Source organism: Escherichia sp. B1147, from assembly GCF_001660175.1.
Taxonomy (GTDB): Bacteria; Pseudomonadota; Gammaproteobacteria; order Enterobacterales; family Enterobacteriaceae; genus Escherichia; species Escherichia whittamii.
On the sequence record NZ_LFHY01000013.1, the window covers coordinates 1 to 57079 of the forward strand.

Here is a 57079-nt window from a genome sequence, read left to right on the forward strand (position 1 = left end):
AAATACCGTCCGGGCGGGAGTACCCTTCCCCGCCGTATTAAAAACAGTATTATTAAAGAATATTTTATAAAAATATTCTGTGGGTGTCTGTGCGCTATTTTTAATATCTTGCGCAGAGATATTCACACCTGAATAAGGAAAAAATAATGAAACCTGTAAAACCACCTCGTATTAATGGACGAGTGCCGGTCCTGTCGGCACAGGAAGCGGTAAGTTATATTCCCGACGAAGCAACGCTTTGTGTATTAGGTGCTGGTGGCGGTATTCTGGAGGCCACCACATTAATTACCGCACTTGCTGAGAAATATAAACAAACCCAGACACCACGTAATTTATCGATTATTAGCCCTACAGGACTTGGCGATCGCGCCGATCGTGGTATTAGCCCGCTGGCGCAAGAAGGCCTGGTGAAATGGGCATTATGCGGCCATTGGGGACAATCACCGCGTATTTCTGAACTCGCAGAACAAAATAAAATTGTTGCCTATAACTATCCACAAGGTGTGCTCACTCAAACATTGCGCGCTGCTGCTGCCCACCAGCCAGGAATTATTAGCGATATTGGTATCGGAACGTTTGTCGACCCTCGCCAACAAGGCGGAAAACTGAATGAAGTAACCAAAGAAGATCTGATTAAACTGGTCGAGTTTGATAATAAAGAATATCTCTATTACAAAGCGATCGCGCCAGATATTGCCTTTATTCGCGCCACCACCTGCGACAGCGAAGGCTACGCTACCTTTGAAGATGAAGTGATGTATCTCGACGCCTTAGTGATTGCCCAGGCGGTGCACAATAACGGCGGTATCGTGATGATGCAGGTGCAGAAGATGGTTAAGAAAGCCACGTTGCATCCTAAAGCTGTCCGTATTCCAGGTTATCTTATTGATATTGTGGTGGTCGATCCGGACCAAACCCAACTGTATGGCGGTGCACCAGTTAATCGTTTTATTTCTGGTGACTTCACCCTGGATGACAGTACCAAACTTAGTTTGCCTCTTAATCAGCGTAAATTAGTCGCGCGGCGCGCATTGTTTGAAATGCGCAAAGGTGCAGTGGGGAATGTCGGTGTCGGCATTGCCGACGGTATTGGCCTGGTCGCCCGGGAAGAAGGTTGTGCTGATGATTTTATTCTGACGGTGGAAACTGGCCCAATTGGCGGTATTACTTCGCAAGGTATCGCCTTTGGCGCGAACGTGAATACCCGCGCCATTCTGGATATGACTTCCCAGTTCGATTTTTACCACGGCGGTGGTCTGGATGTCTGTTATTTGAGTTTTGCCGAAGTCGACCAGCACGGTAACGTCGGCGTGCATAAATTCAATGGCAAGATCATGGGTACTGGTGGATTTATTGATATCAGCGCCACGTCGAAGAAAATCATTTTCTGCGGCACGTTAACTGCGGGCAGTCTAAAAACAGAAATTGCCGATGGTAAATTAAATATCGTCCAGGAAGGACGGGTAAATAAATTTATCCGTGAACTACCGGAAATCACTTTCAGCGGAAAAATCGCACTCGAACGGGGGCTGGATGTTCGTTACATCACCGAACGAGCTGTATTCACGCTGAAAGAAGACGGCCTGCATTTAATCGAAATCGCCCCTGGCGTCGATTTACAAAAAGATATTCTCGACAAAATGGATTTCACCCCAGTTATTTCGCCAGAACTAAAACTGATGGACGAAAGATTATTTATCGATGCGGCGATGGGCTTTGTCCTGCCTGAAGCGGCTCATTAACAGGAGTATCACGATGGATTTTTCTTTAACTGAAGAACAAGAACTGCTGCTGGCCAGTATTCGCGAACTGATTACGACTAACTTTCCGGAAGAGTATTTCCGCACCTGCGATCAAAACGGTATATATCCGCGTGAGTTTATGCGGGCGCTGGCGGATAACGGCATTTCTATGCTTGGTGTGCCGGAAGAGTTCGGCGGCATCCCTGCAGATTACGTCACTCAGATGCTGGCGCTGATGGAAGTGTCAAAATGCGGTGCGCCGGCGTTTTTGATTACCAACGGTCAGTGTATTCACAGCATGCGCCGTTTCGGTTCTGAGGAGCAGCTACGTAAAACGGCAGAAAGTACCCTGGAAACCGGCGACCCCGCCTATGCCCTGGCGTTGACGGAACCAGGCGCTGGCTCAGATAACAACAGCGCCACCACCACTTACACGCGTAAAAATGGCAAGGTTTACATCAACGGACAGAAAACCTTCATCACCGGTGCGAAAGAGTACCCGTATATGCTGGTGCTGGCGCGCGATCCAGAACCGAAAGATCCGAAAAAAGCCTTCACCCTATGGTGGGTCGAGTCCAGTAAGCCTGGCATTAAGATCAATCCGCTGCATAAAATCGGCTGGCATATGCTCAGTACCTGCGAAGTTTATCTCGACAACGTGGAAGTTGAAGAGAGCGACATGGTGGGCGAAGAAGGAATGGGTTTCCTCAATGTGATGTACAACTTTGAGATGGAACGCCTGATTAACGCCGCGCGCAGCACCGGCTTTGCCGAATGTGCATTTGAAGATGCTGCCCGCTATGCCAACCAGCGTATCGCTTTTGGTAAGCCAATTGGTCATAACCAGATGATCCAGGAAAAACTGGCGCTGATGGCGATTAAGATCGACAACATGCGCAACATGGTGCTGAAAGTAGCGTGGCAAGCTGACCAGCATCAGTCACTGCGCACCAGTGCGGCGCTGGCAAAACTGTACTGCGCGCGTACCGCGATGGAAGTCATTGACGATGCGATACAAATCATGGGCGGTCTTGGCTATACCGATGAGGCGCGTGTCTCCCGCTTCTGGCGTGATGTTCGCTGTGAACGGATTGGCGGTGGTACTGACGAGATTATGATTTACGTTGCAGGTCGGCAGATCCTGAAAGATTACCAGAATAAATAATCTTCAGGCGGCGCAGCTTCAGATAAAAACTGCGCCGCCACATTTACCCTGCAAGACTTACAGGTTCAGAAAATTCAGATAATATTTCTTGTTCCGCAAAACAGTTTTTAAATTGCCTGCGGTAATCACTGGGCGAACAGCCGACATGGCGCAAAAACAGTTTGGCAAAGTGGTCGACATTTTCATAACCCACACGCCAGGAGATCTCTGCCTGCGACAAATCGGTATTAGTCAGCAGCCATTTTGCTTCGGTCATGCGCCGTTGAATCACATAGTTGATGGGAGAAATACGATACTCTTTAGTAAATTCATGGCAAATATAACTGACGCTGGCACGAAACTTTTTCGATAACTGTTCTAAAGTGATTTTTTCGCGGTAATTATTATTAAGATAAAAAAGGATATCTTTTATCAGAACATCTTTTTTAATATATCCCTGCTCCGAACGATAGGCATTTTTAAAGTTTTCGTAATAGAGAATCGCTAACGTATAGGAAAATGCATCCCATAACGAAGATGTCTGATTATTTTTACTTTGCGGTAAAATCACACTTAATTCATTAAAAATCGTTTTAACAACCTCTTTTCCCTGCCCTGCGGCAATTACCGGGCAAGAATGCGGTTGCAGTAACTGATTTTCTTCTGCGCCCTGAAACTGAAAACCGTATAACGCACAGGTACAGGTCGTTGCCGGGTCGTTAGCATCTGAGGCCACCGCGTGCAGTCTGCCACGCTCTATCACTACAATGTCATCGGCATGTGCCACATATAACGAAGAATCAATGGTAAATCTTGCCACACCTTTCTTAACATAAATCAGCTCGGTTTCATTATCATGAACGTGATGTCCCGACTCCCATTTAGGATCGTCACTAAAGGCAAAGCGCGAAAGTCGTGGTGTTTTACCGGCGACAAACAACGTTTCGCTGGCATTATCAAAACAGCGTTGATACATGACAACCTCCCTATTCCATAAGCAAGCAAAAGCAATATATGCCGGATAAAATACGGTGTGTACTGCGCTTATACAACTGCGTTTAGCGAGAGCTAAACAAGATTATTTACACTGAATGCAAGATAGTACGTCCACGACGGCATAATATTGCCGCTTATTGTGCTTTTGTTTTAACGATCGCATTTTTTTTGCAAGATTGTTTGCAAGGAAAACAGATTGCTCCGTCGAAAACACCTTCCTGCTATCGCACACTATTTTCAGGCAATTTTTACCTTCCATCGGAGATGGTTCCGTATGCGACCCACAGGAGAAATCATGAAAATAATAACCTGCTTTAAGCTGGTGCCTGAAGAACAGGACATTGTTGTCACTCCCGAGTACACCCTCAATTTCGACAATGCCGACGCCAAAATTAGCCAGTTCGATCTCAATGCCATTGAAGCCGCAAGCCAGCTTGCAACGGATGATGATGAGATAGCCGCACTGACCGTTGGCGGTTCATTGTTACAGAACTCAAAAGTGCGTAAAGACGTGTTATCCCGCGGGCCGCACAGCCTGTATTTGGTGCAGGATGCCCAACTTGAGCACGCGCTGCCTCTCGATACCGCAAAGGCGCTGGCGGCAGCAGCAGAAAAGATCGGCTTCGATTTACTGATCTTCGGTGAAGGTTCTGGCGATCTCTATGCCCAACAGGTTGGTTTACTGGTAGGGGAAATTCTGCAGCTTCCGGTAATTAACGCAGTCAGCGCCATTCAACGTCAGGGCGACAGTCTGATTATCGAACGCGCTCTGGAAGAGGAAGTTGAAGTTATTGAACTCTCTGTTCCAGCCGTGCTCTGCGTCACCTCGGATATTAACGTGCCACGCATTCCTTCGATGAAAGCCATTCTCGGCGCGGGTAAAAAACCAGTAAATCAGTGGCAGGCGAATGATATTGGCTGGAATCAGGTCGCGCCTCTTGCCGAACTGATCGGCGTTCGCGTACCGCCGCAAACAGAACGCAAACACATCATTCTCGATAACGATTCGCCGGAAGCCATTGCCGAGCTGGCGGAACATCTGAAGAAAGCCCTGAACTAAAGCCTACGGAGAAGAAACGATGAGTCAATTAAACAGCGTCTGGGTCTTTAGCGATAATCCTGAACGTTATGCCGAACTGTTTAGCGGCGCGCAGCAATGGGGCCAACAGGTGTATGCCATTGTACAAAATACCGACCAGGCGCAGGCGGTTATGCCTTATGGTCCAAAATGTATTTATGTTCTTGAGCAGAACAATGCTCTGCAACGCACTGAAAATTACGCTGAAAGCATTGCTGCCCTGCTGAAAGATACACACTCCTCGATGTTACTGATGGCCGCGACGAAACGCAGTAAAGCTCTGGCTGCGCGCTTAAGCGTGCAACTGAACGCGGCGCTGGTGAACGATGCTACTGCAGTTGATGTGGTCGACGGTCACGTTTGCGCCGAGCACCGTATGTATGGCGGGCTTGCGTTCGCCCAGGAAAAGATCACCAGCCCGCTGGCGATAATTACCCTTGCCTCCGGTGTCCAGGAACCGAGCTCCGGTGACGCCTCTCATCAGTGTCCGACAGAAACGGTGCCTTACGTTGCTCCGCGTCATGAAATTCTCTGTCGCGAACGCCGTGCGAAAGCGGCAAGCAGCGTGGATCTGAGCAAAGCAAAACGCGTGGTTGGTGTCGGTCGTGGTCTGGCAGCACAGGATGACCTGAAAATGGTTCATGAACTGGCGGCGGTACTCAATGCTGAAGTCGGTTGTTCACGCCCAATTGCCGAAGGCGAGAACTGGATGGAGCGTGAACGTTATATCGGTGTCTCCGGCGTGTTGCTGAAATCCGATCTCTACCTGACGCTTGGGATCTCCGGGCAGATCCAACATATGGTTGGCGGCAACGGCGCAAAAGTGATTGTCGCCATCAATAAAGATAAAAACGCGCCAATCTTCAACTATGCCGACTACGGTCTGGTGGGCGATATCTACAAAGTCGTCCCTGCCCTGATTAGCCAGTTGAGTCGCTAATTCCCCTTTCAACCACATCTCCCGCTGTTAACGCAGCGGGAAGGGAGCATAACGCATGTCGGATGACAAATTTGATGCCATTGTGGTCGGTGCGGGCGTTGCCGGTAGCGTTGCCGCACTGGTGATGGCGCGAGCCGGACTGGATGTCCTGGTGATAGAACGCGGCGACAGTGCCGGATGTAAAAATATGACCGGCGGGCGTCTTTATGCCCACACGCTTGAAGCGATCATCCCAGGCTTTGCTGCATCAGCACCGGTAGAACGCAAAGTTACACGCGAGAAAATCTCCTTCTTAACCGAAGAAAGCGCCGTTACCCTCGATTTTCACCGCGAGCAACCAGATGTTCCGCAACACGCTTCTTATACCGTATTGCGCAATCGTCTCGACCCGTGGTTGATGGAACAAGCCGAACAGGCGGGCGCGCAGTTTATCCCGGGCGTTCGCGTTGATGCGCTGGTGCGTGAAGGTAACAAGGTCACTGGCGTCCAGGCCGGGGATGATATTCTCGAAGCCAATGTGGTGATTCTGGCTGACGGCGTTAACTCGATGCTTGGCCGTTCGTTGGGAATGGTTCCCGCCTCCGATCCGCATCATTACGCTGTTGGTGTTAAAGAGGTTATTGGCCTCACGCCAGAGCAAATCAGCGATCGCTTTAATGTTACGGGCGAGGAAGGTGCCGCCTGGCTGTTTGCCGGTTCCCCTTCTGACGGCCTGATGGGCGGCGGATTCCTCTACACCAATCACGATTCCATCTCATTGGGTCTGGTTTGCGGATTGGGAGATATCGCCCATGCGCAAAAAAGCGTGCCGCAAATGCTGGAGGATTTTAAACAACACCCCGCCATTCGCCCACTGATTAGCGGTGGCAAACTGCTTGAATATTCCGCGCATATGGTGCCGGAAGGCGGTCTGGCGATGGTACCGCAGCTGGTTAACGATGGTGTGATGATCGTCGGTGATGCCGCCGGTTTCTGCCTCAATCTGGGTTTTACGGTTCGCGGAATGGATTTAGCCATCGCATCGGCACAGGCTGCCGCCACAACGGTGATCGCCGCCAAAGAACGCGCGGATTTCTCTACCAGCAGTCTGGCGCAATACAAAAACGAGCTGGAACAAAGTTGCGTTATGCGCGATATGCAGCATTTTCGCAAGATCCCGGCGCTGATGGAAAACCCGCGCCTGTTTAGTCAGTATCCGCGCATGGTCGCCGACATCATGAACGATATGTTCACCATTGACGGCAAACCAAACCAGCCGGTACGAAAAATGATTCTCGGACATGCGAAGAAAATCGGGCTGATCAACTTGCTGAAAGATGGCATTAAGGGAGCAACCGCGCTATGAGCCAGAACGCTACGGTCAACGTTGACGTTAAATTAGGCGTCAATAAATTCCATGTTGATGAGGGCCACCCGCACATCATTCTGGCGGCAAATCCCGACATCAATGAATTTCAAAAATTAATGAAAGCCTGCCCTGCCGGACTGTATAAGCAGGATGACGCGGGAAACATTCATTTTGATTCCGCCGGTTGTCTGGAGTGCGGCACCTGTCGGGTGCTGTGCGGCAACACTATTCTCGAACAATGGCAATACCCCGCAGGCACCTTCGGTATTGATTTCCGTTACGGCTAATCACGCATCCCACAGGCCCGCACGTCGGGCCTGACGTTCTGTTTCGAGAGCCCAAAATGAAAGTGACATTAACGTTTAACGCGCAGCGTCGTGCAGCCTATCGACAACAAGGATTGTGGGGCGATGCTTCGCTGGCCGACTACTGGCAGCAGACTGCACGCGCGATGCCAGACAAAATAGCCGTTGTCGATAATCATGGCACATCGTACACCTATAGCGCACTCGATCACGCTGCGAACTGTCTGGCAAGCTGGTTACTGGCTAACGGTATTGAATCGGGCGATCGCATCGCTTTTCAACTGCCTGGCTGGTGTGAATTTACTGTTATCTATCTTGCCTGCCTGAAAACCGGTGCGGTTTCCGTGCCGTTGTTGCCTTCCTGGCGAGAAGCTGAACTGGTGTGGGTGCTTAATAAGTGTCAGGCAAAAATGTTTTTTGCACCGACGTTATTTAAACAAACGCGCCCGGTAGATTTAATCCTCCCGCTACAAAATCAGCTTCCACAGCTACAACAAATTGTCGGCGTTGACAAACTGGCCCCCGCCACTTCTTCTCTCTCGTTAAGTCAGATAATTGCCGACAATCCCCCGCTTGCCGTCGCAACATCGGTCCACGGCGATGAATTAGCAGCGGTGCTGTTTACCTCCGGAACTGAGGGCATGCCAAAGGGTGTGATGCTGACGCATAATAATATTCTCGCCAGCGAGCGGGCTTATTGTGCACGGCTGAACCTGACCTGGTTGGATGTCTTTATGATGCCTGCACCACTCGGTCACGCAACGGGGTTTCTGCATGGCGTAACGGCACCATTTTTGATTGGCGCTCGCAGCGTGTTGTTAGATCTTTTTACCCCAGAAGCCTGTCTCTCGTTACTTGAGCAGCAGCGTTGTACCTGCATGCTCGGCGCCACGCCATTTGTCTATGATTTGCTTAATTTACTGGAAAAACAGCCTGCGGACCTTTCAGCACTGCGTTTCTTTCTTTGCGGTGGCACCACAATCCCCAAAAAAGTGGCGCGTGAATGCCAACAGCGCGGCATTAAATTATTAAGCGTTTATGGCTCAACAGAAAGTTCGCCGCATGCGGTGGTGAATCTTGACGATCCTTTGTCGCGTTTTATGCACACCGATGGTTTTGCCGCCGCTGGCGTGGAAATTAAAGTGGTCGATGACGCACGCAAGACCTTACCACCAGGTTGCGAAGGCGAAGAGGCTTCGCGTGGCCCCAATGTGTTTATGGGTTATTTTGATGAACCTGAATTAACCGCCCGTGCGCTGGATGATGAAGGCTGGTATTACAGTGGCGATCTCTGCCGCATGGATGAGGCTGGCTATATAAAAATAACCGGACGCAAGAAAGATATTATTGTCCGCGGCGGTGAAAATATTAGTAGCCGTGAAGTGGAAGATATTCTATTGCAGCATCCTAAAATTCACGATGCTTGTGTGGTTGCAATGCCCGATGAACGCTTAGGTGAACGTTCATGCGCCTATGTAGTGCTTAAAGCACCGCATCATTCATTATCACTGGAAGATGTAGTGGCATTTTTTAGCCGTAAACGGGTCGCAAAATATAAATACCCTGAACATATCGTGGTGATCGAAAAACTGCCGCGCACTGCCTCCGGTAAAATACAAAAATTTTTATTAAGGAAAGATATTCTTCAACGGCTGGAGCAAACATGCGTTGAGGCATAAACCGTAAATAATAAAGCACCTTATACGTAAGGTGCTTTATTCAATCTCAATTAACCACGTCCGACATATGGCATATTATTTGCCATAATCGTTATTTCCAGCACATTCGTGGTAACTGGCAACTGGGCCATCATCTGAATGGCCGCTGCGACATCAGCAACATCCATCATATCTTCCGCTTTAATAGCGCCATCTGCCTGATAAACGCCCTTACGCATCCGATTCGATAATGTTGTTTCAGCATTGCCGATATTAATTTGCCCGCAAGCGATATTAAATTTGCGACAATCCAGGGAAATGGCCTTGGTCAACCCGGTGACAGCATGTTTCGACGCCGTGTATGGCGCAGTATAAAGGCGCGGTGTCAGTGCAGAAATTGACGCATTGTTAATAATACGTCCTCCCATTGGCTGCTGCGCTTTCATGATTTTAATCGCCTCTTTCGAACACAAAAATGTCGAGTGAATATTGGCGTTAAACACGCGTGTCCACTCAGAAAACTCAATCTCTTCTATACTTTTTGCCGGACTATTATTGCCCGCATTATTGAACAAGAGATCCAGTCGACCAAAACGAGCCTTAATCTCGGCAAATAGCGCGAAAACGGCAGACTCATCCGTGACATCGGCAACCAGAGGAATAAACCGTTCTTTGGCTAATCCTTGTGCACATTGCTGTAAGGTTTCTTCATTACGCGCGGCAACAATAACAGTATATCCAATGTCATAGAGTGCCTTTGCTGCTGCGTAGCCGATGCCTTTACTTCCCCCCGTCACCAGGGCAATTTTTGTCATAGCCAGCTCCGCCTATAATAAACTCATGTCGATTTTAACGACTGTTTTTTTGATTTTTTCCACGTTATCAATTTTATAACATGCCCGATGCACTTCTTCCGGGAAGACCACCACAAACTGACCTGGCGTCAGAGTGATGACTCGATCATTAATACGTTCATCGGCATAAAAAATAACGTCACGGTCGCCCAGGTGACTTTCTACAACCGAATTTTTTCCATCATCAAAATCCACACAAATCCGCTCTTCTCCGGCAATTAAGAAATGGACATCAAGATATTTACGATGAACTTCCGGTCGGCATTCATGTAGTGGTTTAGTCATCAGTTCAACCACAGTATAAAATATTGAGTCATCCTGAATAAAAACCTTCTCCCCCACAGGAACACTATTCAGATCATGTTGTGAAAGATACTCAATGACACGAGCGATGACAGGATGAAATGTCCGCTTTTGTTGTTCACTAAGATACGCGATATCACCATAAATCATATTTTCCGCCTTATTGAGTAACAGGGGTAATAACTGGCTGTCCGCTAAAGAAAGCCTGTAAGTTATCAAAAACCAAATCCGCCATCGCATTAAATGTTTCGCTCGTACCACTGGCGATATGTGGCGTAAGGACAACGTTATCCAGCGACATTAATTGTTCTGGTACATGTGGTTCGTTGGCATAAACGTCCAGTGCCGCACCAGCAATGATGTTATTTTGCAGAGCATCAATCAGATCGGTTTCGTTCACCACTGATCCCCGGGAAATACTGATCAAATGCCCGGTTTTCCCCAGAGCCTGCAGCACCGTTTTGTCGATAACGCCGCGCGTACTCGCGCCGCCTGGCAGCGTCAGAACGAGGAAGTCCACCGCTTGCGCCAGAGAAACCAACGAATCATGCGCCGTCCATTCAGGTTTGTTATGCGGTTTGAGGTCGAAATAGTGAATTTCCATTTCAAATGCTGCTGCACGGCGGGCTACAGCGTTACCAATGTTCCCCAGGCCAACAATTCCGCAACGTTTACCACTCACTTTCGTCGCCATTGGGAAACGCCCTTCGTTTGGCCAACGACCGTCACGAACATAACGATCGGCAATGTTAATACGTCGGGCAACATTGAGTAACAACGCCATGCCAATGTCAGCGACACAGTCATTAAGTACACCGGGGGTGTTGGTGACGATAATGCCATGCTCCCTGGCAGCCACGATATCAATAGGGTCATAACCTACACCGTTGCTGGCAATAATTTTCAGATTCGGAAATTTTTCAATTAGCGCCCGAGAAGCCCCCATTACCGGATTACCACTGGTCACCAGCGCCTGAATATCCGGCGCGATTTGCGTGTAAAAAGCGTCTGCGTCGGTCAGTTCCCACAGGCGATATGCGGTGAAGGTAGATTCAACTTTAGCCATTAAGCGGTCACTTAGTTTGCCGACGATCGCCACTTGAATATCTTTTAAGTTCATACACTATTCCTTGATTGATGTTTGCCGCAGGCCACTTACCACAGGCCAAGAATTTTCCACCACACCGCCCCCAGTCCGAACCAGATGACAATGTTCAACAACATGATGATAAAGCCCAGCCGCCACCATTCTCGTTGCGAGACATAGCCTGCGCCGTAATAGATCACTGCAGGTCCGTTGCCATAATGCGAAATGCCGCTCATCAGGTTAGTGACGAACGCCAGTGACAGAGCCGCCATCATCGGCGGTGCGCCAGCAGCAACGGAGACACTGCCAAAAGCGGCATACATCGCTACTACATGCGGCGTACTTCCGGCAAAGAAATAGTGGGAATAGCAGTAAACTATCAGCAATACCGTCAACGTTATCTCCCATGGAATGCCGGTGAACAGAGCCGAGGTTGTGACGGCAAACCATTTGAACAGGCCAAGCTGATTGAGCTTATCTGCCATACAGATCATGACGCCCAGCCAAACCAGAATGTCCCAGGCCCCCTTCTCTGACTGCACATCCTGCCAGGTGATAATCCGGGTCATCAACATTAAACAGACACCAGAAAGCGCGACAGCCGTCGCATCCAGTCCTGTCCATTTCGAGGTACTCCAGGCCAACAATGAAAGCAGGAAAATGCCAATCGTCACTCGCTCATCGCGGGTTACCGGCCCCATTTTGATAAGCTCTTCCTGTGCCAACGCTTTAGCTTCTGGCGTTTTTTTAATCTCTGGCGGGTAGAGTTTGTAAATAACCAGCGGCATGGTGATAAAAGCAATAATCCCCGGCACCAGTGCGCTTAGTGTCCACATCCCCCATGAGATATCGACAAATAAAGTGCTGGCTGCCAGAGACACAATCAGCGCATTAGGCGCGCTGGCTGTCATAAACATAGAGGATGAGAGACAGTTGGAATGGAACACTGTTTGCATCAGATAAGCGCCAATTTTACGCGGCCCCTGATCCGGTTCAGATCCAAAGCTGTTAGAGACACTGCGAACAATCGGGAACAAAATCCCACCGGCTCGGGCCGTATTTGATGGCGTAGCTGGCGCAATAATCATATCGCTTAACGCCAATGTATAACCGAGACGCAACGAGCTGCCGCCGAATCCGCGAATCAGCAAATAGGCGATACGCCGCCCTAACCCCGTTTTGATGAATCCTTTCGCGTACAGGAATGCGGCGACAATAAGCCATACCGTGGTGCTGCTGAAACCTTTTAAGGCTTCGCTGGTTTTCATCATGCCGGTAAGCATAATAAAACTGATGGCTATTAATGCGATAGCGCCTACCGGCAACGGTTGCAGAATAAACGCCACCACAGTGGTGATGAATATTGCCAGAATGTGCCAAGTTAAGGGTGTTAATCCGTCGGGGACGGGGAAAAACCAAATAGCGAGTGCGACAATCGCACAAATCAGGACTTTCAAATAGCAACTCATATGCAATCCCTGTAGCTGTTTCCCACCGCTCGCGGAGGGAATTTATCCTGTTTTCTGTACAGCCAGACAAATCAGAAAATCGGTTTTAGTTCGAATAAATTCTCTGAATTACATAATCTGCGCTTATGTCTGAATAACGGTGCGGTAATTTTTCATGACCATATCCCTTTTTATGCTGTGGTTGAAGACAGTATAAAAACGGGACTCACCAGTGACTTCGTGCAATCCAACGAACTCTGGACGAAAAAATTACGCATATGCTTAAGGAAAATGACGAGTGGTCACATTCGGCTTTGAGAAAAAACGGTATCGAGAATTAATCTGTGGAGAGGATCGCAAACGAATTGAAATCAGATAGAACACCAGCCAATTATTCAGATGATGTCAGGAAGCTTTTTATATTGCACGAGCACGTTTGTCTGAAGCAGGTTGTTAAAAGGTGGGGATATAAAAATGGACCCGGCGACTGAACGCCGCCGGGGTTATATTTTATTTCTTAAGTTCAGCCAGACTTAACCAGGTTTGCACCACGGTGTCCGGGTTCAGGGATAAGCTATCGATCCCCTCTTCCATCAACCAGGCGGCAAAGTCTTCGTGGTCAGATGGACCCTGACCGCAAATGCCAACATATTTGCCCTGTTTCTTCGCAGCACGGATAGCCATCGACAGCAATGCTTTCACGGCGTCGTTGCGCTCATCGAACAGTTCAGACACCACGCCGGAGTCACGGTCCAGACCGAGTGCCAACTGTGTCATGTCGTTTGAGCCGATAGAGAAACCGTCGAAATATTCAAGGAACTGTTCAGCCAGCAAGGCGTTGGACGGAATTTCGCACATCATGATGATTTTCAGCCCGTTCTCGCCACGTTTCAGCCCCTGACGCGCCAGTTCTTCAACCACCGCTTTCGCCTGGTCAACGGTACGCACGAACGGGATCATGATTTCTACGTTGGTCAGCCCCATGTCGTTGCGCACACGTTTCACCGCTTCACACTCCAGCGCGAAGCAGTCGCGGAAGCTGTCAGAAACGTAGCGGCCCGCGCCACGGAAGCCCAGCATCGGGTTCTCTTCATGCGGCTCGTAACGCTCACCGCCCACCAGATTGGCGTATTCGTTGGATTTAAAGTCAGAGAGACGGACAATGACGCGTTTCGGATAAAACGCGGCGCCCAGCGTCGCGATCCCTTCGGTCAGACGGCCAACGTAAAATTCACGCGGAGAATCAAAGCCTTTCATCATCTCGCGAATTTCATTTTGTAACTGCGGTTCCTGGTCGTCAAACTCAAGCAGTGCGCGGGGGTGTACGCCAATCATGCGGTTGATGATAAATTCCAGACGCGCCAGACCTACGCCTTCGTTCGGCAGGCAGGCAAAGTCAAACGCACGGTCAGGGTTACCAACGTTCATCATCACTTTCAACGGCAGATCCGGCATGGTTTCCACGCTGGAGCTTTTCACACTGAATTCAAGCAGTTCAGCATAAACGTAACCGGTATCACCTTCGGCACAGGAAACGGTGACGTTCTCACCGTCTTTCATACGTTCGGTCGCATCACCACAGCCCACTACCGCCGGAATACCCAGTTCACGGGCGATAATTGCCGCGTGACAGGTACGCCCGCCACGGTTGGTGACGATGGCTGACGCTTTCTTCATGATCGGTTCCCAGTCCGGGTCGGTCATGTCAGTGACCAGCACGTCACCAGGTTCAATGCGGTTCATTTCGCTGATGTCATGAATGACTTTCACCGGACCCGCGCCGATGCGATGACCGATAGCGCGGCCTTCGGCGATAATCTTGCCCTGTGAATGCAGCGTATAACGCTCCATAACCTGACCGCGAGAACGCACAGTTTCTGGACGCGCCTGCACAATGAATAGTTTGCCAGTGTGGCCATCTTTCGCCCACTCAATATCCATCGGGCGACCGTAGTGTTTCTCAATTTGTACGGCCTGTTTTGCCAGTTCCTGCACTTCTTCGTTGGTCAACGAGAAGATGTCACGCTGTTCCTGCGGTACGTCTTCAATTTTAACCTGCTTGCCGTGTTCCTGGGTCGGCGCGTAGACCATGCGGATTTTTTTCGACCCCATGGTGCGGCGCACGATAGCCGGGCGATTCGCCGCCAGCGTCGGTTTATGCACATAAAACTCATCCGGGTTAACCGCCCCCTGTACCACCATTTCACCAAGACCCCATGCGGAAGTGATAAATACCACCTGGTCGAAACCGGATTCGGTATCAATGGAGAACATCACCCCAGAAGATGCGAGGTCAGAGCGCACCATCCGCTGAACACCGGCGGAGAGCGCCACACCACGGTGATCGTACCCCTGATGCACACGATATGAGATGGCGCGGTCGTTAAACAGAGAAGCAAAGACATGTTTCACTGCCACGAGGACGGCGTCAAACCCCTGAACGTTGAGGAAGGTTTCCTGCTGACCGGCAAAAGAGGCGTCCGGCATATCTTCTGCGGTGGCGGAGGAACGCACCGCAAAAGAGGCATTTTCGTCATCGGCGGAAAGCTGTGCATAGGCTTCGCGGATGGCGTTTTCCAGCGCAGGCTGGAAGGGAGTGTCGATAATCCACTGGCGGATTTGCGCGCCCGCTTTCGCAAGCTGGGTAACATCGTCAATATCCGTTTTATCCAGCAGTTCATAAATGCGCTGGTTTACGCCGCTTTGGTCCAGAAACTGGTTAAACGCGTCGGCGGTTGTGGCGAAACCATTCGGAACGGAAACACCCATTCCGGAAAGGTTAGTAATCATTTCACCCAGGGAGGCATTTTTGCCCCCAACCCTGTCTACATCATTCATGCCGAGTTGGTTATACCAAAGCACCAGCGGTGACGAGCCATTGTTGGACATCGAACAATCCTTTTGTGATAAATGAACGGTTTGAGAAACACATTTCTGCGTATTTATCTTTGCATATTTAACCGGATGAAAAAAACGGTGAATCGTTCAAGCAAATATATTTTTTACTTTTTAAGACTGATCCCAGCGTTGCGCAAATCCGCTATCTTCGGTAATTTCCACATAAACCATCGGTATAAATGAAAGCGTAAAAATGAAATACTGTTTTCATAAAATATAAAATTGAAGTTTCATTTTATAAACCTGGCATAACTTTCTACGCTTCTGTGCGTTTTTAATTTATGCTTTCATAGAATTATGTCTGCATCACGGGAAGAACAAAATGGATAATGCTGTTGATCGCCACGTTTTTTATATTTCTGATGGTACGGCTATAACTGCGGAGGTATTAGGACACGCAGTGATGTCACAATTTCCCGTTACTATCAGCAGTATTACGCTGCCGTTTGTCGAAAATGAGAGCCGTGCTCGGGCGGTGAAGGATCAGATTGACGCAATTTATCACCAGACGGGTGTGCGCCCGCTGGTTTTTTACTCCATTGTGCTACCAGAAATCCGCGCCATCATTTTGCAAAGCGAAGGTTTTTGCCAGGATATTGTGCAGGCGCTGGTTGCTCCTCTCCAGCAAGAAATGAAACTGGACCCGACGCCGATTGCTCACCGAACCCACGGCCTGAACCCTAATAATCTCAATAAATATGATGCGCGCATTGCAGCAATTGATTACACCCTCGCCCATGACGACGGTATTTCGCTGCGCAATCTGGATCAGGCTCAGGTGATCCTACTCGGTGTCTCTCGTTGTGGTAAAACCCCCACCAGCCTGTATCTGGCGATGCAGTTTGGTATCCGCGCGGCAAACTACCCCTTTATTGCCGATGACATGGATAATCTGGTGCTACCAGCGTCGCTCAAACCGCTTCAGCATAAATTGTTCGGCCTGACTATCGACCCGGAGCGTCTGGCGGCGATTCGCGAAGAGCGTCGGGAGAATAGCCGCTACGCCTCGCTTCGCCAGTGTCGAATGGAGGTCGCGGAAGTGGAGGCGTTGTACCGTAAAAATCAGATTCCGTGGATTAACAGTACCAATTATTCGGTAGAAGAGATTGCCACCAAGATCCTCGATATCATGGGCCTTAGCCGGAGAATGTACTAGAGAACTAGTATAAGAGTTCGTTTTTTTGTTATTATGCCGTCAATTGAGCGAAGTGTTGCCTGCCTCGCACTTGAAATCAGCAGGGATTGGTTTATCGTGATGCGCATCACTTCTTGGCGTCCCTGCCGTTGAAGCAACAAATTTCTGAGACTTGTAATGAACAGAACTGACGAACTCCGTACTGCGCGTATCGAGAGCCTGGTCACGCCCGCCGAACTCGCGCTACGGTATCCCGTAACGCCTGGCGTCGCCAACCATGTCATTGATTCCCGCCGCAGAATTGAAAAAATACTGAATGGTGAAGACAAGCGGCTATTGGTCATTATTGGCCCCTGCTCGATCCACGATCTCACCGCTGCCATGGAGTATGCCACCCGTCTGCAGGTGTTGCGCAACCAGCACCAGTCACGGCTGGAAATTGTAATGCGCACCTATTTTGAAAAACCGCGTACCGTTGTCGGCTGGAAAGGGCTAATCTCCGATCCGGATTTAAACGGCAGCTATCGCGTAAATCACGGCCTCGAACTGGCTCGCAAACTACTTTTGCAGGTAAATGAACTGGGCGTGCCCACCGCAACCGAGTTTCTCGATATGGTGACCGGTCAGTTTATTGCGGACTTAATCAGCTGGGGCGCAATTGGCGCACGTACTACCGAGAGCCAGATCCACCGTGAAATGGCGTCAGCACTCTCCTGTCCGGTAGGTTTTAAAAACGGCACTGATGGCAACACGCGGATTGCCGTGGATGCTATCCGCGCTGCCCGCGCCAGCCACATGTTCCTCTCCCCGGACAAAAATGGTCAGATGACTATCTATCAGACCAGCGGCAACCCATACGGCCATATTATTATGCGTGGCGGCAAAAAACCGAACTACCATGCCGATGATATCGCCGCAGCCTGCGATACGTTGCATGAGTTTGATTTACCTGAACATCTGGTGGTGGATTTTAGCCACGGTAACTGCCAAAAGCAGCACCGCCGTCAGTTAGAAGTCTGTGAAGATGTTTGCCAACAAATCCGCAATGGCTCCACGGCGATCGCCGGAATTATGGCAGAAAGTTTCTTGCGCGAAGGTACACAAAAAATCGTCAGCGGTCAGCCGCTCACCTACGGTCAGTCGATTACCGATCCTTGTTTAGGTTGGGAAGATACTGAACGTCTGGTGGAAAAACTCGCCTCGGCGGTAGATACCCGCTTCTAAGTCATTGCCCATTCCTGACAGAATGGGCATTTCTCCGCAACTTGTTGTCTTCTCAACAAATTACTACTTGCTCTGGCTCGTCATAATATTGATAATAAAAATCATTGTTATATTAATTATTATTAATTTTTATGCATTATACGGATAGCAGCAAACTCACGACTGAAACGGATGCAAATCGCAAGGCCCCTTCCCCGCAGCCCATCCGGCGAATTACCAGCCAGACACTGTTAGGTCCGGATGGTAAACTGATTATTGATCATGACGGGCAAGAATATCTGCTCCGTAAAACTCAGGCTGGCAAGTTGCTGCTGACCAAGTAGCCTTTAACTCGAGCAGCTCACTTCCAGCCGTTTTCCCCAGTCCGGTGGGCGGCTGACATAGTCATCATCTCTGTCGCTGAAAGGATTTCGCAACGCCTCATGCAGACGGTGTAATTCCGTCATATCGCCCTTTTCCGCCGCTTCTATCGCCCGTTGCGCCAGCCAGTTTCGCAATACCAGCGCAGGGTTAACGCTCTGCATCAGTTGCTGACGTTCACTATCGGCAACTCCGTCTTGCTGCAAACGCGCCCGATAACGCGTAAACCACTCATCAAATGCCGCACGATCAATAAACTCATCACGCAGTGGTGAAGCCGCACTGTGCTGCTCGGTCAGACTCAGCATGCGGAATGTGCGAGTATAATCGCTGCGCTCTTGCGCCATCAGACTGAACAATTTATTCAGTAACACGTTATCCTCTTTTTGCTCCGTCATAAAGCCCAGCTTCTGCCGCATACGTTTTCCATAATGCGTCAACAAAACCTGTTGATAGCTGTCCAGCGCCTCGTTTAACGCGTCGACTGTGATAAACGGCGACAATGTCTGCGCCAGACGCTGTAAATTCCACAACGCGACGGCAGGTTGATTATCAAAGCTGTAACGTCCCTGATGATCAGAGTGATTACAAATAAAGCTCGGTTCATAATCATCGAGGAAACCAAATGGACCGTAATCCAGCGTCAGCCCAAGAAGCGACATGTTATCCGTGTTCATCACACCATGTGCAAAGCCGACTGTCTGCCAGCTGGCGATTAACGAAGCCGTACGAGCGACAACATCGGTAAACCAGAGGCGGTATTTATCCTCTTCATCCTGAAGATGCGGCCAGTGATAACGAATGGCAAAGTCAGCAAGCTGGCGAACTTTTTCCGGTTCCCGACGATAGTAAAAGTGTTCAAAGTGGCCAAATCGCAAATGACTCTGCGCTACGCGCATCAGCATCGCGCCTGATTCGACCGTCTCCCGGTAAACCGGTGTGTCGCTGGTAACAATGCTCAAGGCGCGCGTTGTCGGAATGCCCAGCTGATGCATTGCCTCACTGGCAAGACTTTCGCGGATCGTTGAACGTAAAACCGCACGTCCATCGCCCATCCGCGAATAAGGCGTCAGCCCCGCACCTTTCAGATGCCAGTCCATGGTGGTGCCGTCGGCAAGCTGTTGCTCGCCGAGTAAAATGCCGCGGCCGTCGCCAAGCTGCCCCGCCCATACACCAAACTGGTGACCACTGTAGACCTGGGCCAGTGGTGACATGCCCGGCAGTAAAGTTTCGCCGCCCCAGACACCCGCACCGCTTTCAAACAGCGATGATGGAACACCCAGCGTATTGGCCAGTTCGGCGTTATACCAAATCAACCGGGCATTATTTAAAGGCGTAGGGGAAAGCGATGTATATGTAGCCGGCAATTCATCACGCCAGCGGGTAATAAAAGACAGGGTCATAGATCCTCCTGTTTGATAGTGTAGACGGTTACTCTCGCCTTAAACACCAGCAAACAAGAGGGTTATCGCTGGACCAGCGTTGTTATCTGGCTTACGGGAACTGCGGGCCACAAGCATCCCTGAAAAGCATGGAAACCAAACGGCGCCATCTGTGCCAGCATCTCTGGTGTATTAATACCAGCGGCAATAATACAATTGCAGCAAGGTAAAATTTGCGCATGGAGCGCACGAATAAAAGGCGCGAAAGATTTATGGACTATTTGTTGCTGAATAAAACCTTTATCCAGCATGACGCGAGTGAAAAGCCCATCAAAAACAGCCTTCATTGTACTGTTGCCCGCACCCAAATTTCCCAAAACCAGAGGGAAAATTTGCGATAAGTGCAAAAGTTCGCAATTATTTTTTCCCTCATTAAGATGCGGATAATTTTCATTAATCATCAATTCAACAAAGGGAATTCTTAATAGTTTGCTTGCGTAATTATGTCCATCTAATAATAACTTTGCTACTTGTGGCGTTAAATTAATCCAAGCAAAGAGTTTGTGTTGAATAAAAAAATGTTGGCATGATTTTAGTAACTCCAACTTTTCGGCAAATAATTGCCAATGCTGCTCCTCTGAAAGCTGTGCAATAACCCGTGTTGTCGGGATGCGAACCGTACCGTCGTCACTGGAGAAATGGGTTATTAACTCAACCCCAACAAGATTTTGTTGGCTGTCTCTTATCGGTAGAAAATAGTAATCAGAATGATAAAGATTCTCCAGTAAGACCTTCATGGTAACAGCCCCTCTCTACGGATTTTTTTCAACATCCAGATAAAAAGTTTGAGGCCATACGGCATAACAAATACAGAAGGAATAACTTTCATTTGTTCCATGTTAACCACTTTTTCAGGGGTCCTTTTTTTAGATTATCCTGAGTATAAACGAATATTCCATTTGCGGTATTTTTGTCTGCAAAATACTACTGTATTCAGGAGTTAACAGACGGTGCGGTATCATCACCGTCCATTTATTGAGAGACTAGATTCGTCTCGCCTGCCAGAAATTTTTCTGCCAGTAGACATTATCGAGGGAAGAACGCATCACCCCCTTGCTGGTAGAGGCGTGAATGAATTGATTGTTGGTATCGTAAATACCCACGTGTAAACCATTTTGCCCGGAACCTGTTTTGAAAAAGACCAGATCGCCTGGCAGCAATTCTTCTTTATCAATTTGGGTACCGATAGCGGCCTGTTGTTTTGTTTCGCGTGGTAACTGCAAGTCGAAACGGTCGCGCATCGTCACAACCACGAACCCCGAACAGTCCACACCACGTCGAGTCATGCCGCCATAACGATACGGCGTACCATGCCAGCTCTGTAATTGCTCGTTCAAACCGGCAATGACAGTAATGGAGTCAGAAAGTCTGGCGTTTGGCGGCGGCGCTTTATGATGGCTACACCCAGCCAGAAACAGTGCTGTAATTAAAATTAGGCAGAAACGCATTCCGTACGAATCCTCTGTTTTTTATTCTTGCATTAATTTAGCGTCGAAATTACCCGTTTTTCAAGATGCTAATGAAATCAGGTAGTCGAAATCAGCATTCTGTGACCTTCAATGTCCAGACGACGGAAGCTCATACCATAAGCCTGGGCCAGATTCGGCGGCGTTAGTACCTCATCTCGCCGCCCACTGGCAAGCAATTTTCCTTGTTTAAGTAACCACGCCCGATGCGCGTGACGCAATGTGTGGTTAAGATCGTGACTACTCATCACTATCGCCACACCTTGCTGACAGAGCGAGCTCAAAATTTTATCTAACGCGCTTTGCTGGGCAACATCAAGGCTGTTCATGGGCTCATCAAGGAGAAGCAATTGACCTGCCGGATTCGCTTGCGGCGTGATTTGTAGCACCACAGCAGCAAGACGGACACGTTGCCATTCGCCACCGGAAAGTTGATTGGTGCTACGACCAAGTTTGTCATCAAGGGCCAACATCCCTGCGACATCATTTAGCAGATCGGTTCGCGTTTTATCGTACTGGTGCATGGTCAGGTAATGCCAGACCGGCATAGCAAACGGCGGCGTCTGCTGTTGTGCAAGATAGGCGCGATGCAGGGCGAGTTTTGTTGCGGGCCAGGTATCCAGTGGTTGACCTGCAAACTGAATGCTTCCCTGACCACTGGTTATCCCCGCCATTCGCGCCAGCAAGGTGCTCTTGCCCGCGCCGTTCGGCCCCACCAGATGCAGGATCTCCCCTGCCCGGACCTCGCCAGAAAGCGGCCCCAGGCGGGTTGATTCCGCTACATCCTGTAACTGCATCACAATAGACATTATTTTGCCAACGCCAGTTTAATGCTTTCCATTACGATAGGATCTTCCGGCGACATATCCGGGGAAAAACGCTGGATAACCTTTCCATCTCTACCCACCAGAAACTTTTCAAAATTCCACAAAATATCATCAGGGTACAGTGGCGCACGGCCTTTACTGGCCATTCGCGCATAGAAACCGCTCTCTTCCGGTGCCACCGCCGTCGGCGCAGCCGCAATCAATTTTTGGTATAGCGGATGACGCCCTTCGCCATTGACCTCAATCTTACTGAACATTGGGAACGTCACGCCCCAGGTGGTGGTGCAATAAGTTTTAATCTCTTCATCGCTACCAGGTTCTTGTTCCAGGAACTGGTTGCACGGAAATCCCAGCACGACAAGACCACGATCGGCCCAGGCTTTCTGGATGTTCTCCAACTGTTCATATTGCGGCGTTAAGCCACACTTTGAAGCGACATTGACAATCAGCAGCACTTTACCGGCATATTTCTCCAGCGTGGTCACTTCTCCGTCAATCGTCTTCACTGCGGTGGTCAGAATGGGATCTTGCATCGTGTCTCCTGGATAAGGTCAGTAAAAATCTTAGCTTTTAATCATAGACCGTCTTTATGCGGCTAACGTCCTGCTTTTAACAATAACCAGATAAACACTGGCGCGCCCAGGGTGGCGGTGACCACGCCAATCGGTAACTCTGCGGAAGCCAGCGCCAGTCGAGCAACAATATCGGCAAGCAGCAACGCCGTAGCACCTGCCAGCGCGCAGCCGGGAAGTAATACCCGGTGATCGGTTAATCCGCACAACCGCAAAATATGCGGGATAACCAGGCCAATAAACCCAATAGCGCCAGCCAACGCCACACTGACACCGACCATCCAACCGGTAGCCGCGACCAACACATTGCGCCAGAACCACAGCGGTAACCCCAGTTGCCGCGCCGAAATTTCACCCAGCGCTAACATATTCATTGGTCTGGACTGACAGCAAATCCACAACAACACCGGAATCAGGGCCACCATCAGCCAACTTTGCCGCCAGTCTACACCACCAAAGCCGCCCATCATCCAGTACATCAGTTGGCGTAAATCAACAGACGTGGAAAAGTAGATGGCCCACGTCATTAACGCGCTACAGATGATACCCAGCGCAACACCAGCCAGCAGTAATCGACTGGTTGAAAGATGACGGCGGGCAAAACGCAAGAGAATTAAGGTGATAATAAGCGCGCCAGCAATCGCACACAGCCCCAGCGCCCAGTCTGGTAGCTGTCCTTGCCCGAGCAATACAGCGGCGATAAGCCCCACTCCAGCGCCGTTAGAGACGCCAAGCAGCCCCGGTTCCGCGAGAGGGTTTTCAAACAGCGCCTGCATGACCGCGCCTGATAAGGCCAGTGCCGCGCCAACCAGCAATACAGCCAGGGTACGTGGCAGGCGAATTTGCCAGACAAACAGTTCGCCACGAGGAGTGAACCAGTCGGCAGGTGAAATCCATTGTTCACCAGCGCAAAGGCTTAAGAGAAGCGCCAGCAACATCAATGCTGACAGGCATAATAACCAGCGAATATTTTGTCGCTGTTGTTGGCGGGCAAGTGTCAGCATGGTATCCGTTCTGCTGAAGTGTCATTTCGTTGATTTTACGGCGACTCTTCTACAGTGAAAAGAAAAAAGGCCGCAGAGCGGCCTTTTTAGTTAGATCAGATTACTCGTCTTTGGGTGTGGCGTTTTCGACCCGGCTTTTTAACTTCTGTCCGGGTCTGAAGGTCACCACGCGCCGTGCTGTAATGGGAATATCTTCGCCCGTTTTCGGGTTACGTCCCGGGCGTTGATTCTTATCACGCAGATCGAAGTTACCAAAACCAGAGAGTTTCACCTGCTCGCCGTTTTCCAGAGCGCGACGGATCTCTTCGAAAAACAGTTCAACCAGTTCTTTGGCATCCCGCTTGCTAAGCCCAAGCTTATCAAACAGATATTCTGACATTTCAGCTTTTGTAAGCGCCATAGGTTCAATCCCTCAATGATGCCTGGAATCGCTCTTTTAATGCCTCTACACATTTGGCGACGGTAGCGGCAATCTCCTCTTCTTCGAGTGTACGGCTGGTATCTTGCAGGATCAGGCTAATGGCGAGGCTTTTATACCCCTCCGCAACACCCTTACCGCGGTACACGTCAAACAAGTTTACGCCAACTACCTGATTTACGCCAACTTTCTTACATTCGGATAAAATATCCGCTGCGGGAACGTTTTCTGCAACCACAACCGCGATGTCACGACGGTTCGCAGGGAAGCGAGAAATCTCGCGCACCTGAGGCACCACGCGGTCTGCGAGCTTGTTCCACTCCAGTTCAAACACCAGAGTGCGACCGTTAAGATCCAGTTTACGTTCCAGTTCAGGATGAACAACCCCAACAAAACCAATGCGTTCACCTTTCAGATAAATCGCTGCAGATTGTCCCGGATGCAGTGCCGGATTCGCTTCTGCACGGAATTCAACATCAGCCAGTTTACCGGTCAGGTCGAGAACGGATTCAAGATCGCCTTTCAAATCATAGAAATCAACCGTCTCTTTTGCCAGGTTCCAGTGCTCTTCGTAACGGTTACCGCAAATCACACCAGCTAACATCAGATCCTGACGAATGCCCAATGGCGCCTGAGTATCTGGCACAAAACGCAGACCGCTTTCAAAAATGCGCACACGGTTTTGCTGACGGTTCTGGTTGTACACAACAGTTGCCAGCAGGCCTGTCCACAGAGAAAGACGCATTGCCGACATTTCAACGGAAATCGGACTTGGCAGCAATAAGGCTTCTACGCCCGGGTGGATCATCTGCTGAACTTTCGGATCAACGAAACTGTAGGTGATCACTTCCTGATAGCCTTTATCGTTGAGCAGCGTTTTCACGCGCTTGAGCGACAAATCGGCTTCACGGTGAGTCCCCATAATCAGGCTCGCCTGTACCGGCTCATCCGGAATATTGTTGTAGCCGTAGACACGCGCAACTTCTTCGACCAGATCCTCTTCAATCTCCATGTCGAAACGCCAACTCGGCGCAACAGCCTGCCACTCATCTTTGCCTTCGGTCACTTCGCAGCCGAGACGACGCAGAATGTCAGTCACCTGCTCATCGGCAATATGATGGCCGATCAGGCGATCCAGTTTGCTACGACGCAAAGTGATGGTCGCACGCTTCGGCAGCGTTGCTTCGTTGGTGATATCAATTACCGGGCCAGCTTCACCGCCGCAGATATCAATCAGCAGACGGGTCGCACGTTCCATCGCTTTGTACTGCAATGCCGGATCAACGCCGCGCTCGTAGCGGTGAGACGCATCGGTATGCAGGCCATGACGACGAGCACGGCCGGTGATCGACAGCGGGCTGAAGAAAGCGCATTCCAGCAGGACGTTTTGCGTTTCTTCATTCACGCCAGAATGTTCACCACCGAAGATACCGCCCATCGCCAGCGCCTTGTTGTGGTCGGCGATAACCAGGGTGTCAGCATTCAGCTTCGCTTCAGTACCGTCGAGCAGTACCAGCGTTTCGCCCTCTTTCGCCATCCGCACCACAATGCCGCCTTCGATACGATCTTTGTCAAAAGCGTGCATCGGCTGACCCAGTTCGAGCAGCACATAGTTGGTTACGTCAACGACTGCATCGATAGAACGAATCCCGCAACGACGAAGTTTTTCTTTCATCCACAGCGGAGTTGGCGCTTTAACGTTAATGCCTTTTACTACGCGGCCAAGATAACGCGGGCAGGCTTCCGGTGCTTCTACTGCAATCGGCAGCGTGTCATCGATGGTTGCACCAACCGGGACAATTTCCGGTTCAACCAGCGGAAGCTGGTTCAGCACGGCGACATCGCGCGCTACGCCGATAATGCCCAAGCAGTCAGCACGGTTTGGCGTCACACTGATTTCGATGGTGTTGTCATCAAGTTTCAGATATTCGCGGATGTCGGTACCAATTGGCGCATCTGCAGGCAGTTCGATAATACCGTTATGATCGTCAGAAATACCCAGCTCAGAGAAGGAGCACAGCATCCCTTCAGACGGTTCACCGCGCAGTTTCGCCGCTTTAATTTTGAAATCGCCCGGCAGAACAGCACCAATAGTTGCCACCGCCACACGCAGGCCCTGACGGCAGTTTGGCGCACCACAGACGATGTCCAGCAGGCGATCGCCACCAACGTTGACTTTAGTCACTCGCAGTTTGTCGGCATTCGGATGCTGCGCACATTCAACCACTTCACCAACGACCACGCCGTGGAAGCTACCGGCTACCGGCTCTACACCGTCAACTTCCAGACCCGCCATCGTGATTTGATTCGCCAGCGCATCGCTGTCAATCGCCGGGTTCACCCATTCGCGTAACCACAGTTCACTGAATTTCATAATCTATTCCTGCCTTATTTAAACTGTTTGAGGAAACGCAGATCGTTTTCGAAGAATGAACGCAGGTCGGTAACGCCATAACGCAACATGGTCAGACGCTCCATCCCCATCCCGAAGGCGAAACCGGAGTAAACTTCCGGGTCAATGCCAACGTTACGCAGCACGTTCGGATGCACCATCCCGCAGCCCAGTACTTCCAGCCATTTACCGTTTTTACCCATGACGTCCACTTCTGCAGAGGGTTCGGTGAACGGGAAGTAGGAAGGACGGAAGCGAATCTGCAAATCTTCTTCAAAGAAGTTACGCAGGAAGTCGTGGAGCGTGCCTTTCAGGTTGGTGAAGCTGATATTGGTATCAACAATCAGACCTTCCATCTGATGGAACATTGGTGTGTGGGTCTGGTCGTAGTCGTTACGGTAAACGCGGCCAGGCGCGATAATACGAATCGGCGGCTGCTGGGCTTTCATGGTGCGGATCTGCACGCCAGATGTCTGGGTACGCAGCAGACGAGTAGCATCAAACCAGAAAGTGTCGTGGTCAGCGCGCGCCGGGTGGTGGCCAGGAATGTTCAGAGCATCGAAGTTATGATAATCGTCTTCGATTTCCGGCCCGGTCGCCACGGTAAAGCCAAGCTCACCGAAGAAACTTTCGATACGGTCGATGGTACGGGTAACCGGATGCAGGCCACCGTTTTCGATACGACGACCTGGCAGGGAAACATCGATAGTTTCTGCAGCCAGACGCGCATTCAGCGCCGCGCTCTCCAGTTCAGCTTTGCGCGCATTCAGCGCCTGCTGAACTTGCTCTTTCGCCTCGTTGATAACCGCACCAGCAGCCGGACGCTCTTCTGGCGGCAGCTCACGCAGGGTCGTCATCTGAAGGGTTAAGTGCCCTTTTTTACCCAAATATTCGACGCGCACATTGTCTAACGCGGCAACATCTGACGCCTGGCTAATGGCCGCCTTCGCACTGGCAACCAGTTCTGCGAGATGTGACATGGTTTTCCTCATTGTGTCAGTGGTGACACTGGTTCGTTGGACTTAGAGCCTATCCCATCAGCCTGTTTTACTTGCCATTTTGGTCCCGGGCAGTGCTCGAAATCCTCACGTACTCAAGTACGCTCCGGTTTCTCCGCGCTGGCCGAGTCCAGACTGGCTGCGACAATTACGCCTGATGAGACAGACTTTTTATTCTTCAAAACGCGCATACAAAAAAAGCCTCCACTGGGAGGCTTTCAGGCGCTGTTTTCCGTTTCTCTTCTCACGCGCTAGCCTCCTGGATTCAGGTGCTAAAGTAAAAAAAGAAGCGGAAAATAGCAGCATTCATTGCTTGCGTTACCTTTTGGTACTTTTCAAAAGACCTTTATTGAAAAGGCTATAGCGATAAAAGTCAATGTTCTGATGGTGTTGAAACGAAAAGAGGGAGACAAGCTCCCTCTTTCAACTGGCTTATGCCAGAGCTGCTTTCGCTTTTTCAACCAGAGCGGTGAACGCTACTTTGTCGAATACAGCGATATCAGCCAGGATCTTACGGTCGATTTCAACAGAGGCTTTTTTCAGGCCATTGATGAATTTGCTGTAAGAAATACCGTTCTGACGTGCTGCTGCGTTGATACGCGCAATCCACAGTTGACGGAACTGACGCTTACGTTGACGACGGTCACGGTAAGCATACTGACCAGCCTTGATAACAGCCTGGAAGGCAACGCGGTATACGCGAGAACGCGCACCGTAGTAGCCTTTAGCTTGTTTCAAAATTTTCTTGTGACGTGCGCGTGCAATAACACCACGTTTTACGCGAGCCATATGTGCTCTCCTGTATCTATATTCTAATTAAAAAGTTAAAAAACGTTAACGGCTTATGCGTACGGCAGGCACGCGATTACCAGGCCCAGATCGCCTTTGGAAACCATGGCTTTCGGACGCAGGTGACGTTTACGTTTGGTCGCTTTTTTGGTCAGAATGTGACGCAGGTTAGCGTGCTTGTGCTTAAAACCACCTTTACCGGTTTTTTTGAAGCGCTTCGCAGCACCGCGTACGGTCTTAATTTTTGGCATTTTAATAACTTCCACTTCGCATTGTTGATAAACAGAAACAAAGGCGAACAAAGCCTGCGAAGCCCGAAGGCTCCACAGACAATGCTACTTGAAGGCCTTACTGTTTCTTCTTAGGAGCGAGCACCATGATCATCTGGCGGCCTTCGATCTTCGTTGGGAAGGATTCGACCACTGCCAGTTCTTGCAAATCGTCTTTCACGCGATTAAGCACTTCCATACCGATTTGCTGGTGCGCCATCTCACGACCGCGGAAACGCAGTGTGATCTTGGCTTTATCACCCTCTTCCAGAAAGCGAATCAGGCTGCGGAGTTTTACCTGATAGTCGCCTTCATCTGTACCAGGACGGAATTTGATTTCCTTAACCTGGATAACTTTTTGCTTTTTCTTCTGTTCCTTAGAAGACTTGCTCTTTTCATAGAGGAATTTGCCGTAATCCATGATACGACAAACCGGCGGCTCGGCGTTAGGGCTGATCTCGACTAAGTCTACTCCGGCTTCTTCTGCTTTCTCCAGAGCTTCTCTCAGACTCACAATACCAAGCTGCTCGCCTTCCAGACCTGTTAAGCGAACTTCCTGGGCGCGAATTTCGCCATTGATACGGTTAGGGCGCGCCGTTTGAACTCGTTTTCCGCCTTTAATACCTTATTCCTCCAATTGTTTAAGACTGCGGCTGCGAATCTCTTGTTGCAGCTTCTCGATCACTTCATTTACGTCCATGCTTCCCAGGTCTTTACCACGGCGGGTGCGAACGGCAACTTTGCCAGATTCCACCTCTTTATCACCACAGACCAGCATATATGGGACGCGACGCAAAGTGTGCTCGCGGATTTTAAAGCCAATCTTCTCATTTCTCAAGTCTGCTTTAACACGAATGCCCGCATTTGATAGTTTTTGCGTCAATTCGTTAACGTATTCAGACTGAGAATCGGTAATGTTCATGATAACAACCTGAACCGGCGCAAGCCAGGTCGGGAAGAAACCAGCGAACTCTTCGGTCAGGATACCAATAAAACGTTCCATAGACCCCAGAATTGCGCGGTGAATCATTACCGGAACCTTACGCTCGTTGTCTTCGCCTACATAAGAGGCGCTCAGACGAGACGGTAAGGAGAAGTCCAGCTGTACTGTACCGCACTGCCATGCACGATCGAGGCAGTCATACAGGGTAAATTCAATTTTCGGACCGTAGAAAGCGCCTTCACCCAGTTGATATTCAAACGGGATGTTGTTTTCTTCCAGCGCAACCGCCAGGTCCGCCTCAGCACGATCCCACATTTCGTCGCTGCCAATACGTTTTTCAGGACGAGTGGAAAGTTTGACCACGATCTTCTCGAAGCCAAAAGTGCTGTACATATCATAGACTAAACGGATACATCCGTTAACTTCATCGCGAATTTGTTCTTCAGTACAGAAGATATGCGCGTCATCCTGGGTAAAACCACGCACACGCATCAGGCCATGCAGCGAACCTGACGGCTCGTTACGGTGGCAACTACCGAACTCGGCCATACGCAGCGGCAGATCGCGATACGACTTCAGCCCCTGGTTAAAGATTTGTACGTGACCCGGGCAGTTCATCGGCTTAATGCAGTATTCACGGTTCTCAGAAGAGGTGGTGAACATTGCATCTTTATAGTTTTCCCAGTGACCGGTTTTTTCCCACAGGACACGGTCCATCATGAACGGACCTTTAACTTCCTGATACTGGTACTCTTTCAGTTTAGTACGAACGAACACTTCCAGTTCACGGAAGATGGTCCAGCCGTCGTTGTGCCAGAACACCATACCCGGCGCTTCTTCCTGCATATGGTACAGGTCGAGCTGTTTACCGATTTTACGGTGGTCGCGTTTAGCGGCTTCTTCCAGACGCTGCAGGTACGCGTTGAGGGCTTTTTTATCTGCCCATGCAGTACCATAAATACGTTGCAACATTTTATTGTTGCTGTCGCCGCGCCAGTAGGCCCCTGCCGTTTTCATCAGTTTGAAATGGTGGCAGAAACGCATATTCGGTACGTGCGGACCGCGGCACATATCGACATATTCTTCGTGGAAATAGAGGCCTGGCTGGTCATCATGGGCGATGTTTTCGTCCAGGATGGAGACTTTATAGCTCTCGCCGCGTTTAACGAAAGTTTCACGCGCTTCGTGCCAGCTGACTTTCTTCTTAATGACGTCGTAGTTTTTCTCAGCAAGCTCATGCATCCGCTTCTCGAGTGCTTCGACATCTTCCTGGGTTAACGTGCGGTCAAGATCAACGTCGTAATAAAAACCGTTGTCAATAACCGGGCCGATTGCCATTTTGGTATGCGGCCAAAGTTGTTTAATTGCGTGCCCTAACAGGTGCGCGCAGGAGTGACGAATGATCTCCAGACCTTCTTCGTCTTTAGCGGTAATGATCGCCAGTTTAGCGTCGTTTTCAATCAAATCGCACGCATCTACCAGTTCGCCATTAACGCGCCCTGCGATACAGGCTTTCGCCAGACCTGGACCAATGTCCAGCGCAACATCCATGGGGCTTACAGCGTGGTCGTAATGGCGTTGGCTGCCATCAGGAAGAGTAATAACAGGCATGTTATATCCTTATTTGCAGTGGTGACCCACACGAAAGATCACATACAAAGAGAAAATTTGTTTGTTTTCAATTCATTGCGCATCCATCTAGCCAACAGTCGCTAAATTGGTACACAATTTGGTACACAAATGAAAAATCGACACAGCAAGTTTTTCACCCAGTAAAATCATGGTAACACTAAAAAAGTAGTGATTGCACTATCTCTGTTTGACATTGACTAACATTGTCATCGCTTCAATGAGGTACATCGTCTAACTAGGCTGTTTTAGTTGATAATTGTGATTTTATATCGCTGATTGTTGGTACAAACGGAAAAGGAATGAGACAAAAAATAACACTATTTATTCATCGAATTAATGGTAACCACAAATTAATACAGATGCACACCATCCGAACCTAAAGAAAGATAAGCGGAAGGTTTCTTGATAGTGACGCCAGCAACTGACAATAATCTAGTTAATTCTCACGACTAGCGACTACTAGCACTGTCGGCATATAAAGCTCACTAGGGTATGAGGTCAGATGATGGAGAAAAGAGGCTGAGGTGATAGTTGCCGATGATACAATACCGACAAGTAAGTATATCTGGCACGATGTGTCGCGCACTGTACGGATGATTAAAAATCAAGTAGGGAGCCTTGTGTCTGCTGTTTGAGATGGATTATCATTTTTATAAGATTACAGGAAAATTATTTTCATATACTGTTTTATTTTTAACAGCGAGCCAGAAAACTTGATGAAATACTCTAACAGCAATCTTATTATAAAAATAATACATCTACTTTCACAAAAAAGAGATGGTCTGATTTTGCTTGATGGGAACTGGGGTACAGGAAAGACTCACTTTATCAGAAAAAAATTTCCCGAGTACTATGATAAAAACATTTTCTATTATATTTCTTTACTAGGTATTAAATCCTTATCAGATTTCAAAGCTAAAATTATAGATTGTTACTACCTGCAAGATATACAAACATTTAAATCCGGGCTCGAAAGTCTATCAGGGATAGGTAGCATTGCCAGCGGCTCACCTGCAAGTGCCAATATTATTAACAGCATGTTTAATTCTATTGGTGCAAGTGTTAGAGAAAACATTTTATCAAAACTGGATGGTATTTTTATATTGGATGATATAGAGAGAATATCCGAAACATCATTAGTTAGTGAAATTTTGACATATTGCCATTCTCTTTATATGTCCGAGATGAACTCAAATTTAGACTTTATTATTATTACCAATACATCAACTGAGTCTGGTTTAAAAATAGAACACAAGGAAAAACTCATTGCAGAAACACTTCATTATAATCCGCATCCAGAGGAAATATTGGATATAGATATAATAAATGGAAAGCTTTCCCAATTCCCACAGGAAGATAAAATTCTCTTTGAGGATATAGTAAAAAATAACAGCATAGTTAACATCCGTATTTTGATGCGTATTTTGGACACAGCTACGCCATTATATGAATACGTTAAATCATATCCTCATCTTTCTTGGAGAATACCATCAACAATTCTTTTAAACTCAATATGCTCTTTCTTCATTTTATTATTTTTGCATAATCACTCTCTTGAGGAGCTTCTCAAGGACCAAGATCCAACATTTTTATTAAACACCGAGGAATCAAGTGATAGTGAGAGAGTGCTATGGTTAGCATTGAATAATTACAAAATAAAACCTGAGATTAAAAGGTATTATAGCGGACAAGCTTCATTAAATGACATATTGGATGTTTTGTTTTATGAAGCAAAACCGCTTACTATGAGAGAAATTGCAATATCAGTACGTCCAGAATTACATGAGATAAATGAAAATGAACTTTCAAATACACTTGTCGACTTAATTTGTCGTAAGATTGACTGTAATTTCTATGAATGGATAAAAGCGTTTCAGAATTATGAGTATTTAACCACACATAAATACCTACCAAAATCACCAATCATAACTCTAAAGTTTGTCACTTCGATTCTGAACGGATTCACTGACAATGAAGTTGCAGAATGCTTTGAGCTATACTCACTTGATAGAAAAAATAGCTTAAATAGTGGTTTTGAAGATAGCGAATTGCTGTACTCAATTTCATTTTACCGTTATGAAAGCACGATCAAAATGCGTGAACTCAACACTATTAAGTTGCAATTAGAATTGAATGGCTGGGCATCATTCAATGCTAACCAATTAACCACTTTAGATCCATTCGGAAATTATAAGCCGCTTGAAGTACTTGGTGTATCATTTGTAACAAGATGCGTTTTAAAGAATTGGGCAGTTAATGATATTGAGCAATTTAGTTCTTTCTTGCGTAGCAACTATCAAATCAGCAACATAAAACAATTCGCCACTAATGAAAAAAACAAACTTATTTATCTTAGTCAAAAACTTGATATTTTTTGCCTTTCCAATAAAGAAAGCTTTAAATTTGGAGCCATATACGATCTAAATAGAACAGTTAAAATTGCCATTAACAAATTATGAGAACATCCACTTTACCAAAAAATCATTTTTTGGGGTGGGGTATTACCTGGCGATTAACAAATTTGAAAACAAAGCTCTAATACAGCGGCGAAAGCATGATTTACTTGTGTATATTTAGTTCAAGACGTGCTTCGCCGTGCATCTCTCACTATTTCCCTCCAGAGCAACATTAAAATACTTCATATAATATAGATATAAGTATCATCTAGCCAAAAACCATTTGAATGAATCCATATGCATTCCAGCTTTTATTGATACTCTATCTGATATATCATCCCACCAATTCAGCCATTAATGCTATGACAGAAATTCTAGTTCTTCATCATTTTGAGCTGATGATGTAATAACGTAACTCATTAATATCTAATATTTTTTCACTCACCCCTATTACTTCCGTGGCGCTTGCAAAAAATCATTCAGTCTGAAGCAGGTAATTAATCTCGCCACTTACTATCAGTTTCGGGAAAGTACACTAAACATGCTTTTTCACCCACGATTAACTAACCGCCAGACCAGCAGACACGCCACCACCGGCACAGCAAAATCCATCAGGCTTGCCATATCCCACGCGCGTGGGTCAAAACCGCCCCACCACGGCATATTTATACGCTTGCCATGTCCGAACATTTCAATCCAGCGATATTCTGCCTGGGTGTGTTCACGCGCAATGAAGAACGTACAACCGGCTATCGCTCCGTAAGCCCAGTTTCCGGTAAAAAGGCCAATCAGTACCTGCGCAGCCACAGCACAAAACGCATGAAGGAAAGGTGTTATATCCATTATCGCTCCTTTAACATAAGGATAAATAAACACATCATAAAATAGATTTCGTCTTTGTAACAATAACATCTACAAAATCGCCTGCAGATATAGTTGATGGTACTGTATCTGCAAGAGTAATCTTTCCTGAAGAGATGCTTTGCACATCTAATAATTTATTTTCAATCCCATCCGTATATACCAATTTGATATCACTGAATGGAGGGTAATAAGTAATTGTTCCTTGGTATACATATATTTCACTACCTGAAATCGATTTCACTACATACCTGCCCCTTACAAGATTAATTTTGAGTTCAGATAAATCGGTTTTATAACAGGTAATTCCTGAACCAATGTTAGCCATACTAATATCAGTATCACTATAATAAGTAATTGCTTTACCTTGTTTTAAAGTAAAAGTATTTTTACTTTTCCTTGGTAAGGATGTGCTATTTTTGTAATATCTGCCAGTTAAGCATAGCCATGAAAATGCAGTATTCACTACATTACCACCAGAATACACAGCTAAACGAATTGCACTAACTGGAACTCCTTCATTATTAATCCTGATCTTAATGGAAGAAATGTTAACAGCAGTGGCATACCTATGGTTGGCAGAATCCCATTGCATAGAAGAAGTTATGGCTTCTGTTTGTGAGGTTATGACATTCCCATCTCTATCTAATGCATATAGGTAAATACGAAACGATGCCGCATCTGCTGAGAATGTAAACATATCACCATTTCTTACAGGTATATCTCCCGATTCCCATAAGAGCCCAAAATTCCTCATAAAAGTAAACTTAGAAGAAACCAGGTGACGGATATTATATAAACCATCAACATCCGTTTGATATGCTAATGCACCAACTTCTCCATTGTTAGCACTAGATATAAATGGGGTGTTAGCATTTAAAGAAAACAATGTTACTTCATCGGATATATTTTCCTGAATATGAAATACTGCATTCCCCTTGCCATTATCAGTTACCTCGACATAAGTGTAAGGTGATGGATTGTATGGCTCATTTGTATACGCAGGAGATGAAAGCCATGTAGCTTCAATTGAGTTATTCCACGTATATTCACCAAAGTTAATTATCAACTGTTGGTTAGTTGGGGATGATGGATATCGTTCAAAACGAAACCCATAGAAGTGATTGTTATCACCTCTTTGAATATCAATTTTACCTGCCCCCTCCATAGTTCCACCATAAAACTTATTGTGGTTATGATGATATGGATTATCAGCGAAAATGATATTATTCGTACGATTCAGATAAAAATAATTTTCATTTATCCATCCGTTCTCAACGCCAAGAAAATGAATTGTATCGACCTTTTTCAGGTTAAAGGTTGAGTATGCTATTGAATAATCCGTCGATGCCACCGAAGCATTATAATTTGCATATAACTGTAAGTAGTCGCAACGCTCAATGTTAATATGCTGCCCTTTTGCCCCGATAATACGAATATCCGGTGTCGTTTCAGATGAAATGCCAGAATTTCTGATAATCGTTCCGAAGTTTTGCTTTGGGTTGTTAGGGTTTGATGCATTCCCGCCAAGCAATACCCCTATTCCTGAGTGGGATATGGTAAAAACAGCATTGGTCATTTCGAGGCTGACATTACGAAGATTTAATGTCTCCGTAATAATAAAATTACCTTCCGCTCGTAATGTTCTGGATGATTCTCGTGCATATTCTGCAGCCAGGATCAATGCAGATGTATCATCTGTTATACCATCGCCTTTTGCCCCCCACCCTCTTACATCACAATCGTCCCTCCACCGAGATATCTGCAATTCAGGATATTTTTTAGCTCCATCCGGGTCTTCTAATTGCTGCCGTAGCTGATCAGGGTCATACTTCAGCACATTCGGAAAATAAAACTGCTGCGAACTATACGCATCATATACAGCCATAGAATGGCCTTGCACAGTTACGAACTTGGCAATTTGTCCGTTATATACTGGATACCCTGCGGCATTGATGACGATTGGCTGTGCAACAGGAACGTGAGAGCCATCTTCGTTCTCAACATAGACCTGAATCTGGTTATCAGGATTTACCGGGTCAGTGTCAATTTTACCGATATAAATTTTGCCATTAGCTACGGCTTTAAAAGAACGCGCCATAGTGAAGAGTTGCGAAGGCATGCTCACTACAACATTGGCTGTAATGTCTGTCATTTAATTTGCTCCAGATACAAGGAATCGCCGCAGCGTTGCCGCAGTGATGCATTATTAATCCCTCAATGAGACCACGGTGGTCTCATTGAGGATGTAACCAGCAGATAATAAGATGCCGATCCACTCACAAAAGCGAGGCATCAAGAATGGGAAGAGATGACCCGCAATTTAATCTGCGGCTACCTTACGAATTAAAGGAAAAACTAAAACAGCGAGCCAAATCCAATGGACGCTCTCTTAATTCAGAATTAGTTCAGATAGTGACTGATGCCGTATCAAAGCCTTCCAAAATTTCAGGCTATCGAGACGATGCGGAACGAATCGCTGATGAGCAGTCCGAACTTGTTAAGAAGATGGTGTTTGATACGCTGAAAGATTTGTACAAAAAACCCACCTGATGGTGGGTTCCATTTATTAGTCTTGCTTTGTGGACGGTATAAGTGATGCATTTGCCTCTTTTGGCTTCAAGGTATACATCCCACCATTAAATGGATCTACAGCAAGCCAACCAATTAACCCACCAAACACAAGGTTTCCACCAATATACCAACCATTAGCATTGGCTTTGATTGGCAAGGTTACTGGCTCGTACCCATCCTTTTCCATAGTGATCTGATAGCTCTTTTTGCCAAAATAACTACCATCTGACTTGGCAAGAGTTACTCCTTGCGGAGTCTTGCCTTGCGCAACAATCACACCTGATTCGTCTTTTACTTTAAAGCTCGCACCGGAAGGATTGCTGTTCACTTGCACGAGCTGTGTTTCGTCACCAACAATAGTTGCACACCCAGATAACAATATAGCGCCAGCAACGACGCCGATAATCCTCTTCATATTACTTTCCGTTTTGTTAGAATCAGAAAGATCTTAATAATAAAAAGTATTTTCGTGAAGATATTGTCAGTTGAGTTAATAACTCATTTACACCCAACAGCGCCATGATGGCAAAGACAAGGAGAGTTAATCATATGAAAAAATCACTGTTAATTATCCCGCTTCTGCTGGCAGGGTGTGCAAAGGTTAGCGACTATCAGGCAAGTTGCGAGCAACGTTATCCAAGACTTAGCGACATGGCAAATTGCCTTGATGCCAGTGTGAAGAACGACTCACGCATGGCATCAGCACCAACCCCTAAGCTGTATGTCCTTGCTGCGAAGATGCTCGGGGATAAGCGATGCGCAGGCAAGACTTGAGCTTCAGAATCTCTATGTCCAATTACAAAGCCAAGAACAAGCACAACAAATAGCACAAAGCCAAGCATTCCAGCAGGCTTTATTGAATTATCAGGCTGTAAACACTATGCGAGCACTTGAGCAAAAAGCACGCCAACCTGTTATAACTCAGCCTTACCCGACACGTGTTGACACTTATACAAACTGCAATTCAGGTTTTGGAAATACAGTTACATGTAACAGTAGCAGTAACATCAGATTACAATCAGTAAAGGTATCGCCTATGTAGAGAGATACGATAAATCTCGTGTTCTACATATTCGGATTCTTCACGCTCATGATGTTTACAAAGCTATTCTGACAACGCATCAGACTTAGCACCCTGAGTCAGGGCGTTAATTGCCTTTTGTGCCTGCTGCATGGCTTTCTCAAACGCTGTTGATCCGCGTGGGGTGTTTGCCATTCTGAGCATTGCATTTCTGAATGGCTCGCTCTCATAGGCGCGAGTAAGAAGTCCGTAGCTTACTGCTGCGCCAGTTGTCGCCGGGTTCATTGCCGTACCATACCCAATAATGAACGGGATAGTTTGCTGCCCTGTGGGTGTTGTTACTGCCGCTTTTGCAGCCTGCTGCGTGGATTGCAGGTAGTTTTTTAATCCTTTCAGATAAGCAGCGTCCTGACCCTTAAATGTGATGCCAGTCTGGTTTTGCAGGATGTTAAGCTGCCGAAGGAACTGGTCAGGGGATCCGCCAGATTTCTCCATCGCCTTTCCAATGATGCCATTGCGCATTTGCGCCCTGCCAACACGACCAACTGAGTTATACAGCGTCTTAATTTCCGATTTGTTCTTGCTGAATAGCATGTTGTTGACAACTTCCGGCGTAAGATCGCCTTTCATGAGAACATTCTTCAGCCTGGTATTCTTTAGTTTCGCCGCTTCGTCAGCGTAGACGGCATTGGCTTGCTGATATTTACGGAGAGTATCGTTGCCAAGATTCTGACCAATGGCACTGTTGATATCGTCGGTCATTGCCTTGTAAACGCGTTGAATGGCGGAATCTGAACGGTTTGGTAACACTGGTCGCTCCCCCTTCACGTCCATTCTGAACTGGCTGCGCAGATCGCTTAATTGCTTCAAATCCAGATTGACCGGACCATCAGGACCAGCATTGCGAACAAGCTCATCACGATAGGATTGAAGTTTTGAAATCGTCTCGTTATCAGCGACCTTACCAAGCTTCTGCAGGTTAGATATCTCAGTATCTATCTGCTGAATTGCTCGTGCAGGCTGAATGTTGACTCCTGCCATTGCATTCTGAACCTGCTCAAGACGGTTCCCAGCAGCACGACGAATTCCTGATGTTTTCGCTTTAAGGCTGTCAATAACAACCGCTGGATCATACTCACCGAATTTATCAGCAAATCTCTGCACCAACTGACTTCTCGCTTCCTGTTGCGTTGCTCTCATTCCGCTTGTGCCAGCCAGGGGGATATTTTCTGCTGTCGTTTGCGCCATTTTCCCGACACGGGAAGTAGGCTGTAACAGGTCTGTGGTGTGCAGAGGCACTCCTTCACGCTCTGCAAATCTGATAGCCTGCTGCGCTTCTGGTGCAATAGCACCACGAACGCCACGATAAGCAGCACCTAAACCACGTCCGGCAGCGTTAATAGTGCCGCCAGCCAGAACACCAACGCCTAAATCGGTGGCTAGTGCTTCCGCATCATCTTTCGCGCTATTTGCAGCAAGTGATCCGACTGCGTTTTCTGCGAGAAGTCGTGTGGCCCCCTGAGCAATTCGACCAGCAAGTGTTGGTGCCTGTGCCGCCGCCCTCTCAACGCCAGCAGGAGTTAGGTAAGGCAATGCCTCCGCAAATACCCTACCCTCTGTCGTTTGTGGAGTCAGCGAGCCTTGCTGAAGGCCAAAGTCCTGCTCTAACCCCTGAGTTGTTACTCGTGGCGCTGGTTTATATGTCCCATCCCCAATGCCGAGTTTACCGCCAGCCCATGCCACTGCGCTTGTCACAGCATCGGCAACTGATGCAGGTATGTTTGCCACGTTTACGCCAGCCTGCACCAGTCCGCGACCAGTCTCTTTCACTGCTTCACCAAGGTCAGACATAAATCCACTTTGCTGCGGTTGTTGCTGTGCTACTGGTTGCTGTGACTCCACTGGCTGCACAGATGGCAATGGATAGGCAGCATAGAAAGCTTGCTTAGCCTGCTCTGCATTTTCTCCGGCTTGTGGCGCCACGACTTCATTGAAGTATTGCTCCTGAGCCTGCGCTTTTTGTACTGGTGCTAACGCCTGATACTGTGGAGAGGCGATAACATCTTTCCATGCTTTAGCCATTAATCACCCCATAGTGAAGAAAAATTACTGCCAGCAGGAGATTGTTGTCCTGGCGTATTCTGCACCGGCTCCTGGTAATCAAACTGTTTTTTAACAGTGCTCAACTTGCTTTCAAGCTGATTTCGAATCTTTCCGATAGAGTCACGAAAAGCCTTTTCACTCATTTTGGGACTTAGAGCACCAACCGCATCAGATAATTTTTTACCCTCAGCATCTGAAAGAGCCCCCATCCCCTTCAGGGACTGCACCATAGGGAGGAAAGTTTGAGCTTTAAAGGTGTCGAGTCTTGCTTCAAAGTTAGCCGCATCAGATCCAGGAACTGTCGGAAACGCTGAGCGAATGCCTACTGCTTTTGAAAGGCCGGGGCTTTGCTCTATCTCGTTGAGAGAATCAAGCGCAGTGCTGAACGTATCAACAGCGCCCTGAGCGGCGGCCTGTCTGTCAGCACGAGCTATTTCAGCCTTTTGCCGAACATCTGCCTGTTTCTGCTTTAGCTCTTCAAGCTTTAACTGATTGTTTTCTCTGGCTATCTGTCTGTCCAGAGCCTTTTCCTGTAATTCTGCTCTTTGTATTTCTCGGGAAAGAGCAGCATTCTGTGCGCTGATGTTCTGACCACGTATCTGGATATCCTGACCTCGCGCTGTTAGTGCCTCGCCAGCCTGATTGCTGCGGATTGTCTCTGCCAGCCTGCCTCGGTCAATCTCACGACCAGCCATCTTGTCCTGAACATTGAAGTAATCAATCGGACCAAGCGCGGCCATTCCAAGGTGATCAACAAACTCACCAAATCCTGATGGATTCTGCTGATACATCTGAGCAACGTTATTAGGATCAACACCGACGCGCGCCAGTTCCTTGGCGTTATTTTGCAGCCATGATTGCATTGCTTCTGGAGAAGATGACGCAAGGCGTGCGCCAGCCGCTAATGTGCCGATAGAATTGCGCTGGTCTTCATCAATGAATCCCATGCCTTTACGAACAGATTCAATCTGGTCTGGATATTGAGTAGCCAACTGACGCAAAGCACCGCGATCACCAGACGCATAAGCTTTAGCGTATGCCTGCTGAAATTCTTTCTGCCTCTGCGCCTGCTTTTCTTGCTGAAAAGCACCCGCAATACCTGAAAGACCTTGCAAAGCAGTCAGCCCAACATTGTTAGCGCCTGAACGCTCAATATCATTGTTCTGCCTGATAAGCTGAAGCGTATTGCCGATGTCATTTACGTTCGGAGCGTTTGAGTTGACTCCACCGATACCAGCCAACAATCCGCCGTTTGTTCCTTGCCAAGTAGCCATGATTACCCCTTAAAACAACGAGCCAAGCAATCCGATACCAGCACCAATGCCAGCACCCCACGGTGTTGATGTTTCAAGAAGGCTGGCAAGACCTGCACCGGCAATCGCACCAGACGTGCCACCGCTAATTGCAGTCTGAAGACTTGATGGTTTATTGGCATTAGCAGCGGCAAGTGCTGCGCTTTGCTGTGCAATGCTGCTCATGTTGTTGGCGTATGTCTGCCCGGCATTCGCCTGACCTTGCAGCGCACCAAGACCAATGTTTGCCAGATTGTTGTAGTTGCTCATCTGGTTTGATAACCACGACTGACCGAGAGTCGGAGCAATCGTAGCCAGTTGATTGCTTGTGGCTGTCGAACCAAGTCCCCCCGTCGCCTCCGCAGCAGCAAGATTCTGGTAGCGAGCCTGACCTGCCAAGTCTTTATACTGCTGAGAGTTGTAATACTGATTAAGTGCCTGCTCCTGACCTTCTAAACTGGAAAGATTCTGAAGCTGGTTAACATACTGCTCCGCAAGCGGCGTGAACGGAGCAAGGTTTTTCATGATCGTCTGCCACTGTTGATTTTGCAGGTCTGCGGCATACTTCTGAGCTTCTGCGGCATACTTTGCACTTTTATCAGAACTGCCACCTTTCCCGCCTTTTTCAGGGCAATAAGGTTCCTCGCCGCGCAGTTTTCTGCCCAGCTTAAATGCATATAACATGGCTATCTCCCGTGATTCAGGAAGTCGATTAGTTCTTCGCGTGTGGCGCTGTAAAACGTCACGTCATCCACGCCTTTGAAGTATTTCTTGATGGTTCCTACACGCTTAAGGCCAATCATTGCGCAGTACATCTGCCCGTGGCGGAATTTGCGTGCAGCGAACGATGTGACGCACTGAACGGTGGTGTTAGTCAGAATGTATCGCCAGAACGCCATCCCGATTTCCTTGCTGAAGCCGCGAATCTCTGGCAGGTACATGGCGTGGCAATCAAAGGTTAGCGGCTGAATCTCCTGATAGTAAACAATTCCGCCGAACTGCCCATGCACGTTCACCTCAAAGTAACGGCAATCAGGTTTGTAGTCGTATCCATCACCGTTGTTGCTCCCGGCGATAATGTCAGGGTGATTTCCTACGGCTTCTATCAGGTCGATGTTTCGCGTTGGTTTGAATGTAATCATCAGTCAATCAGCCCATGTAATCTAAGTGCCGTTTCAAGCGCCAGAATACGCTGCCGCGCCTGCTGCAAACCTGTAGCGAGAGCCGCGACTTCGGATTGTGTGTACGTAGTGCCGACCGTGTATGACTGGTTAGCGTTGAATGAGCCAAGAAGAGGTGTACCTGTGGCTGCAGTCCATCCGGTATTTCTTGCTCCAACAACCTGAATTCCATCAACTGAATATGATGTTTTTACATCCAGCGGTGACGCAAGAGACTGCGATTCGGTTACGGTTTTCGATACGTAATCACTCTTAATGCCAGAGACATCGTTTTCTACGTCATCCAGTCTTTGGTCAACAGTGACCAGATGCGCCTGAATATCGATAACCTCATCCAGCAAGTAATCAACATCGCTACGCAGTACGACTATCTTCCCTTCGGCAGTTGTTAACCTGACCTCAAGTAGATTTATCGCTTTTGTGTTTGCGGTGATTCTTGCGTCGTGATCAGCCAGTTCGACATCCTGTTCATCGTTTTTTACCTGGGCATCGTAAGCGCCCTGACCAGCCTGATTTGCCTTCCCAGCAATTGCAGCGACATCAGCTCCCTGATTTATGACATATAGTAGGTAAGACTGGCTGAATATATTGCGTGGAAGGATTGATGTATCGAGTCGTGTAGCCTGAATTGTTACCGGCTCATTGAGATTCGAATCAGCCATTACTCAATCCTTATCTGGCAGCCAGACAGAGTGACAGGTGACTTCGTGATAACGCGCAATTTGAAGCCGACATTTTTCCTGATGCGCCCGACTCGTTTCCACAAAACACGCTTGTCGTAAACGAACGGTTCATTCTGCTCAATCATCTGCTCACGCCCGTAATTGATGCCGTCAGTGGTTGCAGAGAGGAACAGGCGGTCGGCGTACTGCGCAACACCAGTTGACGATTCAACCTCAAGGTCGAACACTCTTGCGTTATCCGCTTTGAACAGCGGAGTAAACAGCAGATGTTCCTGTTGCTTGTCGTACTGGCTGCTGATATCGAACTGCAATTTCCCGGTCACGGACTCCAGCTTATCGCCGCACGTTATCTGATTGCCTTCGTAAATGAAGTCGATAGCGCGGTACACATCGTCATACAAGCCAGTTTTCAACACACACCATTGCGGACCATTGGCGCTTGAAGATGCGTCGTACACGAGAACATGACGCGGAAGGTGGATAATCAGCAACTCATGCGCATCAAATCGCAGCGATTCCATCACGCCATCAGCCAGTTCATCAGCAGTGTAGGAGCGGAGAATTTTCTCAATGCTCGCGCTGGCGATTGGTGATACCTGACCGGATCCGATGATGTATACAGACGGCGCACCTGTTGCCGGATTGCTGATGAATGCATAAGAATCAGCAAACGGCGTTTTGCAGTAAGTCCCGGCGATGCCTTTTTGCACCATCAGTGATGGCTGTGCGACATACAAAGCGGCACCAACGGTGGTTGCGCCAGTAAGGGAGAAATATTCAATAGTCGATGAACCAAAGCAGACGATGAAGTCTCGCCATGTCCCGATACCGATGATGCCGTCCGGCTGAGACTCGGCACGATATTGTGCGCTGTAACGGTCAGGATGCGATTCGTCTTCAAGGTCAGTGATAAACCATGAATCAGTGCCGTCTTTTGACCACGCATAACGCCCACGTAAACGCGTAATGTCGCGAACCGAACCTAACTCATACTGCGTAAACCCGCTGTCTGCAGGCCAGTTTGAGACGGTTTTAACCGTGCCATCATAGCGGTATTCGACCAGTTGCCCGTTAACGCCTACCGCCTGTGATGTTCGACCATGCGCCATTGATACGCGACCACTTCCGGCAACATCACCGACCTCACGTTCTCCTTTGTACAGTTTGCCACCACACACGCGATAAACAGCATTCTGCGCCATGTTGTACTCGACGCCTCGCGATACGCCGTTCACATCAGAACGTTTGGCAATGCCCGGGAATGAGCGAAGATATCCGCTGCTGTTCAGGATTTCTTTGGGTGTAGCCAACATATTCACTGGCAGATAGTCGATATAGTCGGCGTTTCGAAAGTCTTTGCCGACACCTTTCATAAGCGGAAGTTGCTGAATCGGCATTTATTCACCTCACGTACTCGGATCATCTTTCTCGATGTAAAACCGATTCCACGTAAACGCGCTTTTGTTACCACTACCGCGAGGCATGTCATTTCGCCGCTCAAGTGGTGGTATTTTGGTTAAAGCGATACAGATTGTCTGATATGCACTGTCAGCAGCGGTAAGGAGAGCGTCTGACGGCTGAATGACGTTATCCATGCACACTTGCACAGCGAGTTTCAAAGCGACGCCATCATTTGCCCATGCAGGGATACCTGAATCATCGTCCGGTAACGGCATGATGCCGTTTTCTGTATCAGCAAACTGATACCCAAGCTCGATACCTTTAGCCTGCCATGCTGCCATCATGTCTTCGAGGTCATTAATGGCATCTTCAATTGCCTGAGGGTCAGCATCTGTCAACGTGGCATTGGAATACAGCCCGGCTTTTCGTAAAGCCTTTAGAACGAGATCACCCTTCGTTTTCGCCATCTTCTTCCGCCTTAGCCACTTTTTGCTTCGTTGCGGTTTCTTCAGGAGTTTTTACCCAACCTTTTTTCAGGTGAGATTTAACTTCTTCGTCATCAACAATGATGTAATCGACAGCAAACTGACCACAGGTGATCATGTTGCCAGGTTTATAGAGCATTGTTCGTGCCATTGTCTTCTCCCAATAAAAATGGGGCCGAAGCCCCACCAAAATTACTGCCCGGCAATAACGATGCCCGTATATTCAGGAACAAGTACAGAGCAACCGTACAGAGTGGTGAAACGAGCAGTGGTTACGCCTTTGATGTGGTCGAAGGCGTAAGACATGATCAGCGTAGCGCCCTGCTCGGTGGTTGCTGTCATTACCTGTGGACCCTGACCAGTCGGGAACGCCAGTTTGCCGTACATCAGCTCAACAGAACCATCAGCCCAGAACAGGTTAGCAGGTGCTGCGTTCTTGTTGAGAATGGTGATTGCTGCTGATTCTGCCGGTTTGGCATCGACGTTTGCATATGGACGACTCGCAACATCAGTATTTTCAACAGGGAGAATCTTTGGAGAAATTGTTACGGTAGTTCCGCTAACAGCCAGAACACGGAATACCTGCGGTTGACCGGTGGTATCTTTTGTGATCTGGTGTACGGAATTCACACCGGCAATGGTGAACGCATCACCAACCTGCAAGCCAGATGCAGATACCGTAATAGTCCCCTGTCGGTTATCAACTGGCATACCATTTGAATCTTTCGCTTCAACCTTGTGTTCAGGTTGGCCTGATACTGTCAAGGATTCAGTGCTTCCTTTCGGTAATCGACCAGAAATATCGGTCTTGTAGCTATCAAAGGAAGCAACCGGAGGGATTTGCGCTTTTTCGTATGCTGTCAGGGTTGCGCCCTGAGCGTAGGCTCGGTGACCAAGCTCGCCAGCAAGGTCTTTGTAGTTGAAGGGGTTCCAGAAAGAGCGGCGGTTGATACCCTGTGGTACACCAATCGCCGTCATGGTGGCATCAATACCTGCCGCACAGTTCCACAAATCACGGCCCTGTGAACCAGTGCTTGAGTCAGCCATTGTGATCACGTTAGTAGCACGCTGCGTGACCATGGAAATCAGGTCAGAGTCAATCTGTGCAGCAAGGCGCATACCTGCGGCGCGACCAGCTTCAGTTTTATGCTCAGGGTCACGCATTTCACGCGCATCCAGAGTGTACAGAATGTTTTTCGGCTCCTTGAACACTGAAGGAACAAGACGCTGAACCAGTGCTGTTGGCGTTTTGCTGCTGAGGTCGAGGCCTTCCTCAATGTTCATGTGGTAATGCTGCGGACGATACAGAACATCACCTGCTCGCTGCATTGCTGTATCACCGGGACGGAATTTTTTAGCGTTACGGGAAACTACGCAGGCGGCCTCAAAGCCTTCAACGAAGTTTTCGAACATGATTTCAAGGTCTTTTGCTAATTGGTTAGCCATGCTTAATGCTCCGATAGGTTATTTTTTTGCCTTTTTAGCAGCGAAATACGGCGTCCAGTCACCAGTTTCCAGCGCCCTGGCTTTCAGTTTGTCGAGGTTATTGATTACTGCGCCGTTGCTCCCCTTAACTGTCGGGGTTGTGGCTGCCGTGGTTTTTGCTTTTGGCATGATTCTGGCCTTCGATTCGATACGTTCCAGCAGACGACCAATTACTACGGGGTTGGTAGCTTCTGCCAGTTGCTTGCGCAGTTCAGCGTTGCGGCCGAGCGCCAGAACAACGATTTCCGGCTTCTCTGACTCAAGAAGGATCATGTCCTGAATATGAACAGGAACATCTTCGCGTACAGCCTGCTCTGCATCCTGGTAGCCAGCCACTTTCAGTGCTTTTACTCTCTGCATGTAATTGGCTGCTTTCTGCTGAAGCGTTGCGGTACGCGCCTCTTCCTCTCGTTTCCGCTCTCGTACTTGCTCCTGGTATTTGCCGTTTTCCTCTGCCCACTTAGCCATACGTTGCTGATAGATTTCTTCATCGAAACCGATGTCCTCATCATCCAGTTTTGGCATTCGCGGTGGTTGAGTGATTACCGGTTGCTGCTCGACGGGTTTCTGAGACTGACGCATCAGCTCTTTCAGTTCGCGGTCTTTCTCTTTAATCGTCTTGCGCAGGTGCTTTACCAGTCCATGCTCTGCGCCATCTTCGCTGGTTGGCGAATCCAGCTTTTCGTCACCAAAGTAGAATTCCTGTTCTGATTCGTCGTCATCAGTTTCAGTAGCTTCCTTTGCATCATTGCCGGAGGACTCACTACCATCTTCTGTTTCGACTTCTTCAGCCAATTCGACATCATCAGGAATCTGCTCTGACGCATCGGTTTCGATTTCAACTTCTGGTGTGTTTTCTGCCATCTGGTCCATTTGTTACCCCTGTTTACTCGATGTTCAGCCCATCGGAAGGCAATAGGGTGCCAGGCCTCATAAAGACAGCCATTGCACGTTATGGGTTAATTACTGCTGTGGTTGTTGCTGAGTTGATTTTTGCAGGATGCTGTTGATGTCCATGCGCTGCGCATGGCCCTGCGCCTGACTCTTCAGGACAAGCTCTGCATCAGCACGGGCATTGTCTCCTTGCTGTTGCTGGAACTGTCCGAGCAGTTTCAGAGCCTCGCGGATATCAGATTTCTGCTGACTATCGGCAGATGCGAGGATTTTCACAACATTTGCCGCAGCAACCTGAGCATCAGTCTGTGCCTGGAATGCTTTAACCTGAATGGCTGCCTGTTCGTTCTGCGCTTTCTGCAATTCAGCCTGACCAGCCAGAAGCTGACCTTGCGCTGCAACCATAGCCGGATCCGGCTGACTGGCCTGTTGTTGTTTCGCCTGCTCAACCATCTGCTGTTCTTCTGGTGTTCTCGGCTTGATAACGCCAGACAGAAGCAACTGATTGCGGTTGTATTCTTTAAGGTCGTCCATCCCTTCGCCGTCCATATTGTCGAGAATCATCGACGATACAAGGTCGTGCTTCGGCGTTCCTGGTGGGATAAGTGCCAGCATGGAAAGTAACGACTTAACCGTTGCATCACGGCGAGTAGCGAACGACTGACCAACATCGACAGTCACTTCATAGTTACCCTGCGAAAGGTCGTTAAGCGCGATAACCTGCCCTGTCTGACGGTCAACCACTTCACCAGTCATCAACGCCACGTCATCGCTGCCGTCCTCATTAACAATGCGCATTGGCGTATCGCTGCCATAGACTTCACGAGCCATAGAAAGCCACACGACGCCAGCACGGCGCATGGATTTAGCCATGTTGTCCATGTAGATATAGGACTGCGTGTCCATCCGGTTAAAGATGCTATCAACGGTATCGGTAGCGACGTTGCTCGGCATATTCTCAAGCTGCGACGCACCTGTAATTTGCTGAATAGCCGTTCCGGTATACTGCAATAGCCCGGCAAGAGCAGGAGGCATTTGTGTCGGAGGTGTCCAGCCAGCAACCTGAGCTTCTGAAATGACTGTTCCGTTTTTGTCCTTCTTGCTGGTCATAGGAAGAACTGCAGGTCTTTTCTTATTCCTCTCTGCCCAGTAATTCATTAATGGACCGGGAATAAAATCAACATCCACGATAGGAATACCATCACCGCCAGCCTGAGTGGCATTATCTGCAATCATGGAAACCATCAGGTTCTCAAGACGCTGCGCATCCATCGCTTTTGCTGCGTGGCCTTCGATTCGCTCCTGATTATCAACAAATGAGCGACGCCCATATACCGGGATGAGAGGAATATGTTCGCCCGGAATACGCTTCGGTTCTTCCAGCCATTCAGCGCCAGACAGAAGGCCGCAATAAACGCGGCGTTTCTTCACCGTTCGCTCACCAATCAGTTCGAATGCGCCATCGGTTAGCTCGTCGACAATATCTTTGATTTGCTCTTCATCATAGATTGCCGTTTCTCCGCTGACAGGATCGCGCCACGCCGTGAGCTTCACCTTCTCTATGCGAACTTCGTAGTAGCGTCCAACATAGATGGCATCAGGCGTTGACCAGTCATACTGAGTACCAGTGTCATCACGAGAAAGACTTGCCGCGATGGAATCAGGGTATTCAGCCTCGAACGCTTTAGGCGTCATGGAGAACATTTCCATAGCCCACATAGCATCAGAGCGGTCATATTGCTTGCTGTCCTGATCGAAGAAGACGCATGTCGCTGGGTCGTAAACAGGAAGAAGGCTTATACGGCGTTGCTCGTTACTCGGATCCATTTCATCTTCGTAATCGGCACACATGCGGAAACAACCGAATCCGCCCGTTACTGCATCATCAAATGCGTTATCACACGCTTCGCCACCGGATGTTTCCTGATAGTCAGCGCGGAATTTGCCGTTCATCTTTTCGGCTAACGCTTCCGATGCCTTGTCATCCTTCGGCCTGAATTTAACGCTGATGCGATTCTGTCGATACTCGCCAATGATGCGATCACATTCACGGGCAATCTTATTCAGTTCAAAGCGCGGGTAATGCTCAAACCTGCCCTCATCAAATGAGTAACCAGCGTTTGTGCTGCCTTCCCACTGTGCGCCGGATACCCGGACGAAACGTTGAGCCTCAATAATCTGCTCACGCATATCCTGCGTTGCTGACCAGGCATTATCAAAGTTGCACAGCACCTTGCGATGCCAGTCAGTCATCTTTTTTTCTGCCATATCAACCTACACCACAAGGAATTGAGTAACTGGAATAGTCGGGTTGCGCAGCCAACTCCGGGCAATGCATACACATCATCAGCGCATCAGCCAGGTTAGGAGATGGAATACCGAGCTTCTGCTTCATTTCGACCTTAGTCATTAGCTCCAGCTTCCCGTTGTTATTGAATTTGCGCTGAATCTGCGTCAGTTCTGCAAACAGCTTCTCCAGCATCTTCTCGCCTATCGCTTCTTTGTCGAAACTCAGCATGTCGTCGGGGTCTGCATACTCACCGTGGACAACCGCCCGATATGTCAGATAAAGCCTGTCAGCCAGCGCGTAATAGAATTGCGCTCGCTTATTGCGGAACACATCGCCAATAGTGCGAACGTTGTCACCCTGTACGACTTCATCAGCCCATGCTCCGGCCTGATACGGCGCATCTTCATCGAATGGCGATTCGCTGCCCTTGAACATCGTGGCGGTGATTTTCTTGCCGGAGAACGCTTCCGCTGTCTGTCTGCGTAGCCCTGCACCGACACCATCGCCATCCCACAAGTAGTGGTCAGCGCCGTCTTCAATCGCCAGCGAAGTTGCCCAGTCAGCACCTTCATTGATGTCCATCAGCAGGCCTTCGGCAATGCGCTTAACCACCGAACCGTGACGCGATGCGTAACCTTTAGCATCTGACCCTGTATCTGATGGGTCATGAGCAGAAACAACCGCGCCTTTCGCTTTCCATCCGAGTTTATTGTGCGCATCGGTAGCAGCTTCAAGCCATTCACGTTTGATGATTGCCATATCACTTGCGCTTACTGGCTCACCAAGCCAGATGTGACGATACAGTGTCGGATTTCTGCGTTTACACTCTTCCATCTCCAGACGGAGGACTTCAGGAAAGTGCGGGTTGTCGGTGTAGTTCACCGTCAGCAGGCAAATATCATCGGGAGGATTTACGACGAATCGCTGATAGGTATCGTCGAGGATGTTTTTCGGGTTGAAACTCACCCATATTTCAGAGAACGGCTTACGGATGGTTGGAATCAGGATATCCCACGATTCCTTCGTTACCGCTTCCGCTTCTTCCACCCAGCAGATATCAATGCCTTCGAGCGATTTAATCTTCGTCGGGTTGTTTTTGATGCCGTAGAACATGAACTCAGCATTCGTTCCGAGATGACGAATCATGGAACGCTGAATTTCAAACTCAGCCGAATACCCTTCACGCTCGATGGTATCTTCAAGCAACCGGATTACCGAATCGCTGATACTGTTTTGCAGTTCACGAGCGCAGAGAATACGCACTGGCTGACGACGCGCCGCTTCAACAAGCAGCCTAGCAATTGCCCATGACTTACCGCTACCTCGACCGCCTTTGGCGACTTTGTAGCGATGCGCCTCAATGAACGGTTCAAAGATAGGATTAATCGAGGTCATTTTCCGAATAGAGTGCTCATCGGTGATGTTTCAATCTGGATTGTGCCGCCGTCTTTGCCTGTTAGCTCGTGATCAACCTTGTCGCGCCATTTATCCTTCTGTCGGTTCTTAAGCCAGAAGATTGCTGCTGTTGTATCAGGCGGGTAATGCTTCTCAAGCGGAGTTTCGACAATTCTGTTTTCAATAACACGAATATCGATGTCTGGAGCCACGAAGCCCATAGCGCGTTGATAAAGACGATCACTAACTTCTGCATCAGCGACGGCCTTACCCTTTTTTATGGACTCCGAAAACTTAGGATAATCAAGCTTCCACTTGTTAATAGTTGACTCACTGACTTCGAAGAAATCAGCAAGCTCTGCATCGGTGTAGCCCAGCAAGCACAGTTTGCGTGCCTGTTCGGCGTACGCCTCTTGATACTTTGTTGGGCGCGCCATGTTTATACTCCGGTAGTAAACAGGTCTAACGCTTCCTTCGATTTACGCACCGCTTCGATAGTGCGGGTCGTGATATCTGAATTAGCGCCGCCTGACTGGAAGTGAATTTTGAATAGCTCAAGCTTCAGCTCGTCAGTGCCAATGAACTGAAATGCTTCTTCTGCGGCTGCGTTCTGGTTCATGACCAGTTTGTAAATCTCTAACTGGAATTTCTGTTCTTCAGTCATGGGAATAATCTCTGCCATTGTTGGCTCCATTTATCCGTTAAAAGGGATATTAGTTAAGTTATCCCGTGTAGGGCATAAGCCATTGTCGAGACCATTCATTGAATGGCCTCTGCAATAACCGATGCCTTTCCATCAGTCCGCCACCACAAAGAATCTTTTTTTGCCATAAGGCTGGAGGTTCATCTTTCAGTGGCTGCCAGTGTTATTTCCCCACTTACTGGCTTGGGTTGTTTCGCGGTACTGCCGTTAATTAGTGAGTCCGGGGATTACGGTTTGCCCGTGCTGTTCAAGGCGTTCAATTCTCGCCAGTAGCTGAGGCTTCTTAATTTTTCCCCAGCGATTAAGCAGGCGACCTGACATGCTGGCAACATCCTTCTCTTTCATGTACTCCAGCATTACGGCATTTCTCTCTTCTTCAAATTGACGATGACCAACCTGAAGCATGGCGTACATCCAGTTAAATGCGTTGATGTAAGCAATTTTGATACGCATTGCTTCTTTTTTGGTGTAGGACATAACCAAAAGCATCAACCCATCCTTGCGGAGACGGTAGAATTTTTGCGGCTTACCATTCTGTAACTCATTGTTTTTATAGCAAAGCTCAAAGTTGAGCTTTGTATCAAACTCAGGAGGGCAAGCTTCTATGGTTCGTTCAATGTCACGAACTACGTTCTTCGGCAGCTTTCCAAATGCTTTTGCCACCATAAAAGAATCTGTAACCGGATCGTTGTTTGCCACAAAAATCAGATCTCGGAAATCGATGCCGTTAACGATAGTTGGATAATTCATCAGTGCTCACCTTTTAGTGATGAACCTTGTCACACAGGATTCCGGCCCACAGAAAGGCACCGATCACCAAACCGGCATCCTCAAGGGTCATCCTGAAAGGTTCTGTGTTCAGAAGTCGCGCGTGTGAAGCGCGTTTACTGCGGACATAAAAAAGCCCCGCATCGCGAGGCTCATTAAATTGACTTTGTGATTTGCAAAAAAATTATTTCAGGCATTGCGTCCTGATGTACTCCTGCAGGTAGTTAACCTGCGCGGTTATCCTGTCGATTCCACTTCTGAGACGGTAATAATTGAGTTCAGCATCTGCTGTAAGTCCTGGGGTTTCTCCATTGCCCATGCTGCTGGCTCCGGTCGTTGACTTTGCACAGGTGGCGGCGACTTGCAGGCGCTTACGCCCAGCAGAAACATCAGCACGGAGACTTTCGATAGTCGCGTTAGCATCAGCAAGCTCCTTTGTGTATCTGGCGTCGAGTTCTGCTACGTCACGTTGACGCTTCTGCATGTCAGCGATTGTGGATGTGGCCTTATCGCGCTGCTCTTTGTAGGCGATGGCGTTATCACGGTAATGATTAACAGCCCATGACAGGCAGACGATGATGCAGATAATCAGAGCGGAGATAATCGCGGTTAACCTGCTCATTGCTGCCCCCACAAACAGACTTCACGCTCAATCTCACGACGGGTCATCAGCCCTTTCCATTGCTTACCGCCAGCGTATGTCCAGCGACGTAGCTGGTCACATGCGCCCTTGATATCGCCCTGGTTGATTTTGCGAAGAAGCGTCGATGTTCTGAAATTGCCTGCGCCCACGTTATAGACGAACGAATAAAGAGCGCCGCGCGTTGTTTCCGGTATATCGACTTTGATGTACGGGTTAATTTGTCTGGCGACCGTGGCAAGGTCTTTATTCAGGAGGGCTTTGCATTCTGCTTCGGTATACGTTTTACCGGGAATGATGTCTTTTCCGGTGTGTCCGTGACATACAGTCCATACACCAACAATATCTTTGTATGGTATGTAGCTGACACCTTCCAGACCATCGTTACCACTTGGTCCAGTGATTAACACAGATGCTATAGCAATAGCCCCGCCACCAATAGCAGCAGCAACGGCTTTTCGTAATGATGGAGGCATTATTCACCTCTCGCAGCCTTTCGTCTGTCTTCTCTGATTTTGAAATACAGATTTGTCAGATAAGTGAGAAAACCCAACACAAGGCTTCCAAGCACTCCAATCGCAGCCCACTGTGACGGACTGACCTGATCCAACCACTGCAAAAACCAGTATCCCGCACTACCAGCAGATGTTCCGTAGGCAATGCCAGTTGAGATTTTGTCCATTGATTTCATAGCAACGCCTCCGCCAGTAACGGATTGCGTAGTTCTTATATTGGGAAGGGAAAAAAAGAAGACCGCAGCATAACTATCACTGATGAGTTCAGGACAGCCAGTGGCTACGGCTCAGTTATGGTGCTGGTTAACGGACTTGAACCGCTACCCATTCGCTTACAAGGCGACTGCTCCACCATTGGAGCTAAACCAGCATATTTGGCGGGACAGCGTGGACTCGAACCACGATAAGAAGGTTAACAGCCTTCCGTAATGACCTTTATACGACTGACCCAAATAAAAAATCCCGAAACCGTTATGCAGGCTCTATATTACCTGCGAACTGTTTCGGGATTGCATTTGCAGACCTCTCAGCCTGCGATGGTTGGAGTTCCAGACGATACGTCGAAGTGACCAACTAGGCGGAATCGGTAGTAAGCGCCGCCTCTTTTTATCTCACTACCACAACGAGCGAATTAACCCATCGTTGGGTCAAATTTACCCAACTTTATTCAAAAAGTCAATATCATGCCGTTAATATGTTGCCATCCGTGGCAATCATGCTGCTAACGTGTGACCGCATTCAAAATGTTGTCTGCGATTGACTCTTCTTTGTGGCATTGCACCACCAGAGCGTCATACAGCGGCTTAACAGTGCGTGACCAGGTGGGTTGAGTAAGGTTTGGGATTAGCATCGTTACAGCGCGATATGCGGCACTTGCTGGCATCCTTGAATAGCCGACGCCTTTGCATCTTCCGCACTCTTTCTCAACAACTCTCCCCCACTGCTCTGTTTTTGCTATATCAACCGCACGGCCTGTACCGTGACAATCTCTGCATCTTGCACCCGGCGTCGCGGCACTACGGCAATAATCCGCATAAGCGAATGTTGCGAGCACTTGCAGCACCTTTGCCTTAGTATTTCCTTCGAGCTTTGCCACACCACGGTATTTCCCCGATACCTTGTGTGCAAATTGCATCAGATAGTTGATAGCCTTTTGTTTGTCGTTCTGGCTGAGTTCGTGCTTACCACAGAATGCAGCCATTCCGAATCCAGCTTGTGATTGCGCCATCCCCATAGCAGCCATCACATCAGTACCGGAAAGAGAGTCAGAAGCCGTGGCCCGTGGTGAGTCACTCATCATCGGGCTTTTTGGCGAATGAAATTTAGCTACGCTTTCGAGTCTCATGCGCCTTCTCCCTGTACCTGAATCAATGTGAGGTTTCCGCAGAACACTGCGCCGGTATCGATATACATTTGGTTGGCAAATTTAAGTGGTTTCACTGCTGGCGTATGACCAAAGATGAACGTGTCCGCGCCTTTGATTTCTTTCACGATCCCGTCTTGTGAGTTGCTGATTCGTTCGCGGTTCCAGATTACCTGCTGATGATCAACTGGCTTTCCAAACTCGTATTCGTCACAAGGATAATCGGCGTGGCAGATGACATATTTTTTATCTTTGCTCACCAGTTCGATGATTAACGGAAGTTCATCTGCTTTATGGGCAAGAGCTTTAGCCAGAATTTCTTTGTCGTAATTGAGATTAAAGAACCAGCCACCGCCATTAAGCAGCCAGTGATTGACGTTTCCACGCTCTGATAAGCCATCAATCATCATGTGCTCATGGTTTCCACGTACAGCTCTGAACCAGGGGAATGTGATTAATTCCAGGCATTCAACGTTCTCTGCACCACGATCAACCAAATCGCCAACCGAGATAAGCAGGTCTTTTTTGGTGTCGAATCCAATCGTATCCAGTTTGTTCATCAGGTTCGTGTAGCATCCGTGCAGGTCGCCAGCTACCCAAATATTTCGGTATTTGCTGCCATCAATTCTTTCGTAGATATTCATGCTGCCTCACTTCTGCTGTTTCGCAGATTTTTAAGTTTCTGCTGATACTCCGCCTTGATGGCCCTGCACTCTTCGACAGTCCAGCGATGGCGGTTATGGTTTGATTCGATTTCGTCTACTGCTTCCTGCCCGATGCGATTAATCAGTTCGACGCGATACGGAACGAGATTTCCGCTTTTGTGCTGGTTGCACACCACGCATTGCTTGTGAATATTGCGTTCATCAAATCGGAGTTGAGGTGCCGCAGCAGTTGTCCGGTAATGTCCGGCATCCCACTGAGCAGACGTGAGCGTTCCGCACGAGATACATGGTAAGTCGCGGTCTCTTTCTCTGATGAAGGCGTTTACGGCTTGTTGGGCTTGTTTAATCCAGTAACTGCGGGGCTTTAAGGCGAGTTTTCGAATCTTAAGTTTATCTTTCTGTTTCTGCTCCTCTCGTCGTCGTTTCTTCTCTGCTGCTTTTTCCGCTTTTTCGCGTTCTTTACTTCGTCGTTCGAGTGCTATCTTGGTTCCACACTCTGGAGAGCACCACCACTGATTAGCGAATGCAGGATGAAACCATTCCCGACATTCATCGTTTTTACATCGTCTTCGCGCTGGTTTAGCCATCGTCTTCTTCCTCGTGCATCGAGCTATTCGGATCGCTCATCAGTTCTGCGCAGCAGTACTCACACACGTGAACTTCCAGCACATGCAGCTTCTGACCGCAGTTAGCGCACGTTAAAGCCTGCTCGACGCTTTCTTGTTCGTAACTTCGATTTGGGTCAATCACCTTGTTTTCCTCGCACGATGTCTTAGCCACCGGATATCCCACAGGTGAGCCGTGTAATTGAAGGTTTTTACGTCAGATTATTTTGGGATTGGCTTGCGTTTATTTCTGGAGCGTTTCGTTGGAAGGTATTTGCAGTTTTCGCAGATTATGTCGGTGAAACTTCGTCGCTGTCGTCTCATTCGTACCTCCTGTCGGTAAATCTGACACCCTGACCAATAGCCCATGCTGTCGTGTACTCAATCAGACTTGCCATACGCTTCACACTCATCTGAGCGCTGCTTTCGCGAATGTTGACGTATTCGCCTTCAATCCCGGGCAAAACATCAGCTTCCTGCTTTGTTG

58 protein-coding genes, 2 tRNA genes, 2 pseudogenes and 1 other annotated feature (1 of these 63 cut by a window edge) are annotated in these 57079 nt (G+C 48.3%); of the genes and pseudogenes, 13 read left to right on the forward strand and 49 right to left on the reverse strand.

Going from position 1 to position 57079, the window contains the following annotated elements; translation table 11 throughout:
• Positions 1–146: 146 nt before the first annotated feature.
• Together A9180_RS12645 and A9180_RS12650 are read left to right on the forward strand one after the other, a co-directional pair.
• Positions 147–1742: an acyl CoA:acetate/3-ketoacid CoA transferase gene (locus A9180_RS12645; protein ID WP_064529101.1), complete on the forward strand. Its 1596-nt coding sequence runs from the start codon at positions 147–149 to the stop codon at positions 1740–1742.
• A gap of 13 nt (positions 1743–1755) precedes the next feature.
• A complete protein-coding gene (locus tag A9180_RS12650) occupies positions 1756–2907 on the forward strand; it encodes an acyl-CoA dehydrogenase (RefSeq protein WP_064529102.1) in 1152 nt (383 codons plus the stop codon).
• Positions 2908–2950: 43 nt separating this feature from the next.
• Here A9180_RS12650 and A9180_RS12655 read toward each other — a convergent pair whose 3' ends face one another.
• Positions 2951–3862 (reverse strand): AraC family transcriptional regulator, encoded by a 912-nt coding sequence (locus A9180_RS12655; protein ID WP_064529103.1) that lies wholly within the window; start codon positions 3860–3862, stop codon positions 2951–2953.
• A gap of 315 nt (positions 3863–4177) precedes the next feature.
• On the opposite strand from A9180_RS12655, the gene A9180_RS12665 reads away from it, so the two are divergent.
• From A9180_RS12665 to fadK, 5 genes are read left to right on the forward strand one after another with little or no spacing between them, the layout of a single operon-like run.
• Positions 4178–4942 carry an electron transfer flavoprotein gene (locus A9180_RS12665; protein ID WP_064529105.1) on the forward strand — a complete coding sequence of 255 codons (765 nt, stop codon included), beginning with the start codon at positions 4178–4180 and terminating at the stop codon, positions 4940–4942.
• A 19-nt stretch (positions 4943–4961) separates the two neighbouring features.
• Entirely contained in the window at positions 4962–5900 is a 939-nt protein-coding gene (locus A9180_RS12670) for an electron transfer flavoprotein subunit alpha (RefSeq protein WP_064529106.1), read from the forward strand.
• 55 nt (positions 5901–5955) lie between these two features.
• Positions 5956–7245 (forward strand): FAD-dependent oxidoreductase, encoded by a 1290-nt coding sequence (locus tag A9180_RS12675; protein WP_064529107.1) that lies wholly within the window; start codon positions 5956–5958, stop codon positions 7243–7245.
• Positions 7242–7535, forward strand: a complete 294-nt coding sequence (locus tag A9180_RS12680; RefSeq protein ID WP_000081086.1) for a ferredoxin family protein — start codon at positions 7242–7244, stop codon at positions 7533–7535. The genes A9180_RS12675 and A9180_RS12680 overlap by 4 nt, the downstream gene beginning before the upstream one ends.
• 56 nt (positions 7536–7591) lie before the next feature.
• Positions 7592–9232, forward strand: coding sequence for a medium-chain fatty-acid--CoA ligase (gene fadK, locus A9180_RS12685; protein ID WP_064529108.1), 1641 nt, complete (start codon positions 7592–7594; stop codon positions 9230–9232).
• A 50-nt stretch (positions 9233–9282) separates the two neighbouring features.
• On the opposite strand, the gene A9180_RS12690 is transcribed toward fadK, so the two are convergent.
• From A9180_RS12690 to ppsA, 5 genes are all read right to left on the reverse strand, one after another.
• Positions 9283–10026: an SDR family oxidoreductase gene (locus A9180_RS12690; protein ID WP_064529109.1), complete on the reverse strand. Its 744-nt coding sequence runs from the start codon at positions 10024–10026 to the stop codon at positions 9283–9285.
• Positions 10027–10038: 12 nt separating this feature from the next.
• Positions 10039–10518 (reverse strand): YhcH/YjgK/YiaL family protein, encoded by a 480-nt coding sequence (locus A9180_RS12695; RefSeq protein ID WP_064529110.1) that lies wholly within the window; start codon positions 10516–10518, stop codon positions 10039–10041.
• A gap of 10 nt (positions 10519–10528) precedes the next feature.
• Positions 10529–11488: a 2-hydroxyacid dehydrogenase gene (locus A9180_RS12700; protein ID WP_064529111.1), complete on the reverse strand. Its 960-nt coding sequence runs from the start codon at positions 11486–11488 to the stop codon at positions 10529–10531.
• A gap of 35 nt (positions 11489–11523) precedes the next feature.
• Positions 11524–12924 carry an anion permease gene (locus A9180_RS12705; RefSeq protein ID WP_064529112.1) on the reverse strand — a complete coding sequence of 467 codons (1401 nt, stop codon included), beginning with the start codon at positions 12922–12924 and terminating at the stop codon, positions 11524–11526.
• Between the two features lie 489 nt (positions 12925–13413).
• Positions 13414–15792, reverse strand: coding sequence for a phosphoenolpyruvate synthase (gene ppsA / locus A9180_RS12710; protein ID WP_064529113.1), 2379 nt, complete (start codon positions 15790–15792; stop codon positions 13414–13416).
• Positions 15793–16123: 331 nt separating this feature from the next.
• On the opposite strand from ppsA, the gene ppsR reads away from it, so the two are divergent.
• The 3 genes from ppsR to hemP all read left to right on the forward strand — a co-directional run bounded on the left by ppsR (position 16124) and on the right by hemP (position 18483).
• The gene (ppsR, locus tag A9180_RS12720; protein WP_000368046.1) at positions 16124–16957 is read left to right on the forward strand and encodes a posphoenolpyruvate synthetase regulatory kinase/phosphorylase PpsR; all 834 of its coding nucleotides are present in this window, start codon (positions 16124–16126) and stop codon (positions 16955–16957) included.
• A 156-nt stretch (positions 16958–17113) separates the two neighbouring features.
• On the forward strand, positions 17114–18160 hold the full coding sequence (gene aroH, locus A9180_RS12725) for a 3-deoxy-7-phosphoheptulonate synthase AroH (protein WP_064529114.1): 1047 nt from the start codon (positions 17114–17116) through the stop codon (positions 18158–18160).
• A 131-nt stretch (positions 18161–18291) separates the two neighbouring features.
• Complete coding sequence (gene hemP / locus A9180_RS12730) at positions 18292–18483, forward strand: hemin uptake protein HemP (protein WP_064529115.1); 192 nt, start codon at positions 18292–18294, stop codon at positions 18481–18483.
• A gap of 3 nt (positions 18484–18486) precedes the next feature.
• On the opposite strand, the gene selO is transcribed toward hemP, so the two are convergent.
• The 14 genes from selO to thrS form a co-directional block, all read right to left on the reverse strand.
• Complete coding sequence (gene selO / locus A9180_RS12735) at positions 18487–19923, reverse strand: protein adenylyltransferase SelO (protein ID WP_064529116.1); 1437 nt, start codon at positions 19921–19923, stop codon at positions 18487–18489.
• Between the two features lie 62 nt (positions 19924–19985).
• On the reverse strand, positions 19986–20699 hold the full coding sequence (locus A9180_RS12740) for an EAL domain-containing protein (protein ID WP_064529117.1): 714 nt from the start codon (positions 20697–20699) through the stop codon (positions 19986–19988).
• A 246-nt stretch (positions 20700–20945) separates the two neighbouring features.
• Complete coding sequence (locus tag A9180_RS12745) at positions 20946–21410, reverse strand: C40 family peptidase (RefSeq protein ID WP_064529118.1); 465 nt, start codon at positions 21408–21410, stop codon at positions 20946–20948.
• Positions 21411–21487: 77 nt separating this feature from the next.
• Positions 21488–22237 (reverse strand): vitamin B12 ABC transporter ATP-binding protein BtuD, encoded by a 750-nt coding sequence (gene btuD, locus A9180_RS12750; protein ID WP_064529119.1) that lies wholly within the window; start codon positions 22235–22237, stop codon positions 21488–21490.
• Positions 22237–22788 (reverse strand): bifunctional thioredoxin/glutathione peroxidase, encoded by a 552-nt coding sequence (btuE, locus tag A9180_RS12755; RefSeq protein WP_064529120.1) that lies wholly within the window; start codon positions 22786–22788, stop codon positions 22237–22239. The genes btuD and btuE overlap by 1 nt, the downstream gene beginning before the upstream one ends.
• 62 nt (positions 22789–22850) lie before the next feature.
• Positions 22851–23831: a vitamin B12 ABC transporter permease BtuC gene (gene btuC, locus A9180_RS12760; protein WP_064529121.1), complete on the reverse strand. Its 981-nt coding sequence runs from the start codon at positions 23829–23831 to the stop codon at positions 22851–22853.
• A 100-nt stretch (positions 23832–23931) separates the two neighbouring features.
• Positions 23932–24231, reverse strand: a complete 300-nt coding sequence (ihfA, locus tag A9180_RS12765; RefSeq protein WP_002440155.1) for an integration host factor subunit alpha — start codon at positions 24229–24231, stop codon at positions 23932–23934.
• 4 nt (positions 24232–24235) lie between these two features.
• Positions 24236–26623: a phenylalanine--tRNA ligase subunit beta gene (pheT, locus tag A9180_RS12770; protein ID WP_064529122.1), complete on the reverse strand. Its 2388-nt coding sequence runs from the start codon at positions 26621–26623 to the stop codon at positions 24236–24238.
• A 14-nt stretch (positions 26624–26637) separates the two neighbouring features.
• Positions 26638–27621 (reverse strand): phenylalanine--tRNA ligase subunit alpha, encoded by a 984-nt coding sequence (gene pheS / locus A9180_RS12775; RefSeq protein ID WP_000018588.1) that lies wholly within the window; start codon positions 27619–27621, stop codon positions 26638–26640.
• A gap of 209 nt (positions 27622–27830) precedes the next feature.
• Positions 27831–27955: a sequence feature (Phe leader region), on the reverse strand.
• The gene (gene pheM, locus A9180_RS24255) at positions 27905–27949 is read right to left on the reverse strand and encodes a pheST operon leader peptide PheM (RefSeq protein ID WP_001386830.1); all 45 of its coding nucleotides are present in this window, start codon (positions 27947–27949) and stop codon (positions 27905–27907) included. (Overlaps the previous feature by 45 nt.)
• A gap of 116 nt (positions 27956–28071) precedes the next feature.
• A complete protein-coding gene (rplT, locus tag A9180_RS12785; protein ID WP_000124850.1) occupies positions 28072–28428 on the reverse strand; it encodes a 50S ribosomal protein L20 in 357 nt (118 codons plus the stop codon).
• A 53-nt stretch (positions 28429–28481) separates the two neighbouring features.
• Positions 28482–28679, reverse strand: a complete 198-nt coding sequence (gene rpmI / locus A9180_RS12790) for a 50S ribosomal protein L35 (RefSeq protein WP_001124225.1) — start codon at positions 28677–28679, stop codon at positions 28482–28484.
• Between the two features lie 97 nt (positions 28680–28776).
• Positions 28777–29319, reverse strand: coding sequence for a translation initiation factor IF-3 (infC, locus tag A9180_RS12795; RefSeq protein WP_001700733.1), 543 nt, complete (start codon positions 29317–29319; stop codon positions 28777–28779).
• 3 nt (positions 29320–29322) lie between these two features.
• Positions 29323–31251, reverse strand: coding sequence for a threonine--tRNA ligase (thrS, locus tag A9180_RS12800; protein ID WP_064529124.1), 1929 nt, complete (start codon positions 31249–31251; stop codon positions 29323–29325).
• Positions 31252–31988: 737 nt separating this feature from the next.
• On the opposite strand from thrS, the gene A9180_RS12805 reads away from it, so the two are divergent.
• Positions 31989–33731: a P-loop NTPase fold protein gene (locus A9180_RS12805; RefSeq protein ID WP_064529125.1), complete on the forward strand. Its 1743-nt coding sequence runs from the start codon at positions 31989–31991 to the stop codon at positions 33729–33731.
• Positions 33732–34217: 486 nt separating this feature from the next.
• On the opposite strand, the gene A9180_RS12810 is transcribed toward A9180_RS12805, so the two are convergent.
• Positions 34218–34511, reverse strand: coding sequence for a hypothetical protein (locus A9180_RS12810; RefSeq protein ID WP_064529126.1), 294 nt, complete (start codon positions 34509–34511; stop codon positions 34218–34220).
• A gap of 34 nt (positions 34512–34545) precedes the next feature.
• On the reverse strand, positions 34546–36684 hold the full coding sequence (locus tag A9180_RS24760; RefSeq protein WP_064529127.1) for a phage head-binding domain-containing protein: 2139 nt from the start codon (positions 36682–36684) through the stop codon (positions 34546–34548).
• 146 nt (positions 36685–36830) lie between these two features.
• Between A9180_RS24760 and A9180_RS12820 the strand changes: the two genes are divergently transcribed.
• Positions 36831–37082, forward strand: a complete 252-nt coding sequence (locus tag A9180_RS12820) for an Arc family DNA-binding protein (RefSeq protein ID WP_000532176.1) — start codon at positions 36831–36833, stop codon at positions 37080–37082.
• Positions 37083–37098: 16 nt separating this feature from the next.
• Here the strand turns inward: A9180_RS12820 and A9180_RS12825 are convergent, their stop codons facing one another.
• Positions 37099–37518, reverse strand: a complete 420-nt coding sequence (locus tag A9180_RS12825) for a hypothetical protein (RefSeq protein WP_000821222.1) — start codon at positions 37516–37518, stop codon at positions 37099–37101.
• Between the two features lie 134 nt (positions 37519–37652).
• Here A9180_RS12825 and A9180_RS24935 point away from each other — a divergent pair.
• A pseudogene (locus A9180_RS24935) lies at positions 37653–38145 on the forward strand (hypothetical protein).
• 63 nt (positions 38146–38208) lie between these two features.
• Here A9180_RS24935 and A9180_RS12835 read toward each other — a convergent pair.
• From A9180_RS12835 to A9180_RS12960, 26 genes and pseudogenes are all read right to left on the reverse strand, one after another.
• On the reverse strand, positions 38209–40206 hold the full coding sequence (locus A9180_RS12835; RefSeq protein ID WP_064529128.1) for a hypothetical protein: 1998 nt from the start codon (positions 40204–40206) through the stop codon (positions 38209–38211).
• A complete protein-coding gene (locus A9180_RS12840; protein ID WP_064529129.1) occupies positions 40206–41501 on the reverse strand; it encodes a phage DNA ejection protein in 1296 nt (431 codons plus the stop codon). Before A9180_RS12840 ends, A9180_RS12835 begins: the two co-directional genes overlap by 1 nt.
• A gap of 9 nt (positions 41502–41510) precedes the next feature.
• Positions 41511–42203, reverse strand: a complete 693-nt coding sequence (locus tag A9180_RS12845; RefSeq protein WP_064529130.1) for a hypothetical protein — start codon at positions 42201–42203, stop codon at positions 41511–41513.
• A 2-nt stretch (positions 42204–42205) separates the two neighbouring features.
• Positions 42206–42661: a DUF2824 family protein gene (locus A9180_RS12850; RefSeq protein ID WP_029403249.1), complete on the reverse strand. Its 456-nt coding sequence runs from the start codon at positions 42659–42661 to the stop codon at positions 42206–42208.
• Positions 42661–43362: a hypothetical protein gene (locus tag A9180_RS12855; protein WP_064529131.1), complete on the reverse strand. Its 702-nt coding sequence runs from the start codon at positions 43360–43362 to the stop codon at positions 42661–42663. The genes A9180_RS12850 and A9180_RS12855 overlap by 1 nt, the downstream gene beginning before the upstream one ends.
• Positions 43362–44780: a packaged DNA stabilization protein gp10 gene (locus A9180_RS12860; protein ID WP_064529132.1), complete on the reverse strand. Its 1419-nt coding sequence runs from the start codon at positions 44778–44780 to the stop codon at positions 43362–43364. Before A9180_RS12860 ends, A9180_RS12855 begins: the two co-directional genes overlap by 1 nt.
• Before the next feature lie 9 nt (positions 44781–44789).
• Positions 44790–45251 (reverse strand): packaged DNA stabilization gp4 family protein, encoded by a 462-nt coding sequence (locus tag A9180_RS12865; protein WP_001140510.1) that lies wholly within the window; start codon positions 45249–45251, stop codon positions 44790–44792.
• Positions 45232–45420 (reverse strand): hypothetical protein, encoded by a 189-nt coding sequence (locus A9180_RS12870; RefSeq protein ID WP_001389518.1) that lies wholly within the window; start codon positions 45418–45420, stop codon positions 45232–45234. Before A9180_RS12870 ends, A9180_RS12865 begins: the two co-directional genes overlap by 20 nt.
• A gap of 41 nt (positions 45421–45461) precedes the next feature.
• Positions 45462–46715 carry a P22 phage major capsid protein family protein gene (locus A9180_RS12875; protein ID WP_064529133.1) on the reverse strand — a complete coding sequence of 418 codons (1254 nt, stop codon included), beginning with the start codon at positions 46713–46715 and terminating at the stop codon, positions 45462–45464.
• 18 nt (positions 46716–46733) lie between these two features.
• Positions 46734–47627, reverse strand: a complete 894-nt coding sequence (locus tag A9180_RS12880) for a hypothetical protein (protein WP_064529134.1) — start codon at positions 47625–47627, stop codon at positions 46734–46736.
• Between the two features lie 90 nt (positions 47628–47717).
• Positions 47718–49916: a portal protein gene (locus tag A9180_RS12885; protein ID WP_064529135.1), complete on the reverse strand. Its 2199-nt coding sequence runs from the start codon at positions 49914–49916 to the stop codon at positions 47718–47720.
• 1 nt (position 49917) lies between these two features.
• Complete coding sequence (locus A9180_RS12890; protein WP_064529136.1) at positions 49918–51333, reverse strand: PBSX family phage terminase large subunit; 1416 nt, start codon at positions 51331–51333, stop codon at positions 49918–49920.
• Positions 51330–51770 (reverse strand): hypothetical protein, encoded by a 441-nt coding sequence (locus A9180_RS12895; RefSeq protein WP_064529137.1) that lies wholly within the window; start codon positions 51768–51770, stop codon positions 51330–51332. The genes A9180_RS12890 and A9180_RS12895 overlap by 4 nt, the downstream gene beginning before the upstream one ends.
• A 2-nt stretch (positions 51771–51772) precedes the next feature.
• Positions 51773–52015 carry a DUF2560 family protein gene (locus A9180_RS12900; protein ID WP_000807789.1) on the reverse strand — a complete coding sequence of 81 codons (243 nt, stop codon included), beginning with the start codon at positions 52013–52015 and terminating at the stop codon, positions 51773–51775.
• A 228-nt stretch (positions 52016–52243) separates the two neighbouring features.
• The gene (locus tag A9180_RS12905) at positions 52244–52786 is read right to left on the reverse strand and encodes a Rha family transcriptional regulator (RefSeq protein ID WP_021511848.1); all 543 of its coding nucleotides are present in this window, start codon (positions 52784–52786) and stop codon (positions 52244–52246) included.
• 202 nt (positions 52787–52988) lie between these two features.
• The gene (locus A9180_RS12910; protein ID WP_064529138.1) at positions 52989–53426 is read right to left on the reverse strand and encodes a lysis protein; all 438 of its coding nucleotides are present in this window, start codon (positions 53424–53426) and stop codon (positions 52989–52991) included.
• Positions 53423–53920: a lysozyme RrrD gene (gene rrrD, locus A9180_RS12915; RefSeq protein WP_001135262.1), complete on the reverse strand. Its 498-nt coding sequence runs from the start codon at positions 53918–53920 to the stop codon at positions 53423–53425. The genes A9180_RS12910 and rrrD overlap by 4 nt, the downstream gene beginning before the upstream one ends.
• The gene (locus A9180_RS12920; protein WP_000839574.1) at positions 53920–54135 is read right to left on the reverse strand and encodes a class II holin family protein; all 216 of its coding nucleotides are present in this window, start codon (positions 54133–54135) and stop codon (positions 53920–53922) included. The genes rrrD and A9180_RS12920 overlap by 1 nt, the downstream gene beginning before the upstream one ends.
• A 118-nt stretch (positions 54136–54253) precedes the next feature.
• Positions 54254–54329, reverse strand: a tRNA-Thr gene (locus A9180_RS12925).
• A gap of 5 nt (positions 54330–54334) precedes the next feature.
• Positions 54335–54409 (reverse strand) — tRNA-Asn (locus A9180_RS12930).
• A gap of 271 nt (positions 54410–54680) precedes the next feature.
• Positions 54681–55304 carry an antitermination protein gene (locus A9180_RS12935; RefSeq protein WP_001235461.1) on the reverse strand — a complete coding sequence of 208 codons (624 nt, stop codon included), beginning with the start codon at positions 55302–55304 and terminating at the stop codon, positions 54681–54683.
• Positions 55301–55966, reverse strand: coding sequence for a serine/threonine protein phosphatase (locus tag A9180_RS12940; protein WP_064529139.1), 666 nt, complete (start codon positions 55964–55966; stop codon positions 55301–55303). The genes A9180_RS12935 and A9180_RS12940 overlap by 4 nt, the downstream gene beginning before the upstream one ends.
• The gene (locus A9180_RS12945) at positions 55963–56574 is read right to left on the reverse strand and encodes a recombination protein NinG (RefSeq protein ID WP_064529140.1); all 612 of its coding nucleotides are present in this window, start codon (positions 56572–56574) and stop codon (positions 55963–55965) included. The genes A9180_RS12940 and A9180_RS12945 overlap by 4 nt, the downstream gene beginning before the upstream one ends.
• A complete protein-coding gene (locus A9180_RS12950; RefSeq protein WP_064529141.1) occupies positions 56567–56737 on the reverse strand; it encodes a protein NinF in 171 nt (56 codons plus the stop codon). The genes A9180_RS12945 and A9180_RS12950 overlap by 8 nt, the downstream gene beginning before the upstream one ends.
• Positions 56734–56916 (reverse strand): annotated as a pseudogene (locus tag A9180_RS12955) (NinE family protein). The gene A9180_RS12950 and the pseudogene A9180_RS12955 overlap by 4 nt, the downstream one beginning before the upstream one ends.
• Positions 56913–57079, reverse strand: partial view of a recombination protein NinB gene (locus tag A9180_RS12960; RefSeq protein ID WP_062867350.1) — the 3' portion only. Its footprint extends 244 nt past the window's final position; 167 of the gene's 411 nt are visible here — the last part of the coding sequence; its start codon lies beyond the right edge, outside the window; it ends in the stop codon at positions 56913–56915. The pseudogene A9180_RS12955 and the gene A9180_RS12960 overlap by 4 nt, the downstream one beginning before the upstream one ends.

Bases quoted from the DNA above. Each gene is read 5' to 3' on its own strand.
- aroH (WP_064529114.1), top strand. From the start codon at position 17,114: ATGAACAGAACTGACGAACTCCGTACTGCGCGTATCGAGAGCCTGGTC.
- A9180_RS12835 (WP_064529128.1), bottom strand. From the start codon at position 40,206: ATGGCTAAAGCATGGAAAGATGTTATCGCCTCTCCACAGTATCAGGCG.
- A9180_RS12655 (WP_064529103.1), bottom strand. From the start codon at position 3,862: ATGTATCAACGCTGTTTTGATAATGCCAGCGAAACGTTGTTTGTCGCC.
- fadK (WP_064529108.1), top strand. From the start codon at position 7,592: ATGAAAGTGACATTAACGTTTAACGCGCAGCGTCGTGCAGCCTATCGA.
- A9180_RS12910 (WP_064529138.1), bottom strand. From the start codon at position 53,426: ATGAGCAGGTTAACCGCGATTATCTCCGCTCTGATTATCTGCATCATC.
- A9180_RS12820 (WP_000532176.1), top strand. From the start codon at position 36,831: ATGGGAAGAGATGACCCGCAATTTAATCTGCGGCTACCTTACGAATTA.
- A9180_RS12810 (WP_064529126.1), bottom strand. From the start codon at position 34,511: ATGGATATAACACCTTTCCTTCATGCGTTTTGTGCTGTGGCTGCGCAG.
- A9180_RS12700 (WP_064529111.1), bottom strand. From the start codon at position 11,488: ATGAACTTAAAAGATATTCAAGTGGCGATCGTCGGCAAACTAAGTGAC.
- thrS (WP_064529124.1), bottom strand. From the start codon at position 31,251: ATGCCTGTTATTACTCTTCCTGATGGCAGCCAACGCCATTACGACCAC.
- A9180_RS12860 (WP_064529132.1), bottom strand. From the start codon at position 44,780: ATGCCGATTCAGCAACTTCCGCTTATGAAAGGTGTCGGCAAAGACTTT.
- A9180_RS24760 (WP_064529127.1), bottom strand. From the start codon at position 36,684: ATGACAGACATTACAGCCAATGTTGTAGTGAGCATGCCTTCGCAACTC.
- A9180_RS12875 (WP_064529133.1), bottom strand. From the start codon at position 46,715: ATGGCTAACCAATTAGCAAAAGACCTTGAAATCATGTTCGAAAACTTC.
- A9180_RS12675 (WP_064529107.1), top strand. From the start codon at position 5,956: ATGTCGGATGACAAATTTGATGCCATTGTGGTCGGTGCGGGCGTTGCC.
- A9180_RS12920 (WP_000839574.1), bottom strand. From the start codon at position 54,135: ATGAAATCAATGGACAAAATCTCAACTGGCATTGCCTACGGAACATCT.
- A9180_RS12880 (WP_064529134.1), bottom strand. From the start codon at position 47,627: ATGGACCAGATGGCAGAAAACACACCAGAAGTTGAAATCGAAACCGAT.
- A9180_RS12895 (WP_064529137.1), bottom strand. From the start codon at position 51,770: ATGGCGCGCCCAACAAAGTATCAAGAGGCGTACGCCGAACAGGCACGC.
- A9180_RS12945 (WP_064529140.1), bottom strand. From the start codon at position 56,574: ATGGCTAAACCAGCGCGAAGACGATGTAAAAACGATGAATGTCGGGAA.
- A9180_RS12650 (WP_064529102.1), top strand. From the start codon at position 1,756: ATGGATTTTTCTTTAACTGAAGAACAAGAACTGCTGCTGGCCAGTATT.
- hemP (WP_064529115.1), top strand. From the start codon at position 18,292: ATGCATTATACGGATAGCAGCAAACTCACGACTGAAACGGATGCAAAT.
- A9180_RS12870 (WP_001389518.1), bottom strand. From the start codon at position 45,420: ATGGCACGAACAATGCTCTATAAACCTGGCAACATGATCACCTGTGGT.
- A9180_RS12850 (WP_029403249.1), bottom strand. From the start codon at position 42,661: ATGATTACATTCAAACCAACGCGAAACATCGACCTGATAGAAGCCGTA.
- A9180_RS12670 (WP_064529106.1), top strand. From the start codon at position 4,962: ATGAGTCAATTAAACAGCGTCTGGGTCTTTAGCGATAATCCTGAACGT.
- btuC (WP_064529121.1), bottom strand. From the start codon at position 23,831: ATGCTGACACTTGCCCGCCAACAACAGCGACAAAATATTCGCTGGTTA.
- A9180_RS12695 (WP_064529110.1), bottom strand. From the start codon at position 10,518: ATGATTTATGGTGATATCGCGTATCTTAGTGAACAACAAAAGCGGACA.
- rrrD (WP_001135262.1), bottom strand. From the start codon at position 53,920: ATGCCTCCATCATTACGAAAAGCCGTTGCTGCTGCTATTGGTGGCGGG.
- A9180_RS12940 (WP_064529139.1), bottom strand. From the start codon at position 55,966: ATGAATATCTACGAAAGAATTGATGGCAGCAAATACCGAAATATTTGG.
- A9180_RS12805 (WP_064529125.1), top strand. From the start codon at position 31,989: ATGAAATACTCTAACAGCAATCTTATTATAAAAATAATACATCTACTT.
- A9180_RS12745 (WP_064529118.1), bottom strand. From the start codon at position 21,410: ATGCGTTTCTGCCTAATTTTAATTACAGCACTGTTTCTGGCTGGGTGT.
- ppsR (WP_000368046.1), top strand. From the start codon at position 16,124: ATGGATAATGCTGTTGATCGCCACGTTTTTTATATTTCTGATGGTACG.
- A9180_RS12865 (WP_001140510.1), bottom strand. From the start codon at position 45,251: ATGGCGAAAACGAAGGGTGATCTCGTTCTAAAGGCTTTACGAAAAGCC.
- A9180_RS12900 (WP_000807789.1), bottom strand. From the start codon at position 52,015: ATGGCAGAGATTATTCCCATGACTGAAGAACAGAAATTCCAGTTAGAG.
- A9180_RS12855 (WP_064529131.1), bottom strand. From the start codon at position 43,362: ATGGCTGATTCGAATCTCAATGAGCCGGTAACAATTCAGGCTACACGA.
- A9180_RS12680 (WP_000081086.1), top strand. From the start codon at position 7,242: ATGAGCCAGAACGCTACGGTCAACGTTGACGTTAAATTAGGCGTCAAT.
- pheS (WP_000018588.1), bottom strand. From the start codon at position 27,621: ATGTCACATCTCGCAGAACTGGTTGCCAGTGCGAAGGCGGCCATTAGC.
- A9180_RS12935 (WP_001235461.1), bottom strand. From the start codon at position 55,304: ATGAGACTCGAAAGCGTAGCTAAATTTCATTCGCCAAAAAGCCCGATG.
- selO (WP_064529116.1), bottom strand. From the start codon at position 19,923: ATGACCCTGTCTTTTATTACCCGCTGGCGTGATGAATTGCCGGCTACA.
- A9180_RS12645 (WP_064529101.1), top strand. From the start codon at position 147: ATGAAACCTGTAAAACCACCTCGTATTAATGGACGAGTGCCGGTCCTG.
- A9180_RS12705 (WP_064529112.1), bottom strand. From the start codon at position 12,924: ATGAGTTGCTATTTGAAAGTCCTGATTTGTGCGATTGTCGCACTCGCT.
- ppsA (WP_064529113.1), bottom strand. From the start codon at position 15,792: ATGTCCAACAATGGCTCGTCACCGCTGGTGCTTTGGTATAACCAACTC.
- A9180_RS12890 (WP_064529136.1), bottom strand. From the start codon at position 51,333: ATGACCTCGATTAATCCTATCTTTGAACCGTTCATTGAGGCGCATCGC.
- btuD (WP_064529119.1), bottom strand. From the start codon at position 22,237: ATGTCTATTGTGATGCAGTTACAGGATGTAGCGGAATCAACCCGCCTG.
- A9180_RS12825 (WP_000821222.1), bottom strand. From the start codon at position 37,518: ATGAAGAGGATTATCGGCGTCGTTGCTGGCGCTATATTGTTATCTGGG.
- A9180_RS12665 (WP_064529105.1), top strand. From the start codon at position 4,178: ATGAAAATAATAACCTGCTTTAAGCTGGTGCCTGAAGAACAGGACATT.
- rpmI (WP_001124225.1), bottom strand. From the start codon at position 28,679: ATGCCAAAAATTAAGACCGTACGCGGTGCTGCGAAGCGCTTCAAAAAA.
- A9180_RS12690 (WP_064529109.1), bottom strand. From the start codon at position 10,026: ATGACAAAAATTGCCCTGGTGACGGGGGGAAGTAAAGGCATCGGCTAC.
- A9180_RS12905 (WP_021511848.1), bottom strand. From the start codon at position 52,786: ATGAATTATCCAACTATCGTTAACGGCATCGATTTCCGAGATCTGATT.
- pheT (WP_064529122.1), bottom strand. From the start codon at position 26,623: ATGAAATTCAGTGAACTGTGGTTACGCGAATGGGTGAACCCGGCGATT.
- A9180_RS12845 (WP_064529130.1), bottom strand. From the start codon at position 42,203: ATGTTATATGCATTTAAGCTGGGCAGAAAACTGCGCGGCGAGGAACCT.
- ihfA (WP_002440155.1), bottom strand. From the start codon at position 24,231: ATGGCGCTTACAAAAGCTGAAATGTCAGAATATCTGTTTGATAAGCTT.
- A9180_RS12840 (WP_064529129.1), bottom strand. From the start codon at position 41,501: ATGGCTACTTGGCAAGGAACAAACGGCGGATTGTTGGCTGGTATCGGT.
- A9180_RS12740 (WP_064529117.1), bottom strand. From the start codon at position 20,699: ATGAAGGTCTTACTGGAGAATCTTTATCATTCTGATTACTATTTTCTA.
- A9180_RS12885 (WP_064529135.1), bottom strand. From the start codon at position 49,916: ATGGCAGAAAAAAAGATGACTGACTGGCATCGCAAGGTGCTGTGCAAC.
- rplT (WP_000124850.1), bottom strand. From the start codon at position 28,428: ATGGCTCGCGTAAAACGTGGTGTTATTGCACGCGCACGTCACAAGAAA.
- btuE (WP_064529120.1), bottom strand. From the start codon at position 22,788: ATGCAAGATCCCATTCTGACCACCGCAGTGAAGACGATTGACGGAGAA.